Here is a 57,671-nt window from a genome sequence, read left to right on the forward strand (position 1 = left end):
AGTTTTTTAATATGCTTGATTATCGGCTTTAGGTTAAATCCTAATAATTGACTCATTACATAAAATGACTGGTTATAAGCCTTTAAAAAAAGACCTTCTTTCAAAAAATGTATTGGATTTTCACTTAATGTTAATTTTTGTTCTATTTCCATTACATGACCCTCTTTATTTAATTTTACCCTTGTGCCACCGCCATCGACACTTTCAGCGTCGCCGGCGGCGGGGGCGGCGCGATTGTGGCTTCGCCGCAACAGCGCAACCCTAAGGGAAAATGCCCCAACTTACGCAGGGGCGTTATTCTTTGTTAGATTGTCCTCTCAGGCACCATAACCGCCCCCGCGGCCCAAGGATTAAGGACTAAACGCTAAAAACTAAGGTGCGGGGCAAACAACATAGTAGCCAGGGGAAGCAAGGCCATCGTCGACAAAGCCGTTGAACGAGGCGACAGCGTACCCACGGCTACCTGTTGCGCCACTCGCCCAGTAGTAGTAGTAGCTGAGGACGAAGCCCGCACCATCGTAGCGGGACATGTGGCCCCACTCCGTGAAAAATCCTGAACCTATATTACGCTGGTAATAATTACCAGATGAATGAGGCAAGGCGCCAGAAATAGGACTACTACCAGTTCTGACTGAATTGGTTAAATCGCTGACCCTAGGCACCCGATAACCTAAACGACTACACCAAGTGGATTGGTTGGACCAAGTATCCCGTTTATTACCCCGATGGACGAACCATTGCTTTAACACAAATCCATACCGAACCTCATTACCACTACTATCTCTACCCACCAACTCAAACTTCTGTGGCAAAGAGGGTACAATTAGAGAACTAGGACTATCTGAATTTATCTGAGCACTACTCGCCCTAGGACCATGCAATGTTACCTTACCATAACTATTGACTGTAGCTGTTATATCACCATTCGTGACAACAGACCATGTCAACTGACTTGCATTAACTCCTGTAGGCATCTCTAAGTTAAAATACAACCCATCAGCACCCGTTGTAGGAAAATTTTGGTCGTAAGAAGATGGATTTGTAGACTGAGTTAAAAAACCCTTTGTAGGAGACCATATGCTAGCTGGGCCTGCGTAACTGAAATCGTCACGGACATTATACATCCCAGGGACAGAAACACTATTACCAGTACCACCAAAGACCAAAAGCGGCCTTGCGTACTGCACAAAGTAACAACCACCAGAAGAATCCGGCTTGATGTAATACGTCGCAGCACCTTCACTAAAAGTAGTACTATTCGGCAAACCATATCGTGTAGTTATACTTCCCCCTGCACTACTTAAAGTTACCTTATACGGGGCACTACATTTACTTAATGTCTCACCACGACTACTAACAGTTCTGCCATCTTTATCCTTTATTGATAACGATATAATACCTGATGCTGTTACTCCTCCATTAACCCCCCGGCCATCTCCATCATCATCTCCCCACTTCCCTTCGCTCATTAGACGACTTAAAGTGGTATATCTTGCCTCCAACGGTATCACCATATGAATATCATTAAATGTATAATTACCACTAGGTAACATTATCGGATTGGTAGCACTCGATGTGTTAGTTGATGGCCTGATAACTCTACCATTCGGCAACTCTATTGCAAAAAAGCTGTCTGTATCCGTTACCTTTGTTCGACCTCCATCAAATGTTAAATATGGCGCACTTCCCTCTATTACCCTTGATGTCTGGGCCGTTAATGCCACAGAACCCTGTGAATACGACAACAAGAGCAACAGTGCGAAGAACAATGCCGATTTAGATAACAATGAAGGTCTAAACCATAATAGCGGCTTGAATACTAATGACGGCCCTAATAACCACTTGGATATCGACGATAATTTTGCCGAACATGTGGCCGATGACCTGACTAAAGAGGTTTCCGAGGATGTTGCCGAAGTACCCGCCGAAAACATCGCCAGTAAAGACCTCGATGACGGCGCCGATTTCGCTACGCGAAATGACCTCGCTGATGAAAATAAGAACTGTGTCTGATTTCGACTACGGTGAAAATAAAAAAGTTTTAAGGCGTAGGTTTGGCAGGCCAGATGCCAGATGCCAGATGCCATAAATGGTAACGCATTTCGATTATCCTGTCAAGTAAATTTTTGTTTTATTTCGATTTTTTATAACTGACTGCTCTAATAATGAGCACTCCCTTGCTTTGTAAGCGATTAAATTATAACCGCTTGACCAATAATGCGCTACCTTTTTTGTTAAAAATTTGTAAAGTTTTGTTAAAGGATGAGTTAGCCTACGTTGGCGGGCTACTGGGGACGACTTTTGCTGGTGGTTTTTGGCTAAAAACCAATAAATAAAAACTTTAATAAAATCAATACCTTTTCTGACCGATTTTTGATTAAATTTGAGGAGTTTGTTTGGTGGGGAGGTTGTCGATTTGTTGTTAAATTGATGTTATTATATTGCTGTTTATTAATACAATAATAGGAATTATGTTGATAACATGGATATGCCGAGGTAGTCGGTTTACGTCAATGGATGGAAATCCGAAAAGCTGTGCTAGGATTATATTGCTACTCTTTATTTTCATTCTTGCTTTTGTTCCATTAACCTATTGCTTTGCACAAGAAAGATCCTACCGAAATAAAGACGATCATCTCCTTTTTACGCCTAAAGTGGAGGATATCTATTTGTTTAATTTAGCGAATGTCGGAAGAAATGGTAACGATGATTCTAACGATTTTATTTATGATCTGTATCAAGAGAAGATCATTAAAATAGATGATTCTGATATTGATAACTTCAATACTGATAAGATTGGTAGATATCAAGACCTTTATGTGGGAATGAAGTTGTTAAGCTATAATTCAAGCAATTATGTCTACACTGTTGCACTTTCGAATGTGGCTTATACTTCATTAAGCCAAGCTAAATCAAATCTCATTTTGTCGTCTTCTTATACTAGGCAGCATAATTCACTTGATGATCGGGAAATGGCTGACTTGCGTCAAAACGATATTATGACCGATGTCATTCGTCGATCTTTAGGTAAATCCTCTAAGAAGGATCCTTATTATTCTGTGTTTAAGCCGATGAAACATGATGTGTATTTAATTGATTTAGCTAAATTTAATACCTTTAATTATAAATACAGTAATGAGTTTAATCAGGATGATATCTATCAACAAAACCTGACTAATATAGATGGCGTAAGTACAGACGATTTTAATAAAGACGCGAAGAATAAGAGTAAGAAGATCTATGTTGGTATGAAGATGGATTTTTACAGTTTAAGAAACGATTATTATCAGTTTGCTGTTTCAAACTCAGGTTATACGTCGTTAAAAGAGGCTAAAATTAAGCTTCCGTCTTTTGATTATAATCTTTTTGATTTGACGATAAGTGGCAAGGCGGTAAGGTATATGATTAATCATGGTATCATTGTCGATAAAGTTCGCGAATCAGAATACCTAAGTAAAGAAGAAAATGATAATAAGAAGTAGTTACAAGATAATGCTAACCTTGTGGCAATATTGATAAAAATCAGGTGGTTGTTGATACCTGATTTTTGTTTGTATGCTAATTATGGTGATTAATCGTCACTATATCCTAAGCTGCGCAATGCTCGCTCATCATCAGCCCAACCTGCTTTGACTTTGACCCAAAGCTCTAGATGGACTTTGTTGTCAAAAAATGACTGCATATCTTTGCGGGCTTCGATGCCTATTTTTTTGATTTTTTCGCCTTTATTGCCGATGACCATTTTCTTTTGTCCATCGCGTTCAACTAAGATTAATCCGTTAATGCGATACATTCCATTGCGTTCGTCTACTTTAAATTGTTCAATTTCAACAGTCACGGAATAAGGTAATTCATCACCTAAAAAACGCATAAGTTTTTCGCGGATGATTTCCGACGCCATAAAGCGTTGCGAGCGATCAGTAATGTAATCTTCAGGAAAATGGTGTTCGCCCTCGGGTAAGTGTTTTTTGACGATATCTTTGATAATATCAATACCCTCTCCTTTTTCAGCACTAATTGGCACAACATCAAGAAAGTTAACTTTTTGGCTAATAGTTTGAATATGCGGTAATAATTGTGTTTTGTCGGTGACGTTGTCAATCTTATTAATCACTAGCAGAACTGGACTTTTGCAGTCTTTGAGTTTGTTAGCGACCATTTCGTCATCGTCAGTCCAATGGGTGCCTTCCACCACAAAAATCACTAGCTCCACATCGCCAATTGAGCTGCTTGCTGCTCGATTCATTAAACGGTTAATGGCTCTTTTTTCTTCAATATGAAGTCCAGGCGTATCGATATAGATAATTTGGTCGTTATCTTGGGTGTCAATACCGACAATACGGTGCCTTGTGGTTTGTGCTTTACGTGATGTGATCGAGACTTTTTGCCCAAGTAATTGGTTTAATAGGGTTGATTTACCTACATTTGGTCGCCCAACAATGGCGACAAATCCACAATGTTGTGTTGTTTCTGTCATTTTATACCTAATTGGTTGAGAGCTTCTTGTGCAGCTGCTTGTTCTGCTTTTCGGCGACTTAAACCACGACCTAAATACTCGTGGTTATCGTTGTCGATTTTGCATTGAATTAAGAATTCTTGCTCGTGGTTATCGCCCGTTACTTCAAGAATTAAATAACATGGGCGGGGACGATGAGTTCCTTGTAAATGCTCTTGTAATCTTGTTTTAGCATCTTTTTGTTTAATGCCGGGTTGAATTTGGTTTAAGCGACTTTGATACCACGCTAAGATTAGCGGGCGAATTGTGTCGATGTTGCTATCTAAGTAAATGGCACCGATAATGGCTTCAACGGCATCTGAAATAATCGATTCACGGCGAAACCCACCGCTTTTTAGCTCGCCTTGTCCTAAAATAAGGTGATCACCCAATTTAAAATCTTTACCGATTTCGGCAAGTGTTTGCCCGCAAACTAACGTTGCTCGCATTTGGCTTAAGTCACCTTCGTCTTGTTTGACAAAACGGTGATAGAGTTCGTCAGCAATGACAACACTTAAAATAGAGTCCCCTAAAAACTCTAAACGTTCGTTATGCAGTTTATTAGCACTTCGATGAGTAAGTGCTAATTCAAGTAGGGAGATATCTTGAAACTGATAGCCGATTGATTGTTGAATTTGACTAAATTTTTTCATAATTATAGTTATTAATGTATACCACCAATACGACTAAAGCGAATTCCAGTAGGCCATTGGTCGGGCTGTTTTTCAAAGCTCATCCAAATAGCAGTTGCTTTACCAACAAAGTTACCTTCAGGTACAAAACCAAAGTATCGACTGTCGCCACTGTTATCGCGGTTGTCGCCCATCATAAAGTAATGACCTTGTGGCACAACCCAAGTGGCTATAGGTTGACCATTTTGGCGGTAATAGTAATTTGGATCTTCTTGGGAGCCTTGAGTGATTAGAATATTATGTGGCGTGTTGCCTAGAGTTTCTTGTTGAATATTTATATTCAATGTCACGATAGATTCAGAATCGACAATACCTTTGTCGGTATATTGATCTAAAGTATAGAAGCGAGGAGCTGATTTAAACTGTTCATGAACTTCTTTCCAATTGCTTGGTTTGGGTTCACTATAATGTAAATCAAGTGGCTGTGCTTGTTGCCCTACACAATTGGTATCGGTAATTGGGCACGCAGGATAAATGACGATTCTCTTTTCTTTAACAAGATAGACGATTTTGTCACCCGGTAGACCAACTACACGTTTGATAAGATCCATTTTTGGGATACTTGGGTGTTTAAATACCGCTACATCACCGCGTTTAGGCTGTCCTGTTGGAATGATGACGGTGTTAGTAATAGGATCACGCAAGCCATAAGCGTATTTTTCAACAGCAATAAAATCGCCAACGAGCAACGTTTGCATCATTGATCCTGATGGGATTTGAAACGGCTCATATAAAAATGAGCGGATAAAAAATACCACAAATAAAACAGGGAAAAATGATGCGAAGTTTTCAACCCAACCTTTGGGTTTTCCAACTTCGGCAAGTATCTTTCCATCTATTTCGCCATTGCTTTGGGTGCGAATTTCTTCAACTTTTCGCTGCCTTGCGGGTTTCCATTTAAATTTTTCTAAAAACCAAAATATCCCGGTAATAAAAGTTGCTACTGTTAATGTGATGGCAAATGTTCCAGCCATTTTTTTTCCTCTTTAAATGAATCTTCTTACCAATTCGTTTTAGTTAGTTAATCTTTTCCTACATGCAAAATCGCTAAAAACGCTTCTTGTGGTAATTCAACATTACCCACTTGTTTCATGCGTTTTTTACCTTCTTTTTGCTTCTGTAAAAGTTTCTTTTTACGACTTACGTCACCACCATAACATTTGGCTAATACGTTTTTACGTAACTGTTTGACTGTTGATCGTGCAATGACATGATTGCCGATAGCTGCCTGAATAGCGATATCAAATAGTTGACGAGGAATAAGATCTTTCATCTTTTCGACTAATTCTCGTCCTCGATAGGGTGCATTATCTTTATGGGTGATTAGGGCTAATGCATCCACTCGCTCACCGTTAATTAATACATCCAATCTTACCATATCGGCCGCTTGGAATCGTTTAAAACTATAATCTAATGAGGCATACCCACGCGAAGTCGATTTGAGTTTATCAAAAAAGTCTAATACAACTTCAGTCATTGGAATTTCGTACGTTAAAGCAACTTGATTACCATGATAAACCATGTTGGTTTGCACGCCGCGTTTTTCAACGCATAGTGTGATGACGTTACCTAAATAAGTTTGCGGAACTAATATGTTACATTCGGCAATCGGTTCGCGTAATTCCTGAATGTTATTCACTGCAGGTAATTTTGCTGGGCTATCAACATAAATTGTTTCGTTCGATGTGGTTAGCACTTCATAAACAACTGTTGGCGCAGTAGTAATAAGATCAAGATTGTATTCACGCTCTAAACGTTCTTGGATAATCTCCATATGCAGTAAGCCAAGAAAACCACAGCGGAATCCAAAACCTAAAGCGCCAGAATTTTCCGGTTCGTAAAATAGCGATGCATCGTTTAGGCTTAATTTACCAAGCGCATCACGAAAAGCTTCATAATCATCGGAACTGGTTGGGAATAACCCAGCATAAACCTGCGGTTTAACCTTTTTAAAACCCGGTAATGGAGTTTGTGCAGGTGCTTTTGCTAAAGTTAAGGTATCACCTACTGGGGCGCCTAATATATCTTTGATAGCACAAACCACCCAGCCCACTTCGCCGCAATGCAAGCATTGTTTGTCAACTTGTTTAGGGGTGAATATGCCAAGTCGATCAACGTTATAAGTCATGCCTGTGCTCATAACTTTGATCTTATCACCTTTGTTTAATTCGCCATTTTTTATGCGAATTAATGAAACTACACCCAAGTAATTATCAAACCACGAATCAATAATCAGTGCTTGTAATGGTGCTGTTGAGTCCCCTTCTGGTGGCGGAATGTCGCTAACTAATTGTTCAAGTACATCAATAACACCAACACCAGTTTTAGCCGAACAGCGAACAGCATTGCTTGCATCAATGCCAACAATGTCTTCGATTTCAGCCGCTACGCGCTCTGGTTCAGCCGCCGGTAAGTCAATTTTGTTAAGAACAGGAACAACTTCAAGATCCATATCTAACGCGGTATAGCAGTTTGCTAGCGTTTGCGCTTCAACACCTTGCCCCGCATCCACAACTAATAATGCGCCTTCACAAGCAGCAAGCGAGCGCGATACTTCGTACGAAAAATCAACATGGCCTGGCGTGTCGATAAAATTGAGCTGATAGGTTTCGCCATTTTTAGCATGATAATCAAGCGTGACACTTTGTGCTTTAATGGTGATCCCTCGCTCACGCTCAAGATCCATTGAGTCGAGCACTTGGGCTTCCATTTCGCGATCTGACAGTCCACCACAAATCTGAATTATGCGGTCTGAAAGCGTTGATTTACCATGGTCAATATGGGCAATAATTGAAAAATTGCGGATATTTTTATTCATATTAATAAATTATAATTAGTATTTCGGTTATTAACGGTTAACTATCTAATCAACTACCTAAAACGCCTTTTGGTTATTACCAGCATTGCAAATAATTATATAGTCAGAAAGAGGAACATTTTACACATTTATCGCAACTAAGCATAGCGATATCGAGAAGTTTGCGCTTATTTCTGGATGATATTTTGTGCAATACGTTCAACCGTGGTACGCGGTAAATTACCAATGACGATAATATTTTTGTGACCTAAGTTAGTTGAATAAATAGTTTGTCCGCCTTGTTGAATGATTTGGTTTGATTGCTTCGCTTGTTCTGACGAGATGTTGACTGTAAACGAAAATACACCATCTGAATACAACTTGGTGGCAATATCAGAGCTATAAAAATTCAAATTATAGGCAGCTATTTCTTTAAAGCCTTGTGGTAACCAAGCTAGTCGCCATTGGTCGAGCAAATTATTTTGTTTTTCGATCGATAGTAAAATGGGGTAAGTTCGGCCGTTTATATAACTAATAATCTGTTTTTTATCAAATTTGTCATCAAGCTGAATGACTTTTAGTTGGCTAATGATATCGTTATTTTGATCTAATAGATCAACCCTAATTGGTAAATAAGTTTCATCATCAATCCAAATCACATAGCTATAACGATCTTTTTCTTTCGCAACAATTTTGACCAGTTGTGCACTGCGATTCGCGGTTCTTGCTTTTCCTAATATAATAAAGTCGTAAATATCTTTTAGATCATTAAAATTATTATAAATAACATCAGGGAAAACCTCGATAATACGGGAACTTGTAATCGAAAACGATGGGCTGTCTGGTTGAAAATAACTAGTTATGCCTTTATGCAGGATGATCTCTTTATCTGGACCTTCAAGATAACGTAGACATGCGTTAACAGCCTCTTTACTTGTTGCCCCTAAATGACTATATTCAAATGTGGTTGCATACTGATCTTTATCTTGGGATAAGAAGTGAATGCGGTAATCTTGCGTTTGCGCTGCATGATTCATTTTGTTTAATAGCGCTAAGGCATCGTTTGTGTCATCTGCATAAATCGACGCTGAAAAAAATGCAAAAAACAGAGCAAAAATAATGTTTTCACTCTGTTTTACACAATGTAGCAAGAAATTATAATGGGGTAATTTCATTTTGAATTAATGAGCGTTTAGTCTTTTTTGTAATTCATAATCTTGTACAAGCAATCTGATTTTGTCGTATTGTCGCTTTTCAAGTAGTTGTTGATCATTTTGTTGATGAATCCCACCTACAGGCGCAACATTAACCCCCACTGGAATGGTGTTTAATGTAGGGCTTCCATTGGTATTATCAGTTTGGCTTTGTTGATATTGTACACCAGCAATAATACCAAGCGTTACACACGCAGCAAGTCCAACTTGGCTTGCTTTAGCAAAAAAGTCTTTAACGTGAATCCAAATTAGATTTTCAGCTTTTGGTAATGTGGTTATGTTGGTATTAGGCTGATCAGGAAGTTGATTGTATAAATCTTCGCTTGCAATAGCTTGAGCGATTTGATTAGAAATATCTAACGTCAATACACTACTATGCAACTCACCTCGCATTGTGTCTCTTACAATATGGTAGCGGTGCCAGCATGATTGCAAACTTTCATTTTGTGATACTTCATCAATAATATGATCGTTTGCGAACTCACCATCCATAAGTAATGAAAGTTGCTCTTTCTGTTCTGTTTGCGTAGTAAATTGCATAGTAAATACCTTAAATGTATGACTACTCTTTATTAGTTTATAGCCATTAACTGAGTAATGGTTTTATTTTTTCATCTATTGCATCACGTGCTCTAAAGATCCGCGATCGCACTGTTCCAACAGGTGTATTCATAATTTCAGCGATTTCTTCGTAACTTAAACCGTCAATTTCACGCAAAGTAATTGCTGTTTTTAAGTCATCAGGTAGCGCTTCAATCGCTGCAAATACGGTTTTTTTTACTTCTTCTGAAAGGGCTAGATTTTCGGGGTTATCAAAATCCCTTAATGAATCCGCACCTTCGTAACTTTCAGCTTCGCTAGCATCAATATCTGATGACGGCGGCCTTCGCCCTTGAGAAATTAAAAAATTTTTTGCCGTATTAACCGCAATTCGATACAACCATGTGTAAAAAACACTTTCACCTTTAAAAAGACTTAACGACCGGTACGCCTTAATAAAAGTCTCTTGTACAACATCGGGAACTTCAGACGCTAATACATAACGAGAAACCAAATGAGCTAATTTATTTTGATAACGAACCACAAGTAAATTAAATGCGTTTTTATCGCCGTTAAGAACGCGATCAACTAATACTTGGTCTGTTACTTGCTCCCCCATTAAAGGCCATTCCTTATTATGTTAATAACTGTCTATCGGCCCATATTTGTGCACACTAACAGTTAGATGCTTAAATTGAAAAAAAGTTCCCATTATTTTAATAGAAATTTAATTATTTTACTTATTAATTGTAAATTTTTATTCTTTTTATACTAAAACGGATCGTTTTCTGAAACTTTTAGACATAACCCTGTCTAAATAAGATCATTTTTAGATCGTTTAATTGAGTGGGATTATATCTCGTTCACCACAGTCATTATAAGTGATTTGATAAAATTGAGGTAGATTAAAATTAACTGAGCTACTAGTCGTAAAAGTAAAACGATCGTCTGATAGGGCATAAAATTCGTTAATATCTTTAACCATGTTATCTTTTGATCCGTTACAATTACGGTAAATTTCCACTTGGTTGTGTTCGTTTAGGATATAAAGATCAAAACCTGTATCGGTATCTTCAAAAAAGAATTGAATGATCCCGCTATAAGCAACGCTGTCTATTTCTATCGGTAGCTCATTGGTTTCGTCTAAAATGTTCAGTGGTCTGCCTTGTACTTTGTTATTGGATACCGCACCATAAAAATCGATCGCATTTTCAAATTGATGACTGGAAACACCTAACCGTTCAAAAAATAGGTACCAAGAAGATCCGCCTATTCTTAATGGTTTGACTTGCGTTGAGTTATTTTGAGTCGTAGTTAAACGTAGATCAATACATTCATCCATGAGCTTTTTCATTTGCTGTTTGATTTCACCGCTTAAATATTCACTATAACAAAAAATTTCGATCGAATTGGGCAAGTCTGCATCTTTGTGCATGCGATTTAATAATGCCTTAATGGCTTCAAGCATGGATAATTCACCACTAAAATGGAGTACGCGAATTTCATTCCACGAATTGCGATAAAGAAGATCAATTGATCCCACCAAACTTAGCTCGTCTTTGCCGTAATTAAGTACGCTATTAGTTACCCCATCGTCTGAGTCAATATTAACTGTAGGATCATCTTCTATATTTAAAATAATAGCTAAGTGACGGATTTCACAAGGACCATATAACTGCTCTTCAGTTGCTGCAGGCACGTCAATAGGAAAGTATTTTTTTAGATCCGCGATTAATTTATTAATTTTTGAGTCATTTCGATTTTGACCATCACGATAATAAAAGTGAGTTGAATCCGCAATTAACCCGTTGAAATAACACCACCCCACCAATTTTACTAGGTATTTGCTGTATTCCAAATATTGATGACCAATGATTGATTGCATCATGGGTTTTTGATTATAAACATACCATCCCGCTCGATTGATGCGATCTTCAGCCACATGAATAAACGTTAATGCGTCTTCTTGCAAATTATCTGATATATTAAGCTTTAAAGTGGTGATCTTACCCGGCAATACTTCAAAAGCGGCATAGAGCTTGCGCGTTAAGATCGCCAGATCTTGAGGACTAATCAATGAGTCTAAATTATTACGACGACCAAAATTGAGTAAATTTCGATAGCCTGTCATCATGGTGTGTAACAAGATTTCATGTATTTCTCGTACTTGTCCTATTTTCCAAGTTTGACAGGCATCTAATTTTGTAATTTGTTGCTCATTCCATCCCCAATCATTTACTAAATTAGTCAAAATAGTACGACGCCATGACGGTGACTGCATTGGAATGGATAGTTTTTCATTTACTTTTAAGTAAAAACAGTTGCGAATTAATTCAAGGCGCTGGAAATCGTTAATTTCAATAAGATAGTTACTAATTCTGTCTAATAACATGTAGTATGAATCAAGATACATTCCTTTATGTATTTTACCATTTTGAATGAGTTCTCTCATTTGATAAGCAACGGGCTTATTTTGTGGGTAAATCCATGAATACGCTTCTAATAATAGGGTTTTAAGTACCGCTTTAAAGGGTGAATCAATACTTTTATAAAGTTGCCATAAACTTGCGCCAAAATACTCTTCAGCCGATAAGCCGGTTAGCGGGCCAAAATCAATCCATTGTTCTCGTTCAATTAACTTAAGATCAACCATTGCGTTAACGCACTCTTCATAAGTTGGATAAGTGACGTTATTTACAGTGAAATTGTAAGGTACCGCAAACCACAATAAAAATTTACCCGCTAATAAATTGGCTGAACGATAAAACTCCTCAAGTAACAATATATGCTGTGCAGATCCGCAATTTTCGCCCATTAGACATTCATGATGCTTATTGATAAAACGATCAGCATCAACCACAAATAACGTTAATTTGACTTGCAAATTGGCTGCCCATTTTTCGATTAAACGACATTTTTTCTGTAAGGCTTCTTTTTGTTGCTCTGTTAAGCTGTTTTCAATACATATCCAAATATCAAGATCTGATTGAATTGATTGCCCAATAGAACAGGTGCTACCCATTGAATATAAAGCAGATATTGTTGGGAGAGTAGAAGTGAGTGTTTTATTTTTGGTTGCAATAAAATTGAATTTACTTTTAAGTAGTTTATTCACATCATCGGATAATTGGTAACAAGCAATGCCTGAAGGTATGTTACCCTCCATATATCCTGGTAACTCAGGAGTATGATAATGGAAAAGAGCAGGAAGTAACAAAAATACCTGTTGAAACTCATCAGGCATGCCACATAGAGCTCGCTCTCGTTTTAAATCAGCAAGATCTTCAAGTTCTTTTTTTATGTTATTGATATAATATTGCATGGCTTCAATTAGGTAAAACACGCGTATTAAATTAACGCATTTAGTAAATCTAGCATGTTATTGATGCAAGGTAAATAGGGCTAAAATTTAAACACTGAGTAAAGTTAATTATTATGATCACAATTGAAAATATAGCTAAACAGATTAAAAAACAAGAAAAAACTAAATTTGATGATAACAAAGCTGCGGTGTTATTACCTATCGTGGATATTGATCATCAATTGCATATCTTATTTCAAGTTAGATCGAAAAAACTAAGATGGCAACCGGGGGATATTTGCTTTCCTGGTGGGCGTGTTGAATTGACTGATATCAATCCCGAATACACAGCCAAACGTGAAACAGTTGAGGAATTAGGTATAACCTTTGATCAAATAAAAATTTTAGGACAATTACCCAAATTTATTGCCACATTAGGCATAATTATTTATCCATTTGTAGGCACAATAAACTCAATAGATAATTTACAACTAAACCATGACGAGGTTGAACAGATTTTTACCGTCCCTGTTGAGTGGTTTATTCATCATCCACCAGAGCATGCAACAATGTTGGTAGGGCATAAACCTGCTGATGATTTTCCTTTTGATATCATTGCTAATCGTTCACCACATTGGCAAAAAAGATCTGAGCATACCGTCTATTTTTATCAGTATCATAATTGGGTTATTTGGGGATTAACCGCACAAATCCTTAAGCGTTTCATCGAAACCATTTGTAAATAATGCTATCAACAAAATATGAAACAATTACAAATAGACTAGTCAGCACAAAATTAACATCTTTTTAAATAATTTATTTTAAGCAATTTGTGCTAGGCCTTGACTATTTTGTTAAAAGAGCTTGAGGATTATTGCTGAACGTCTTATAAAGGTAGTTAGTTGTTTTACTTTTATTCCTACCAAAACAACGATATGTCTTAACGCTTTTAACAAGTAGACAAGGACAAAACATTCAGGAGCTCCACAAGTTCGAAAACTATCGAAGCAATACCATTATAAATCTATTAATTAAATAAGCGTTAAACAGTGATTTTCTATTTTAATAATTCAAAATGAAGGATTCAATCATGAAACGTTTTACCAAAACCTCTATTGCTTTAGCGGTATTATTATCTTTGCCTGTTGCCAATCTTTACGCAGCTCAACCACTAACTGCAAAAGAAAGTCGCCACTTAGTCCCATTAAAAGAAATCTCAGTGACAGGAAGTTATTTACAAGCTAATAATGCTGCTAATGATATTTCGCGCGCTGCCGATGAAGCAGGTGCTAAATATTACTATATTACAGCAATGGAAAGCCCTGCTAATGGAACTTCGTCAGATCGCGCTATTGTTTATGCCAACATTTATAGCTCTAATGCACCAATCACCGTGGAACAAAATGTAACTACTTATAATGGTGTTGTTTCCTATGGCCGTTCAAAAGCGCTTTACTATTTACCATTTGAAGTTGTTAAATTGAAAGGCAATTACAATAACACCTCTGCAATTACTGAAGCTGCAAGTAAATTAGCCGCTGAAAAAAATGCCTATGCATTTTATATCGATTCTATTTCATCGGCTGATAGTCAAAATCAAGCACAAGATATTGACGTTGCCTTATACAAAAAAGATGCACCTGTAAGGGATTATATCGTCACAACCGCAATACAAGGTCAAGATGCCTACGAAATCAGTAGCGATGCATTTAAACGTATGACACCATACAATACTATTAGCTTCCATGGAAGCTTTAACAATACGTCCGAAATCAGCGAAGCCGCACAAAAACATGCTATTGCTAATGGTGCACATTTTTATTATGTGAAAGAAGTGTCAGCAAACTCAGCAGGCACTGCACAAACTATTTTTGTCAATCTATATAAATAAAGCATCAATAGACTCGTCTTTATAAAAAATCATCCCACGCGACAATCCGTTTGCCCGCGTGGGCTTTAGTTTAAAAATCAGTCAGAAAAGGTATTGATTTTATTAATTTTTTTATTTTAAATTAAAATAAAACAGTTATAATCAATTAAGCAAGCAAAAAGCATTCCTCAAATTCTATTCAACAGTAACAAATCAGTATTTTAGTTTAATTAGAAATTGTATTTAGACAGACAGCAACCGTTAAGAAGGCTATCTATGAGTGTAGATATGGCTGGGGTACCAGGATTCGAACCTGGGCATGGCGGGATCAAAACCCGCTGCCTTACCGCTTGGCTATACCCCAATGAAGGAGATGTGATATCTGGTACGGGTAGTGAGATTTGAACTCGCACACCTTTCGGAACTAGAATCTGAATCTAGCGCGTCTACCAATTCCGCCATACCCGTTAAGAATAATCGAAAAAGTAAATTGTAATCACAAAGATAGACTAAATAATCAGATATCAAAAATTTGAGCAGTTGGAATGGCTGGGGTACCAGGATTCGAACCTGGGCGTGGCGGGATCAAAACCCGCTGCCTTACCGCTTGGCTATACCCCAATAAAGGATAGTCATTAAGATTAAATGGTGCGGGTGGAGAGACTTGAACTCACACACCTTGCGGCGCCAGAACCTAAATCTGGTGCGTCTACCAATTTCGCCACACCCGCACTGGATACTTCCGGTAAAAGTACTACCTAATCTTAATGGTGGCTACGACGGGATTCGAACCTGTGACCCCATCATTATGAGTGATGTGCTCTAACCAACTGAGCTACGTAGCCATTCATTCGCAACGTCATAACCAACACTGCGAGGCGCATTATGCTTGTGTTACGTCAAATCGTCAACTATTTTTTTTAGATATTTTGAAAAAAAACGACAACTGATTAAGATGCAATCAAATCCAGTTTAATAACGCTTCAATTCTCCTTTTTTGTAGCTCAATATGAATTTGTTTTCCAGTATAACCTTCAGCAAGAATGTGTTGCACGTTGACATGGCTAGCAATGTTATAAGCTTCTTTTAGGTAATTTGCCTGTGAAAATGAGGTTGTTTTAGCAAACGCTTGGCTTGCAATAATTAGTTGGTCAAGATGTAACGGATTACGCCAAACATCTATATTATTGAGTAAAGAAACAATTTGCTCCGCAGTCAGCGTTTGCACACATTCAAGATCGTGACGATATTGCTGAACCATAACGGCAATTTTAGTGTAGTTGTTAGGTGCTTTGATTTTTTTACATAAGGCTTCAACCACTGACTTGTTAGGTAGCTGCGCACACAATACCGCAAAACGGATAGTCAAATCGTCGGTTAATAAAGCGGATTGTTTTAATGCATCAATAATATTGTTTGATAAGTCTAATGAAGGAAAGAGTAATGTAAATGCTCCGCATTGTTCCAACACTTGAAAGTAAACTTGAGGGTTTGCTGCTGATAACGCCTTTTCGGTTTCCTTCCATATGCGTTCGGCTGTTAAGTAACTTATTTCGCCAGCAAATACCATTTGTTTCATTAAATCTAGGGTTTGTGGTGCTATTGTAAAACCAAGTTGATAAAAACGAGCAGCAAAGCGTGCCACGCGTAAAATGCGTAGCGGATCTTCACGAAAAGCAGGCGAGACATGGCGCAAAATCTTTTTTTTGATATCATCAACACCATGGTAAGGATCGATGATATTGCCGTTTTCATCCATGGCAATGGCGTTAATCGTTAGGTCTCGACGAATCAGATCCTGTTCTAATGTGATTTCTTCACTAAAATCGCAAATAAACCCAGTATAACCTTTACCTGATTTGCGCTCAGTACGAGCCAATGCGTATTCTTCTTTTGTAGTAGGATGTAAAAATACGGGGAAGTCTTTACCAACTTGTTGATACCCTAAAGTCAAAAGTTCGTCTGGCCTAGCACCAACAACAACCCAATCATGGTCGGCAACCGGCAGATGCAACAATCGATCACGTACACTTCCGCCTACCAGATAGATTTTACTCATCTATCGCATCCAACGATCTTTTTTGCGACGTCTAGGTATTATACTTGGCAATACTAACCCTAAAATAAGTCCACCACCAGCAACAAGTCCACCATAGGTAAACCAAGTGGTAATAAGATCACGACGTTTATCATCCACTTGATTTAACATCGATTCAATCTGTGAGCCCTGCTCTTTGACTTGCTGTTCTAAGGCTGTATTCTTATTTTGTAGTGTTTCTATTGATTTTTCAGCCAATTGTAGCTTTTCGATATAGTCGCTCACCAATTTTTGTTGATTTGTTTCGGCATTATCAACTTTGTCTTGATATTCTGCAAGTTTTGCTTCTAGTGATGGAAAACGCTCTTTATAGCTCGGTTGCTCACTTAGTTTAGCTGTTTCAATCCAAGCTGTATTACCACTATTAAGTTGAATGCGGGTGTACTTACCATCTGCGCTTTTTTCAAGTTCAATAACTTTTTCTCCAGCTTTAACAGCATTAGAATACGCATATTGCGAACCCGGGCCACGACGTAAATAAATATCGACATTATCAGTCACATATTTGTCTATAGCATAAGTATCAAAAGCCATGGACAAAAACGAAAGTAGCGCAATAATATTTTGTTTTTTCATTATATTTCCAACAATCACCCATAAATAGGCACATGATATCATAAATAAACAGCAATTCGCATAGTCATTTTATAATAAATCGTTTTAAACCCTAAAGCGAAATCGGCTACAATATTCGTAGTATATTGAGGTCTTATTTCACACTATCCTTACGATGAATGTTTTATATTTGTTTTTATCTAAACAAACCAAGCAGACTTTTGCTGACTATGCATTTTACAAATAAAAAGCACAAGGACTAAACAAAAAGATCCATAATCCCATTGAAGTAAAGCGTGAAACGATATTGGATTTTTGCTATATTATTGATGAATAACAGAGTTATCTATTAAATAATTGACCAGCCCAATATAATTTTGAACGACATTAATATGGATTAGTGAATGTTCTCCATGGACGGGATTTATAAGCTCTGTTTTATGATGTAGTGGGAACCTGTGGTTATCATGGCATAATATCAACCGATATATGTTTAATATCGGTTACCATTAATACGCCCTTTGTCGCTTCTTGAAGTTTTAATTGCGATGGTTTTTCATCACATTACTGTGAGACTATAAAACCTACTGACAATGGGTCGAAAAATGTAATCATCAGGGATACTTAAGCAATATTAAAAATAGTGATAATTTTGACTCTAAAAACATGACGCATATCATTCGTTTATTACAAGTAGCACTATTTCAATTTTGCCAAAAGGTCCTGACTCAACTAAAGCAATACAGATTTTAGTTAATACGCGTGATTACTTATACGATTAATATTACCAAGGTATAGAAATGAAACACTTTATTACATATTGTTATTTAATTTTATCTATTTTCCTTTGCAGTTGCCATTCAACAACAAAACAATTTAAAGCTTTGAATGAAGAACCCATGATAGCTCCATACTCTCGTTATATAAAAAAGCAAGTGCTTAAAACAGAAGCTAATGGTGAATTAGAAAGTATTGAAACTTATCAATATACAAAATCAGGAAATATATTATCAAGCCATGCCAAATATGCTAATTCAAATAATCTTGAAACTGGTTTTGAATTCGATTATAAACATAAAAAATTTAATCATTATAATCATTTATATCGAATTAATATCACTGGTGGGGACTTCATATTAGATAATAATAATTATGATTTTATTAAATTATCGGGAGTCAACGATGGTACTATTTTCGAGAATGACTTTAAATACAATCAAATAAATACTTTTAAAGATGGCAAAATTATTCTTTCTGTTACAGAAGTTGGTAAACTAAAAACTGAAACTAAAATGCATTGGCAAGATTTTCAACTCATAAAGTTGGAAAGACAAATTTTAAAAAATGACAAATTAAAAATTTATACCCAGTTTAATTATTCATATAACTTAAAAAAACAAATAATAAAATTAGAAATGTATTCAATTTTGCCAGATAAAAAAATTGTTAGTTCGGAAACGACTTTTGGTGAGTACAACAATTATGGTGATTGGACTAAAGCCATCACATTTAGAAAAAATCAAGGTTCACAAGGAACTGGAACTGTAATAACAACAAGAGAAATCGAATATTGGTAATTGTAAAAAAACAATTCAACATTCCATAATTTATTAAAAGTGTAAATGCTTATACAATTACTTAGAAAATTCAAGGAATAAAAACAGGCAATCTATTATTGATTGCTCATTTTTAGTTATTTAATCGTGTTTTTTATACGACATTTCACCATCAAATAGCTTATCAAGATCTTCAATAAATGCTTGTTCAGGTAGATGGTAGAAAATGCCATGTTCGGGCATACCTCGCAAAAAGAGATAATAGACACCTCCAAAATGCGTTTGGTATTGATAATTTAATAAACGACTTTTTAAAAAACGATGTAATGCTAAACAATAAAGTTGATATTGCAAGTCATAGCGGTGCTCGCACATTACTTTTTCTAGTGCTTTTGGGGTATAAGAGTCAACACTCTCACCTAGCCAATTTGATTTATAATCAACTATATAATATTTACCTTCAAATTCAAAGACTAAATCAATAAATCCTTTTAACATGCCTTGTACGGAGTCAAAATCTAACTCAGGGCATAATTTTGATAAAGAATCATATTGTTTACATAAGCTATCCAATTGCTGACTAGTAACAGTTTTTCGTATCGGGAGGTAAAATTGTAATTCGTTAATGCACTTCCCTTTTAGCACTTGTGATAATATTAAATTCGGCTCATGCAATTGAGTCGAAAGTATTTGTTGCATCCAATTTTTTATTACACCACTCCATACTAAATCTAAATTGAGTTTTTTTATCATTTTCTCAGAGAGTTCATCAAAGTTATCTGACATGATATTTTCCATCATGCTATGCATCAATGTACCGACATATGCACCTTTAGGAAAATGATGAATATCGTATGGTAAATCTTTTGGTTCAACGTTGTCAGATTCGAGTGTAGATTCATCCCAATCGTTAATAATATCGGAATTATAAGCCAATACAATATGATTATTTTTTTGCAATTCTGTATAACTTGTGACTCGCCAACTGTTTGATATCTTACGTGTAAATGCGTTAGCCGATAATAATTGATTTGGTAAAATTGAGGGAAAATATTGTTTGTTCTCTATCGGCAATTGGACATCAACTAGATGAGCCATATTGGCAATTGTTCTTAAATCGCCTTTTAATAAATGATTAATAGCCGATCTGTTTTTTTTCAAAGAGGCAAGCCCAATACTACAATGATAAACCGAACGCGTCATTGCAACATATAATAGCCGCAAATCTTCAGCAAGGCGTTCATCTTCTATTTGTTGCTTAATTTCGTTAGTTAATAACCATGCATAAGTTGGTTGATAGTCATTGTCTTTATCGTGATAAAATTGGCTGTCAGACACACGATACATCGAAATAAACGGCAACCAAACAATTGGGAATTCCAACCCTTTGGATTTATGAATGGTAATTATTTTGACAAGATTTTCGTCACTTTCAAGCCGTTGCTGATGATTTTCCAGATTCGGATCTGGACTAACTATTTGTTTCGTCAACCAACGAATTAAGGCATGGGGACTATCTAACTCATAAGAAGCATCTTGGAGTAATTCACCTAAATGCATTAAGTTAGTTAATGTTCTCTCACCGTCTTGGCGAGCTAAGATATTTTCAGCTAAATGACGTTTTTTCATCATTCTGCGTAACATCACTAATACACCATAGTATTGCCAAATTGCTTGATATTGTTTGAATTCTTCGACTAAGTTCTCCCATTTATCTTGATCATCGCTGATTTGCTCAAGCTCAGTCATCGTTTGCCCCAAGAGCGAGGTCATTAATGCTAATCTTAGTTTTGTTTCATTTTCAGGCATCAAGACTGCTTGTAATAGGTTCAATACCTCTTTTGCTTCAATTGAAGAAAAGACACTACTATGGTTTGATAAATAAACACTTTTAACGCCACAATTGGCCAATTTTTGCTGAATAATGCTAGCTTCTCGCCCTGTGCGTACTAGGATCGCAATATCAGCAGTAGTTACAGGACGTTGTTCTTTTTCGTTATCAATTAATAGTGAGGAGTTAGATAATAAAGTCACAATTTGGTTAGCACAACAGCTAGCTATGAGTTCTTGATAACTATCATTTGTTACAATATCATCAGGCAATAAATAAGCAGCTAATGCAGCAACTTCTTGGTTATTAATTTGTAAAGATTTTTGCTGATTTCGTTTTGCCGCATCCATAGGTAAGAAAGGAATATCTTTAAATATAAATGGATTATCATTATTAGCAAATAATTGGTTAACAGCTTTAACCATCGAAGCAGATGAACGATGGTTTACATCCATAGTAAAATAATTTTCTCCCGTTGATTGCTTGGCTTTTAAATAAGTGAATATATCAGCGCCTCGAAAGCTATAAATTGCTTGTTTTGGATCACCAATAAACAGCAAACCTTGTTCAGAGTGTGGGTTGCCATAAATACGGTTAAAAATTTGATACTGTGCAGGATCGGTATCTTGAAATTCATCAATCAAGGCTACACGGTATTTTGAAGCTATACTTTTCGCTAATCGTTCGCCTGATTTTGCTTGTAATGCTCGGTTAAGTTGCCAAATAAGATCATCAAAGCTCATTTTTCCTTGTTTGATTTTTTCATTATAGATCCCTTTTTGAATCACGCTAACAATATCTATTAAGATTTGGCTGCGTAAATTCAATGGCTGTTGATATAGGTTGTCAATTTGTTCAAAAACAAAATGACATGGAGCAACCTTTCCTTCTTTCGTTTTTTCAATTAAAACTGATTGCTTAAATTTTTCAAGCTCGCTTGGTAATTCAAACGTTAGCGTTGGATTACTAGCCCATTTAGATACTTTATTTATCCAATTGGGCAAATATCGACTGCTATAAGATTGTTTACTGACTCCTGATTGGATGATGATATCAACTAATTCATCAGTCGATGCTAACCAAGACTGTTTAATATCTTCAATCTTTTGATAATTTTGTTGGTAAAATTCCTCAATTGTTACACTGATATCTGAGTTTACCTTGGTATTATCGTTAAGACTTAGACCTAAATATGGGTTAATATCTTTCAATAATGAGGTTGGATCTTGCCATGTATTAAGTACTAAATGAGCAAGTGGTTTATCAAGTGGCGTAAAATAGTGCCGCCAAAAATCTTGTACCACTCGCAATTTTAGTTGATTCTCATCAGAAATAAGCGTTTGTTCAAATAAAACGCCAGATTCGAAAGCATGACTAGTGAGTATTCGCTGACAAAAACTATGTATAGTATAAATTGCTGCATCATCCATTGATTGTTGAGCTACAGTAAGTTGTTGTACAGCCAACTTGCGATCAACAATTAAATCAATTAATTGTTGATAAATAGGATCTTGATGTTGTCCTTTTAGCAACCCAATTCGCAATTCTTGAATATTTTGTCTTATCCGCGAGCGTAATTCTTGAGTTGCCGCTTTAGTAAAGGTAACGACTAGAATTTCATTTACTTCTAAAGGTATTGGATGACTATTTTGGCCAATACCAAGCAATAACCTTAAGTAAATGAAGGCAAGCGAATAAGTTTTACCTGTTCCAGCTGACGCTTCAATCAAAGTTCGACCAGTTAAAGGTAAATCAAAAAGATTAAGTTTTTTTACTCTGCTTGATGAAACCATTCAAATTTCCCTGCAGAGTTGGGCGATAAACTAATACAAGCAATTGCAGCAGTAGGAAACATAGGAGGAGAAACATGCGGACACAGTTCATTAACTAAATAGCCTACTAAGGGCAAATGTGATACCACAATCACATTTTCAACATCATCATTTAATAACACCGTTAATATATCGGCAACATGAGATGGGCTACCGCCAGGCACTAAAAACGAATGAGTTTCAATACTTGCAACACTAACATGTGATGATAATTCGGTTAATGTTTGTTGAGCTCGTAGGTAAGGACTCACTAAACCACAATCAAATTGGTAGTTTTGCTGTTTAAGCCATATTCCCGCTTGATTTGACTGCTCAATACCATAATTCGTTAACGTGCGGCTTGAATCCGATGAAGCTGAAAATCCGGCTTCACCGTGTCTCATAATGCAAACTTTCATAAATGTTTAATTAGCGTAATTTTAATTGGAAAATCATGCATTCAGCACCGCAACAAAAAGTGAAGTTAGCAGTTAATTTAAAACCATTGTTCACCTTTTCAATCCGGCTTGTGATTTCACATGGTTCAGTTGCAACATCTTCGGCTGCCTGAGTCAATAAAACTAATTTTGCCTGAGCTTCCGATTCTGTTACAAAAATGTGTTCATACTCTGCGCTACAATCTTCGTTGTCAATGATTGTGCCAACATCCACACAACAACACGCTGCAGTTTCGTTTGCTTTACATTTGTTTAAAGAATCTGTCATGCTATACCTCAATTTACCTGTTAATATTGCTAACAGTATACTCTTAATCATAACTTAGGGCAAAATGCTAACGCTTTTTTATTGCAGTTAAAGTGATGCAATTAAAATCCTTTATTTTTGAATAACTACAAGTTAAATAAAACCAATATTTGATTAGCATTGATTATATGACGCTAGTGCAAGGAACTGTAATAATACGTATGAAATGAATAAAAAAACCTTTGCCACTTGGGCAAAGGTTAGTCAAACTAAAATTTAGGTGCTGAAGGGCGACCGCGTTTTTTAGCGCCCCCTTTATCTGATGCATCAAATTTGTTGCTTTTACGCCCTCGCTTAGCATCAGAGGCCGCTCCGCTAACAAGACTCATTTTCATTGGCTGATTAAGCACTCTTACTTTTTCAAAGTGTTTTAATATGTCTTTTGGCATCCCTTTTGGCAATTCAACAGTAGAGTAAGTCTCATAAAGCTTAATATTACCAATATAACGACTACTAATATCTGCTTCATTTGCAATAGCGCCAACGATATGACGAACTTCTACACCATTTTCTTTACCAATTTCGATACGATACATATCCATGTCGCCTACATCACGACGTTCACGACGTTTTGGCGTTTCACGGTTATCCCCGCGTAAACGACGTTCTCCTCCACGACCATCAAAATCACGGGTATCTCGTGATGGTTTAAATACCGGATCAGGTGGAAGAATGAGTGGACGTTCGCCTTGAGCTAATTTTAATAATGCTGTTGCTAATGTTTCCAGATCAGTACCACTATCAGCCTGTATTTGTGATAATAAGGTTTGATATTGTTCTAAATCACTACTTTCTAATTGTTTCTGAACTTGCTGAGTAAACTTAGCTAAACGGCGTTTTTCAAGTAATTCTTTTGATGGTAATCCAACTTCTGGAATTGGTTTTTTAATGGTTTGCTCAATATTTTTAAGCAAACGACGTTCACGACTATCAACAAATAAAATAGCACGACCAGCACGTCCTGCTCGCCCTGTACGCCCAATACGGTGAACATAAGATTCAGAATCCAATGTAATGTCATAGTTAATCACTAAGCTAATACGTTCAACATCTAAACCACGAGCCGCAACATCTGTTGCAATTAAAATATCTAAACGACCATTACGTAAACGATCTAATGTCTGTTCACGCAATTGTTGTGTCATATCGCCATTTAATGCAGCACAACTATAACCATGTTTTTCAAGTACTTCTGCCACATCTAAAGTAGCCGATTTTGTTCTAACAAAAATAATGGCAGCATCAAAATCTTCTGCTTCTAAAAAGCGAACAATTGCTTCGTTTTTACGCATACCGCGAACAAGCCAATAACTTTGGTCAATATCAGGCGCCGTTTGATTAGTACCTTTAATTTGAACTTCTTTCGGATTGTGCATAAATCGTTTAGTAATACGACGAATCGGTGCTGGCATCGTTGCCGAAAATAACGCTGTTTGGTGATTTTCAGGAATGGTTGCCATGATGCTTTCAACATCATCAATAAAGCCCATTCTTAACATTTCGTCAGCTTCATCAAGCACTAAACCTTTCAAATTGGAAAGATCCAATGTTTTACGATTTAAGTGATCAAGCAAACGCCCTGGTGTACCAACAACAATTTGTGGTCCTTGTTTTAAAGCACGTAATTGCACGTCATAACGCTGACCGCCATATAAAGCTAGTACTTTTATCCCTTTCATATATTTTGAATATTCAGAACAAGCATCTGCAACTTGCATAGCCAATTCACGCGTTGGTGCTAGAACTAAAAGTTGTGGCGCTTTTAAGTTTGCATCAATATTCATTAAAAAAGGGATTGAAAAAGCAGCAGTTTTACCGCTACCCGTTTGTGCCATTCCCAATACATCGTTACCCTTTAATAATAAAGGAATACACTCTGATTGGATTGGTGATGGCTTGCTAAAACCAAGATCATTTAATGCGTTAAGAATATCCTCGGATAAACCAAGATCAATAAAAGAAACTTCTGTTGTCATGTAAACTCGCTTATAAATTTTGAATATATAAACTTGCTTATTTAGTTAACAAAAAGATTGATGATTATTAACTAACACCAATTTTAATATATCTTGTTTTTGCTAAACCAAATAAAGAAAGCAAATATAAATTTATGCCAGCTCACTAAATTGAAAATTTACAACTCACCCCAATAACTAACTGCCAATATTATCCCAACAATTATCCGATATAAAACAACATAAATTTTAAGATAATTGATATAACTAAGATAAAGCTAACTACATTATCAAATATTGAGAATATATTATTGGCAAATCAGAACTACGCTATAACAATATTTTCACTTTTAAAACTGGCATGACCCTTGTTACTTTTCTTTTTCTTCAAGTAACTTTATTTCATAGAGTGCCTGTTGATGTTCAACATAGTTATAAATATTATTAGCTAAAGCATATTTAAATAACATTTTGGCACGCTCATTGTCACCTTTACTTTGATAATACTTACCTAAGTAAAAGTAGGCTTCACAAAGGCGCTCGGCTAACTGCCGATTATTTTCAACACCCTGTTGAAGGTTCTGCATTAATCTAGACTCGTTTATTTTACCTAGATAAAATGCAATAATATTACCACTATAAACCGTTTTATCATTAATCAAATCATAACGTTTTTGTAGCTCATTTTGGGCAGCTTTATTATCATTTTCTTTTTCAATCAGATAAAGCCATAAAATTCTGATGGGTTCGTTCACATCATATTGATAAAACTGTAGTGCATCACGCTCTGCAGCTTGATAATGCCCTGTGCGATATAATGTAATTGCACGATTTAAGTAAGCATAAGCATAAGTAGGATCAAGCTCTAAGGTCGTATTAAACGATGTTAAAGCTTCATCAAAATTACCTTCTCTGAGAGCATAAGTTCCCAAAAAATTATAAACATCTGGAATTTCTGGATTAAAATTTAACAAATAAGAAAAATCACTTTGTGCAAAGGCTTTAAAACCTAATGAATCGTAAACAATACCACGCTCAAAGATAAGTTGCATTCGCGTTACAGTATCAAGATCTTTTCGTGATAACTGTTGGCTGATCTGAGCAATTTTTAATTCGTCATCATATGAAACTTGCTCAGGAACAGCCAGCAAAGGCTGGGAGTTAGAACAACCCGACAAAAGAATAACGGCTAGCAAAGAGCAGTATACAGTTCTCAGGTTGAATAATCCCACTTTTATCCCCCTAGTGAATAATACTTTTATTCTGCTGTTGGAGCGACATCTACTGTCTGCTCAACAGCATCTTTCATACTCAAACGGATTCTGCCTTGGCGATCAATTTCAAGTACTTTAACACTCACTTCTTGACCTACTTTTAAATAATCAGCCACTTTTTCTACTCGATGATCAGCAATTTGAGAAACATGGACAAGTCCTTCTTTCCCGCCAATAACAGATACAAAGGCACCAAAATCAACGATTCGAGTTACTTTTCCTGTATAAATTTTACCAATTTCGACATCAGCAACTAAGTTAGTAATACGCGCCATAGCATCTTTCGCTTTATTACCATCTGAAGCAGCAATCTTAACTGTACCATCATCAGTAATTTCAATGGTTGTTCCGGTTTCTTCGGTTAAGGCTCGAATTGTTGCGCCACCTTTACCGATAATATCGCGGATTTTGTCAGGATTTACGTTCATTGTATAAATACGTGGTGCAAATTCTGATATTTCTTGACGAGGTTTATTAATTGCTTGTTCCATTACACCTAAAATGTGTAAACGTGCACCTTTCGCTTGGTTAAGTGCCACTTGCATAATTTCTTTAGTGATACCTTCAATTTTGATATCCATTTGTAATGCGCTAACACCTTCGCGCGTACCCGCTACTTTAAAGTCCATATCACCAAGGTGGTCTTCATCACCAAGAATATCTGACAATACTACAAACTGGTCGCCTTCTTTTACCAACCCCATTGCAATACCAGCAACGGATGACTTAATTGGTACTCCAGCATCCATTAGTGCCAGCGAAGCACCACAGACAGAAGCCATTGAAGATGAGCCATTTGACTCAGTAATTTCTGATACTACTCGGACAGTGTATGGAAATTCTTCACGACTTGGCATTACTGCCGCAACACCACGTTTAGCCAAACGACCGTGACCAATTTCACGACGTTTTGGTGACCCAACCATGCCTGTTTCACCAACAGAATAGGGTGGAAAGTTGTAATGAAGTAAGAAACGTTCAGTATATTCACCCGTTAATTCATCAATAATCTGAGCATCACGCTCTGTCCCTAAAGTTGCAGTAACTAATGCTTGGGTTTCTCCACGAGTAAACAAAGCACTACCATGTGTTCGTGGTAAAACACCTGTACGGATATCAAGCGCACGAATCATATCCTTTTCGCGACCATCAATACGTGGCTCACCAGCAATGACACGCTTACGGACAATTTGGCTCTCTAAATCGACGATGATATTGATAACTTCGTTTTCATCTAATTCTTCATTCTGTTCTTTTAGTGCTGCTAATACTTCTTCTTTGATTAAATCAATTTGAGCATAGCGCGCTTGTTTTTCAGTGATACGATAAGCCTCTCCTAGGCGCTCTTTAGCGAGTTCAACAATAGTATTATATAGCGCTTCATTTTTAGCTGGCGCTACCCAATCCCATTTTTCACAATTGGCTTTTTCTACAAATTCATTGATATTATCAATAACAACTTGTTGTTGTTCATGACCAAATACCACTGCGGCTAACATTTGATCTTCAGTCAGTAGATCAGCTTCAGATTCAACCATCAATACTGCACTTTTAGTTCCTGCAACAACTAAATCTAAACGACTTGTTGCAAGCTCTTTTACTGATGGATTTAAGACAAATTCATCATTAATAAAGCCGACACGTGCAGCGCCAATAGGGCCGTGGAATGGTACACCAGATAAGCAAAGCGCAGCAGAAGCACCGATCATAGCAACTAAGTCGGGGCTCACATCAGGATTTACTGAAACAACAGTTGCAATAATTTGGATTTCATTAACAAATCCTTCTGGGAATAATGGACGAAGTGGGCGGTCAATTAAACGTGCAATTAGGGTTTCGCCTTCACTTGGACGGCCTTCGCGTTTAAAAAATCCTCCAGGAATACGCCCTGCAGCATAAGTACGTTCTTGGTAATTAACTGTTAACGGAAAAAAATCTTGACCTTCTTTTACTTTTTTATTAGCAACAACTGTAACAAATACAGCAGTATCATCCATATTAACCATAACAGCTGCAGTTGCTTGACGAGCCATAATACCGGTCTCTAAAGTCACAGTATGACGACCATATTGAAATTTTTGATATGTCGGATTAAACAAAATAATGTCCTCTTGTTATTTGTTATGTTGAAGTTTGATATTTCGACAGGACGCAGTTCTACACTACGCTTATTGATACTCTCTTCAACAATGTGGGGATATATTCAACAAAAAGATTATTTCACTGTCACGACTAATGACAAATCTATAAACTATAGAGCTCTCATTAGTCGCGCGAAACATGAGATACAATCTTTACTTTGTTGACTTACATAAAATATTAATTTTTTTGAGCTCTGTATTATATCAGAGTGCAAATTTTTCACAACGAAAAAGAGGCCTAAGCCTCTTTTCAAGTAGATGATAATTAGCGACGCAAACCTAGTTTTTTAATCAGTTGGTTATAACGTTCGATATCTTTACGACGTAAGTAATCTAATAATTTACGACGGCTAGACACCATGCGTAACAAACCACGGCGACTATGGTGATCTTTTTTATGCTCAGAAAAATGACCTTGTAAATCATTAATACGCGCAGTTAAAAGAGCAACTTGAACTTCAGTTGAACCGGTATCGTTAGTACCACGACCATATTCAGCAACGATTTTCGCTTTAGTTTCTACAGTTAGAGACATAATAAACCTCTTAAAATTAACATTAAATATGGAATGACCGATCTCTAATTCAGACATCCCTCAGTATTCATACTATAAAATATGAATTGTCCAATTATACTAAAATTTATTAAAATAGCAATTTGATTTGTTTAGTTAACGGCAAGTTCTACTTGAGTTCAAAACCATATTCTTCTTGAATAAGTTTTTTTAGTTCTTCAATATAATTTTGAGCTGATAGACTTAATTGAGCTTTTTGGGATGTGATCCAACCGATTAGAATTTTTTCTTCTACATCTAAGGGGATTGATAAAATATCAGAACCATTTAAATCGGTACTTAAAACCCCTGTGCTAATCGTATAACCATTAAGTCCATGCAATAGATTAAATAACGTTGCCCTATCACTAACATGAATACTTTTTTTATGATAAACCGTACTTAAAATCTCTTCGGAAAAATAAAATGAGTTATATTCACCCTGCTCGAAAGAAAGATAAGGATAATCATCTAAATCATCTAACGTTAATGACTTCATTTCCGCTAATGGATGATGAGTACTAATAAATACATGAGGATGCGCTTCAAAAAGTGGATTAAAGGTCAATCGATGTTCTTTCAGTAATCGCAAAATTACCTTTTGGTTAAAATCAGTCAAATATAAGATGCCAACTTCACTGCGTAAATTAGCAACATCGGTAATAATATCGTATGTTCTTGTTTCTCTGAGTGTAAACTCGTATTCATCTGTATGATTTTTTTTAATTAGATTAACAAAGGCATTGACCGCAAAAGCATAATGTTGGGTAGATATACTACATAGCTGCTTAGATGGTGCTTTTTTTGAATAGTGCTGTTGCAATAACTCAGCCTGATCTAAAACTTGTTTAGCATAACCTAAAAACTCAACACCATCGGTCGAAAGTGAAACGCCTTTGGAGGTACGTACAAAAATCTCAATACCAAATTCAGCTTCTAAATCCTTTACCGCCGTAGATAAACTCGGTTGTGTAATATACAAATTTTTAGCTGCCTCATTAATTGAGCCTGAACGTGCAATTTCTAAAATATATCGTAGTTGTTGGAGTTTCATAATATCAGTTAATGTCTTAACACAAACTATCTTGCTTAACACAAATATATACTAAATCATATTTAAGTGAAGTAAATAATTGTTATCGTTTTTATACTCAAACACATGCTTTCCTGAAAGTTTTTAACAACGATTTTGTTGCGCTATAAAATAGTGATGAAAAACAAATATTAATGATTAAAATGGTGAGCAATTAAAAGAAGTTTTCGTAAATTAATTTTATACTCATAAGCGTTGAAACAGTAATTAGCATTGGTCTGATTAATTTGCGACCTTTAGCAATGACCATCTTAGCGCCAAGTCTTGCACCTATAAATTGACCAACTAGCATGACAAGTCCAATTGACCATATCACTTCGCCACCAATAATAAAAAACAGTAAACCGGCTAAATTTGAAGTGAAGTTTAACACTTTGGTATGTGCTGTGGCTTTAGTTAAATTAAAGCCAGCTAGTGTGATATAGGCTAACGCATAAAATGAACCCGCGCCAGGCCCAAAAAATCCATCATAAAAACCAATTGCCAAAGCTGGTATTAGTGCAAATTGGATAAATGAAAAGCGACTTTTACGATCGTTTTCACCAATGGTTGGAGAAAGCAAAAAATAAAGTCCCACGCCAATGGTTAGAATAGGTAGTAATAGCTTTAAAAAATCAGCTTGGACATGCATAACCGACAACGTTCCAACTGCCGATCCGATAAAAGCAAACATGATTGCCCATTTTTGCTGTTTTAAATCCACCATATGCTGACGAATAAAATATAAACTAGCTGAAAATGAACCACCACAGCTTTGTAATTTATTGGTTGCCAAGGCACTGGCTGGCGGCAGTCCAACAGCAAGTAAAGCCGGAACGGTTAATAAACCACCGCCACCAGCAATTGAATCAATAAAACCTGCTAAAGTAGCAATAATAAACAGTAAGATAAGTAATTCATAACTCATAGCGTATTGACATCATTACATTGAGCGCGATAGCGAAGATAATGATCCATGAGCACTATAGCAACCATCGCTTCAGCGATGGGCACGGCGCGTATTCCTACACATGGATCATGTCGACCATGAGTTGATACTTCAACGGTTTCACCATGAATATCGATTGATTGCCCTGCAATTTCAATACTTGGGGTTGGCTTTAAAGCGATACTGGCTAATATCGTTTGTCCTGAGCTAATCCCCCCTAAAATACCACCAGCATGGTTAGATAAAAAACCTTGCTTAGTTATTTCATCTCGATTTTCACTACCTCGTTTATTAACAACTGCATAACCATCACCAATTTCAACACCTTTCACCGCATTAATACTCATTAACGCATGTGCAAGTTCAGCATCTAATTTGTCAAATACAGGTTCACCAAGTCCTACTGGAACATTTTCGGCAACAATGCAAACTTTAGCGCCAATTGAGTCACCCTCTTTTTTCAGTGTTCTGAGCAACTGATCAAGCGCCTCTAATTTACTTTCATCAGCACAAAAAAATGGATTTTGTTCAACTTGTTGCCAGTCTTTTAATTCACATTTTACATCGCCCATCTGAGCCAAATAACCACGAATGGTTATGCCAAGTTTTTCTTGCAGATATTTTTTGGCAATCGCGCCAGCAGCAACGCGCATGGCAGTTTCACGAGCAGAAGAACGACCTCCACCACGATAATCACGTATGCCATATTTATTTTGATAAGTATAATCTGCATGGCTTGGTCTAAAGATATCTTTAATTTTGCTATAATCTTGAGAACGTTGGTCAGTGTTTTCAATAAGTAATCCAATACTTGTACCTGTTGTTACACCCTCAAATACGCCAGATAAAATTTTAACTTGGTCGGCTTCTCGGCGCTGAGTAGTATAGCGAGATGAACCCGGTCGACGGCGGTCAAGATCATGTTGCATATCTGATTCAGTTAATGCAAGTCCAGGAGGAACGCCATCGACAACACATCCTAATGCTATGCCGTGTGACTCACCAAATGTGGTCACTTTAAATAATTTTCCGATTGAGTTTCCAGCCATAATAAATTTATTCCAATTATTGAAAGCAGCTTATTTAAAACAGTCATGATATTGAACTAACTCTTCACGAGTGATCGCAAACACGCCCAGACCACCATGCTTAAATTCGATCCAATTAAATGGGACATCTGGATATTGTTGCTGTAAGCTAATCCAGCTATTGCCGACTTCACAGACTAATACACCCTCTGGAGTTAAATAATCTATCGCATCTCGTAAAATTGTTTTTACCAAATCTAAACCATCAAAGCCCGCCTCTAACGCTAATTTCGGTTCATATAAAAACTCATCTGGCAAATCACTCATATCTTCACTATCAACGTAAGGCGGATTTGTGACAATTAGATCATATTGTTTTACAGGCACATCATTAAATAGATCTGACAAAATAGGGGTAACTTGAAAATCCATTTCGTGCATTTCAATATTTGTTTGCGCAATATCTAATGCTTCTAATGAAATATCGGTGATATCAACCTGAGCATCAGCAAACTCATAAGCACAAGCAATACCAATACAACCACTGCCTGTGCACAAATCTAAAATATTTTTAGGCTCAGTAAATATTATCTGTTCAAAATGATTATTGATGAGTTCACCAATAGGAGAACGAGGAATTAATACACGTTCATCGACATAAAAAGAATGGCCACAAAACCAAGCTTGATTAGTTAAATAAGGGGTTGGTACACGATCTTTAATTCGTTTTTGAATAACATCAAAAAGTTGATTTTTTTCATCATTAGTCAGATTTGCCGAATAAAATTCCGTAGGAATAAACAAAGATAGACCTAATGTTGCTAAAATGAGTTGTTTAGATTCATCAATAGGATTATCTGTACCATGTCCTAAAAAAACATCTGATAGATTAAGTTGCGATGCTGTCCAACGTATAAAGTCCTGAACTGTGCGTAAGTTTTCCATAATGACTCCAAATGCTTTAGGAGAGGAAGGTGTTATTTGTCATTTTAGGCAACTGCCTTCAATAGGTTTTGCTAGAGTAATCTTGACAGTATGCTTCTAACAGCAACGTTGAACCTAATGTTCTACCCTTTAATGACTAACTATTTATGGCGGTGAGGAAGGGATTCGAACCCTTGATACGTTGCCGTATACACACTTTCCAGGCGTGCTCCTTCAACCACTCGGACACCTCACCTAATTATTAGCACCTGCCTTTTCAAGCAGGCTGCATACTATAATGATCACAAGATAATTAATCAAGCTTTTTTAATTCATACAAACGATGATACCAAATGTTACCAAAACAGCTAATACCCCGGCAGTTGTAATCAATGCATATTTTAAATTTGAACACATTTCATTATCTCCAATTATTTTTTATTAATTAGCTTTTTCGATTGGCAAATCGAGCGAAATAACTCCATTAATAGAGTTACTACCTCTAATTTTTGGATATTTAGGCGCAAAATCAAGAAGTATCTCTATAGACTCATCCAAATAAGCATCGGGTTGCTTATAATCTTTAGGTAAATCATCTAATTTAGTGATCGACGGTAAACCTGCTTTATTTAAACGCTCATTCATTCTTTTTAAACTACGTTCATCATTAGTTTTTTGTTCTGCTTCTCTTTTTTGCTTATTCAATGAAACAACATATTGATGATCTTTTTTGTCATTAAAAGTTTTAATATCTTCATCAATATAAATAAATTCAGTATTTTTTGAAATTCTAGCCAAATGTTGTGATTCCAAATCAGGTAGCAATGGCTTAATATTGAAAAGAGTCAAATAATCAGCCGAAGCAATTTTATCCCAAGGCAAGGCATTGTCTAAGAATCGTTCACCTGTTTCATCGACATATTTAACATTATTCATTTCAATGTCTGGTTCAACACCTTTTAATTGAGTACTACCACCATTGATACGATAAAACTTCTGAATAGTGTACTGAGCGCCACCAAATTCAGGCCAATTTGGATGCAATCTTGCATCAACCGGATAAGAAATGTTACGAGATGTTTGTACAGTTCCTTTCCCATAAGTCGTTTCACCAACAATTAATGCACGCCCATAGTCTTGCATGGCAGCAGAAAATATTTCTGATGCTGATGCGCTATAACGATTAACCATTACAACAAGCGGACCTGTGTACTCTATACCTTTATTCTTGTCATCATAAGTGATGACTTTTTGTAAATTATCACGCACCTGAACAACCGGTCCACTATCAATAAATAAACCAGTTAAAGAAATAACTTCGGCTAATGAACCACCACCATTATCTCGTAAATCAATAACCAGCCCTTGCAAATTTTCTTTATTTGCTTTCGATAAGAGTGAATCAACTTTTTCGGTTAATCCCATATAGAAACTCGGTATTTCAATAACGCCTACTTTACCGCGTTCATTATCAATAATTTTTAATTTTGCTTCACGATCTTCAAAATGAATTTTATCACGAGTAAGTTCGATAACTTTTGCTTTACTGTTATTACCCGCTGGTAAAATTTCTAATTTCACGACAGTGCCTTTCGGCCCACGAATTTTATCGACAATGTCATCTAGACGCCAACCAATAACGTCTTCAATTGCAGAATTGCTTTGACCTACCCCAATAATTTTATCCCCTACGGAAAGTTGCTTACTTTTTTCTGCAGGCCCACCGGTTACAAAAGACATAATCACTGTATAATCATCTTGCTGACTTAATGTTGCACCAATACCTTCAAAGGATAAACTCATTTCAGAATCAAAATCTCGTTTTTTACGTGGCGCTAAGTAGCTGGTGTGGGGGTCAATCTCTCTTGCAAATGCATTCATAAATACTTGAAAGGCATCTTCGTTATTTGATTGCATTACTGTTTTTAAAACACGATTATAACGTTTAGTTAATATTTCACGGATCTCTTTTTCATTTTTTCCAGATAAAGATAAATTCAACTCGTCATATTTAACTCGTTTATCCCAATAGACATTTAGTTCAGTTTCAGAAGTAGGCCACGCAATTTCTTCACGATTAAAATCAACTTCATCGTTAGTAGAAAAATCCATTGGTTTTTGTAAAACTTCAAGGGCGTATTGATAACGGTTATAACGTTTTTGCAAAAAGAGATTATAGATGTCATAAGCCGTTTTTAGATTACCATCAATTAATTCCTGACCTAAAGATTCTTGTCTATTTCGAAAGCTATCAACATCACTTTGAATAAATAAAGATTTATTGCTATCTAATAATTTGAAATAGCGATCAAAAATCTTCGAAGAAAAAGCACCATCTAAAGCAAAATTACGATAATGTGACTGAGTAAAAAAATTTGTCACACGCCTAGCAACAACTTGGTGGATCTCATCTTGCTTTAAAAGAGGTATCTGTTCTTTATCTTGTGTTTTTGCCTGAGCGTTTTGATAAAAAATACACAAAACAAGGCTAAATGTAATAATACCTTTCAGTAATTTATTCATTCAAATTCTCTATTTATTGATAATATATTCAGGTTTAACCGTTAATTCCATACCTGCACCAATTTTTACTTTAATATGATCTTTTTCAATATTGATAATTTGTACTTTTATAGGTTTATTACCTACTAAAACTTTAACAAAATCACCGTTATTTAAAGGTTTAACTTTTTTCGAAGGCTGTTGAGTAGTTTTACGTTTTTCTTTTGCTTGTTCTTTAAAACGTTCTTTAGCCTTTTCTTTGCTCTCCTTTAATTGCTGTTGAGCATGATCCATTTGTTCTTGGTTAATAACTTCATTAGGGTTGCCATCTAAATCAATACGATTAGCACCCTCTTTTATACTATGTAAGTAACGCCAACTCATTGTGTAAGAACGTAATGCAATACGAAGTTTAGTTTTACTTAATATTTGACAACCGTCTAGACGCGAAATAATATCTTGAAAGATCCCAATCTTTAATGGTTTTGCTTCACCCTCAAGGGTAAAACAATTCGGGAATTGTTGAGCTAAATAAGCAATAATCTCTTTACTATTTGTTAATTGAAACTGATTTTCCATTGGTTATCCCATAGCAACTAAATTTTACTAGCGTTAAAGTATATCGCAGCTTATATAATAACACTAACTATCTTTTTTTCGTTCATTAATAATTGTTATAACATCCTAAATACTATTATAAAAACACTCTATATTAGAATATACAATCAAATATTGAACTTACTGCTCTTACTATTAGAAAAGCATAGCATAGATACTTATGGTTATAAACTAAGAGGAATTAAAAAATAGAAATAAAACCTGGTGACTATTATGAAATATAAATGCTGTATCAAAAAAAGAAAGACATAACAATTAGCCAAATTATCTTTTTAATCGCATCTTAGTTACTGCATATTGAACGTTATCAAACATATGATATTATCAACTCACATTTTTGATAACCTAATAGGCAACTATACCATGAAAAATATAAAAAAATTTCTTGTAATTCTAAGCTCTATACTCGCCCTATCGGCATGTGCACAAAAAAATTTTATTGAACAAGGCTCTCCTCTTAATAACGAAAAAGTAAGCAAAATTGTTGAAGGTTCATCCACTGAATCTCAAATCTTATCTATATTTGGAGAACCTACAACTAAAAAAATCCTTAATAATAACGAAACACAGTGGACATACCAATACACTAAAAAAAGCTCAACCAGTCATATGTTAATTGGTGAAACACAATACAATATCCTTGAAGGAAAGCTAGATATTATTATTTCTAAAGGCGTTGTAACTTGGTTTAATTATGACGAAAATCAAAAACAAAAAAAATGGTAATCAAATTAAAGTAATATTATTTTATAGCACATCATCAAGATGTGCTTTTCATTTTATGTCTAATCTTTATTATCTAATTCTATTTACCTTAAAAACGTTTAAACATCATTCATCTATTCTCTAATGCTCATACAGTTCTGGACAAAATTGTGCTTTAAGTTATACTTGTCAACGAAATTAACCAGACAATCGCTGCTTTGTTATTCTTTATTAGAGGAGATAAACGAAGGGGAGGAAAGTCCGGGCTCCATAGGGCAGAGTGCCAGGTAACGCCTGGGGGATGTTTTGCGAGAGCAAACATTCACGACTAGTGCAACAGAGAGTATACCGCCAATGGCTTATTATATAAGATCAGGTAAGGGTGAAAGGGTGCGGTAAGAGCGCACCGCACAACTGGTAACAGTTGTGGCACGGTAAACTCCACTCGGAGCAAGGTCAAATAGGGATTCATTGACGTGGCCCGCGTTGAATCCGGGTAGACTGCTTGAGCTAATACGTGAGTATTAGCCTAGAGGAATGATTGTCCACGACAGAACCCGGCTTATCGGTTAATTTCACTTTCTACTTATTATTCTTTTTATTATTTTTTGATATAGCTTTAGATTGCTTTTTATTACTTAATGAGCGTTTAACAGCAAGATAAATTGAAAATATCAATCCTAATACTAATAAAAAAACTGGTATTAGCATCAGAATAGACATGATCTGTTTTTCGTATTCTTTAAAAATTGGCGATAATCCAAATAAATAACCTAATGTCACAATCAAAAAGATCCATAATGTCGCGCTGATTAGATTATAGATATGGAATTTTCGACTATGTAGTCCCGATAACCCTGCCATCATTGGTAATAATGTACGTACAAAAGCAATAAATCGCCCAATAAATAACGCTTGTAATCCATACTTATGGAATAATAGTTCTGATTTATGATGGTACTTTTCCGGTATGTGTGCCATCCAACCTTGTACAAGCTTAGTATTACCAAGCCACAAACCTTGTGCATAACCTAACCAAGTTCCTAAAGCTGCACCAGCAATCAAAATAAGATTAATTAAACCAAAATGAAATACATTTTGACTAATTAATACACCTGTTAAGAATAATAGGCTGTCTCCAGGTAAAAAAGCTGCGGGTAAGACGCCATTTTCTAAAAGGATAATAACAAACAACATGCCATATAGAGTCCATAGTACATTAGGATTTGAGAGCGTTGCAATATCCAAATTAATAAATGCATGATAAAGTGTAATGATTGTTTCCATCTATTTTGAAATCCTATTGATGTATCGTTATTAGTGGTTAATAGTACCGCCAACGGTCAAATTATTCACTTTCAAAGTAGGTTGCCCAACGCCAACAGGAACACTTTGACCTGCTTTACCGCAAACGCCAACACCTGAATCTAGTTCTAGATCATTGCCCACCATAGATACTTGTTGCATGGTTTCAATACCTGAACCAATTAGTGTTGCACCTTTTACCGGCGTTGTTATTTTACCCTTTTCAATCAAATAAGCCTCTGAGGCTGAAAAAACAAACTTACCGGAAGTGATATCAACTTGCCCACCAGCAAAATTAGGTGCATAAAGCCCATAATCAACGCTACTAATGATATCGTCAAAGGAAGAATTTCCCGCCAGCATATAGGTGTTTGTCATTCTTGGCATAGGTAGGCAAGCATACCCTTCACGACGCCCATTGCCCGTTGAATGCGTATTCATCAATTTTGCGTTGAGTTTATCAAACATATATCCTTTTAGGATACCATTTTCTATAAGGACTGTCTTTTGGCTTGGTGTACCTTCGTCATCTATAGAGAGTGATCCTCGGCGATTTTCGATGGTACCATCATCGACAATGGTACAAAATTCTGAGGTAACCTTTTCACCAATTTTTTTGGAAAAAACTGAACTATTTTTACGGTTAAAATCACCTTCTAATCCATGCCCTACAGCTTCATGTAACAATACACCAGGCCAACCAGCACCTAAAATAACAGGCATCGTTCCAGCAGGTGCGGCTTTTGCTGAAAGGGACACAAGCGCTTGGCGTACGGCTTCTCGCGTGTAACTATCAGCATAACTGTCTGATGTTTTAGGATTGATTGTCAGGAAATATTCATACCCAAATCTCCCACCACCGCCACTACTGCCACGTTCACGCTTGCCTTCTTTTTCAACTAAGACAGAAACAGATAAACGAACTAAAGGGCGAATATCGGCACATAATGTACCGTCTGTTGCCGCGATTAAAATATCTTCATAACTTCCAGTTAAACTAGCAGATACTTCAATAACTCTAGGATCAATTGAGCGAGCTAATTGATCAACATGTTGCAATAGCGAAATTTTTTGCTCTTGAGAAAACGAATTAATCGGATTGATTGATGGATATATTGACACTGTTTGAGTAGTTCTAAATGGAGTCACCGCGATGGATGTTTGTAGTGTAGTGATTGAACTTGCCGCTAATACACTTTGTTCTAAACGAGCTAATGAAAGCTGATCAGTATAAGCAAATCCCGTTTTTTCACCAACAATAGCTCTAACTCCAACACCTTGATCTCGATGGAATGAAGCATTTTTTATAATGCCGTCTTCAATTAACCAGCTTTCATAATAGCCAGATAAAAAATACAAATCACCAAAATCAATTTGCCTTGAACTTAGCATATCAAGTAAATACAAAAGATCTTGTTGGCTTAGATTATTTGGATTGAGCAATCGTTCACTCACTTGAGTTAGTGTCATAAATTCCTTAAATTTTAATTGTGGATACAAGTTTTTTTGATGATCATTTATAAATATTTGATCATAATATTTTTTTTGCTTTCAATATTTTATAATCAAACATGTAATTATTACATTAATACCACATCGTATTGTTCTTGAATATAAAGTGGTTCAATCTTTACTTCAACACGCTTACCCACAAACACCTCGACTTCAGCTAAAGCGTGAGACTCATCATTAGTTAGAGCATTAGCCACAGAAGCCGATGCATAAACCAAAAAATACTCTGAGTGGTGTGCTTTATAAACACGAACTATTTCGCGTAAAATTTCGTTGCAAACTGTTTCTACTGATTTGACCATACCACGGCCTTTACATGCGGGACATTCCTCGCACAAAATATGCCCGATACTTTCGCGTGTTCGTTTGCGTGTCATTTCTACTAAGCCTAAGGTAGAAAATAGATTAACGGTAGTTCTAGCTCTATCTTTAGATAAAAAATCTTGGAGCGATTGTAATACTCGCTCACGATGCAAATCCTCTTGCATATCAATAAAATCAATAATAATAATGCCGCCCAAATTACGCAATCGCAATTGTCGAGCAATTGCTATTGTGGCCTCAATATTGGTATTAAAAATAGTTTCCTCTAAATTACGATGACCAACAAATGCACCAGTGTTAATATCAATTGTTGTCATAGCTTCGGTTTGATCAATAATCAAATATCCGCCAGATTTCAATTTGACTTTACGATCTAATGCTCTTTGAATCTCGTTTTCGGTATCATAAAGATCGAATATCGGAATATTACCCCGATAATGTGATAATTTACTCGTCACTTCGGGCATAAATTCTTGCGTAAACTCAACCAATAAATCATAAGTTAATTTTGAGTCTACCAAAATTCGTTCAATTGGATCGCCCACAAAATCACGTAATACACGCTGTGACAATGCCAATTCACCATACACTAGATTTTTACTTACCGGACGAGCCATACGCTGTTGAATTTTAGTCCAAAGTCGTTTTAAAAAATTGGCATCTTGCTCTAACTCATGAGCGTTCGCACCTTCGGCTGCCGTTCTAACAATAAAACCGCCTTCGTCTGTCACATATTGCTGAACAATATTTTTTAATCTTTCCCGTTCTTGTTCACTTTCTATGCGTTGCGAAGTTGCCACATGTGCAGAATTTGGTCCAGGCATTAATACTAAATAACGCGATGGCAAAGTAATGTCGGTTGTCAGTCTAGCTCCTTTGGTTCCGAGTGGATCTTTCACCACTTGCACCATTAAGTCCTGTCCTTGACGAACAAGTTCAGAGATATCTTTTACTTGAAATTGTTCTTGTTCAGTATCAGATACACACTCAGTATGAGGCATAATGTCTGATGCATGCAGAAAAGCCGCTTTCTCAAGCCCAATGTCTACAAAGGCAGCCTGCATACCAGGTAAAATACGGATCACTTTGCCTTTGTAGATATTTCCAACAATACCTCTTCTAGATTCACGATCAACATGGATTTCTTGTAATACGCCATCTTCAATATAAGCAACTCTCGTTTCAGATGGCGTTACATTCATTAATAATTCAACAGACATAAAATTCCCTTTTAATTGATGGCAAAGCTTCGTCTTATTAACCGCAAAAATAGATAGATAACAACCCATAATAAGCCATCAATACAGCTTGATAGTAAAATCAATGGCGATATTGTTATAGTATGATAAATACTAACTTGAAATAAAAACACGAGTAAATTGTAGCACACCGAAATGCCAAAAATAATAAACGACTGTTGCCATAAAGCTAAATTACGTATCAATTGGAATTTAAAAACAAGTAAATAAGCAATACATGAATAAATAAAAGCATGTATCCCCAAGATTGAACCGGAACACAGATCTATTACAACTCCAAATATAAAAGCAGTACCAATTCCAATTCGGTGAGGAAGAGCAATTAACCAATAAGCAAAAATAAGAATCAGCAGATGCGGTTTAAACATGCTATATGACGGTGACCATGGAATAATTTGCAAACATAAGCCAATTAATAGCGTTATCCAAATAATCAATATTCGATTACGACCCCTCATGTTTTACCCCTTGATTTCCCCATAATAACAATAAATAGCGTAAGCGTTTTAAATCTGCTGTTGGTGTAGCCGAGATAATTGGAGTTGAATCAGTAATATCAAGCTTTACTGAACTTACTATTGCTACCGGATAACCTTCTGGGAAACGACCATCAAGTCCTGAAGTGACTAAAACATCCCCTACTTTTATATCAACATTATTAGGCAAAAATTCTAATGTTAAATCATTACTACATCCGTTACCCACAGCAATCATACCAATATCGTTTCTTAGTACTTGTACTGGTATTGCATGCTGATAATCACATACTAAAATAGCGCGACTAGTTGATTGAGCAGTTTCATAAATTTGTCCGACTATTCCTTTTTCATCAACTACTGGCTGGCCTACATAAACACCATCTTGTTTACCTTTATTTATAACAAATTGATAAACATAAGGATCTGTATCTGCAAGTAATACTTGTGCAGCCATTTTATGCTCATCAGGTCTTAATGGAGAACCAAGTAATTCACGAAGCCTTGTATTTTCATGTTTTAAATGTTCAAGCAACAATAAATCATTTTTTTGTTGCAACAATTCTGCATGCAATTTTTCTTTTTCACTGATCAAGATTTCTCGTGTTTTTGCCATCTCGTAAAGAGAATCAAATGATGACTTTGGAGCATTCGACACATGATAAAGAGGCGAAATGATAGTATCTAAATAATAGCGAATTTCTTTAAATGGGCGATAATTGACATCTAATACAATTAGTACCAAAGCTAATGCTAAAAAAGTAAATAATTGTACACTGAGGGGAGAACGTTTAGAAAAGAGTAATTTCATTGTCCAGTACTTACCTGTTTTATGCTCAAGATCTAATTATTTTAAGATACGACTCCGCCGACAATGTCGGCGGATAAAAATATGAGATGTTTACTTACTAATCGTTTCATTAACATGAAATTCAGCAACGATTAAGATAGCAATTACTCTTCACTAAATAGATCGCCACCATGCATGTCAACCATATCTAACGCTTTTCCACCGCCTCGTGCAACACATGTTAATGGATCTTCAGCTACTACAACATGAATACCAGTTTCAGCCGATAATAATTTATCAATATTACGTAATAAAGCTCCACCGCCAGTTAAAACCATACCGTGCTCTGAAATATCAGAAGCAAGTTCTGGAGGACATTGCTCTAACGCAACTTTAACTGCACTGACTATACCACTTAAAGGTTCTTGTAGCGCTTCTAAAATTTCATTAGAATTTAGAGTAAAACTACGAGGCACACCTTCAGCAAGGTTGCGTCCACGAACTTCGATTTCAAGAACTTCATCACCAGGATACGCACTACCAATAAAATGTTTAATTTTTTCGGCTGTTGCTTCACCAATTAATGCGCCATAATTACGACGAACATAGTTAATAATCGCTTCATCAAATCGGTCACCACCAATACGGGCAGATGCAGAATAAACAACACCATTTAATGAAATAACAGCCACTTCCGTAGTTCCACCACCTATATCAACAACCATTGAGCCTGTTGGTGCAGAGACAGGTAAATCAGCACCTATAGCAGCGGCCATTGGCTCTTCAATTAAATATACTTCACGAGCACCTGCTCCTAATGCTGATTCACGAATAGCACGGCGTTCAACTTGTGTAGCACCGACAGGAACACAAACAAGTACACGCGGGCTTGGCCTTAAAAAGCTATGACTATGAACTTGACGAATAAAATACTGTAACATCTTTTCTGTGACAGAAAAGTCGGCAATAACACCATCCTTCATTGGTCTAATAGCTGCAATATTACCTGGCGTTCTCCCTAACATCAGTTTCGCAGCATGTCCGACAGCAGCAACACTTTTCGGTGTGCCTGTGCGATGATCTTGACGAATCGCTACAACTGAAGGTTCGTTTAATACAATACCTTGTCCTTTTACATAAATAAGTGTGTTTGCTGTACCTAAATCGATCGATAAATCATTTGAAAACAAGCCACGAACTTTTTTGAACATAATAAAAACTCTTCCTAGAATTAATCTTGCTTAAGTATATTTTAGTTTTTAAAAACAAACCATGGAATCAAAAAATATATATTTTAACTTTAGTAGTTAAGCTAAATAAAATATTATTTACCCCTTTTAAACCATAGCCAACCCCAATAGTAATTTACGCTTACTATTGTATCGCAATTATAAAATAATACCTAGAAAATAGTATAACAAGTGTTTGTAAAGGAGATATATAATGACAAATTCTGTTTTACAGTGTATTCTTCCGCGTAAATATTGAGTTACTACCTTATTATCAACTACAAGATAGCTTTTGTCGATGATAAGGATGCATTAAAATCATTGTTACTTATATCAAATAAACACGGTGTAATTCATGGATATACGCAAAATTAAAAAATTAATTGAATTAGTTGAAGAGTCAGGTATTTCTGAACTTGAAATTTCTGAAGGCGAAGAATCAGTTAGAATTAGTCGCTCAGTTCCTACTACAAACTATTCCGCGCCAGTACAAAACATTCAAATTCCTCAACCGGCACCTGTCGTTGTGGCTCCAACAGTTCAAACAGAAGTTGTAACAGATACTGTTGCAAATGATGGTGCAACAATAAAATCTCCAATGGTTGGAACTTTTTATCGCACACCAAGCCCAGAATCAAAAGCTTTTGTTGAAGTTGGTCAAACCGTAAATGTTGGTGATGTACTTTGCATCGTTGAAGCGATGAAAATGATGAACCAAATTGAGTCAGAAAAGGCTGGTACAATAAAAGCTATCTTGGTTGAAAATGGTCAACCAGTTGAATTTGATCAGCCTCTATTCATTATTGAATAACCTGAATTTATTATTGACTATACGATTAAGAGATAGAATATGCTTGATAAAATTCTTATTGCGAATCGTGGAGAAATAGCTCTACGTATATTACGAGCATGTAAAGAACTTGGGATTAAAACTGTTGCAGTTCATTCTACGGCAGATAAAGATTTAAAACATGTATTGCTAGCAGATGAAACTGTTTGTATTGGCTCAGCAGCTTCAGCAAAAAGTTACCTTAATGTACCTGCATTAATTTCAGCTGCTGAAGTAACTGGTGCTGCTGCTATTCACCCGGGATATGGATTCTTATCTGAAAATGCAGATTTTGCTGAACAAGTTGAGCGTTCAGGCTTTATTTTTATTGGTCCAAAACCTGACACTATTCGTCTAATGGGTGATAAAGTATCAGCAATTCATGCCATGAAAAAAGCTGGTGTGCCTTGTGTACCGGGTTCAGATGGGCCACTTGGTAGTGATATTGAAACTAATAAACAAATTGCTAAACAAATTGGCTATCCTGTAATTATTAAAGCTTCTGGTGGCGGAGGTGGTCGCGGTATGCGTATTGTTCGGGAAGAAAAGGATCTTGAACAATCCATCAAAATGACCAAATTAGAAGCCAAAACTGCTTTCAATAATGATATGGTTTACATGGAAAAATTTCTAGAAAATCCACGTCATATCGAAATTCAAGTGCTTTCTGATGGTCAGGGACATGCTGTTTATTTAGGTGAACGAGATTGCTCAATGCAAAGACGCCATCAAAAAGTTGTAGAAGAAGCACCAGCACTTGGCATCACACCTAAAATGCGTAAATTTATTGGTGAGCGTTGTGTTAATGCATGTATTGAGATTGGCTATCGTGGTGCAGGTACATTTGAATTCTTATTTGAAAATGGTGAGTTTTATTTTATTGAAATGAACACCCGTATTCAAGTAGAGCATCCGGTTACCGAAATGATAACCGGTGTTGATTTAATAAGAGAACAAATTTTGATCGCCGCTGGCAAACCACTTTCAATTAAACAAAGCGATATTGAAATCAAAGGCCACGCGATTGAATGCCGAATTAATGCTGAAGATCCCAAGACCTTTATGCCATCACCAGGAAAAATTACCCGTTTTCATGCGCCAGGTGGCTTTGGTATTCGTTGGGAGTCACATATTTATGCAGGTTATACTGTCCCGCCTTACTATGACTCAATGATTGGAAAATTAATTGCTTATGGTGAAACACGCGAAGTTGCCATTGCACGGATGAAAAATGCCTTAGCAGAACTAGTAATTGATGGAATAAAAACTAACATTGATCTTCATATTGAAATCATGAATGATGAAGGCTTCCAAAAAGGTGGTACCAACATTCATTATTTAGAAAAGAAATTAGGCATTTATGAGTAACAAAATAATCCCTATCTATTAGGGATTATTGCTATATTTAAGTATCAATAAGGTATGGGTAGATATAAATGAAAAATTGGCAAAAAAGCGCTGAAGAGATTTTAACCATGGGACCTGTTGTTCCCGTTATTGTAATTGAACGTATTGAAGATGCTGTACCGCTAGCCAAAGCGCTCATTGCTGGTGGAGTAAAAGTACTGGAAGTGACGTTACGAACAGCTTGCGCAATTGATGCTATAAAGAAAATCATCAAAGAAGTTCCTGAAGCTGTGGTTGGTGCAGGAACAGTGACAACTGTTGAACAATTAAAACAAGTCACTGAAGCTGGCGTTGAATTTGTCATCACTCCTGGTATTACTGACGCTATTTTAAAAGCTGCAGTTGATGGTCCTATTCCTGTTATCCCGGGTATTGCAACTATTTCTGAACTATTAACAGCACAAGAATATGGTCTAACGGCACTAAAATTCTTCCCCGCTGAAATCAATGGTGGCGTTGCAGCATTAAAAGCTTTTGCTGGCCCTTGTGGATATATGAAGTTCTGTCCAACTGGGGGAGTAAACCCTAAAAACTATCGCGATTACCTTGCACTGGATAATGTACTTTGCGTCGGTGGTACTTGGTTTATTCCAACCGATGCAATTGCAAAAGGGGATTTTGCTAAAATTACGGAAATGGCAAAAGAAGCCGTTGCTGGTGCTCAATAACTATTATTATTCCGCCGATATAATATCGGCGGTAAAACTACTAGTCGTCTATCCTTATTAACTTCTCAATCCTCGTCCACTTTCAATAAGTCGCCATGCAACTACATATAGTCCGGTAACAAACAAAATCAGCATTGAAAATGTGATCCATAACGGCACGTCTGTCACACCCAAAAATCCATAACGAAAACCGTTAATCATATAAACGATTGGATTAATTTTTGAAATCCACTGCCAAAAGTCTGGCAGCATAGTAATGGAATAAAAAACACCACCAAGATAAGTTAATGGTGTTAATACAAATGTTGGAATAATGCTTATATCATCAAATGACTTGGCAAATACCGCATTTAATAAGCCAGCTAATGAAAACAGAATTGAAGTAAATAGCAATGTACAAACAACAAATAACCAAGAATGAACTTCATAACGAACAAAAAATAGTGACACAATAGTCACTAAAATACCAGTTAAAATACCACGCATCACGCCACCACCAACATATCCCAAAATAAGAATATGCGTTGGTACAGGTGCGACCAATAACTCTTCAATGTTACGTTGAAATTTAGCGCTAAAAAAGGACGAACAAACATTGGTATAAGAATTGGTAATAACTGACATCATAATTAATCCCGGCACAATAAATGCCATATAGCTAAATCCACCCATTTCACCAACACGAGAGCCAATTAAATTACCAAAGATAATAAAATAAAGAGACATGGTAATAACGGGCGGAATTAACGTTTGAACCCAAATTCTTAAAAATCTTGTCACTTCTTTACGCCAAATACTTTTTAAGGCAATCCAATATAAATTATTCATCAAATATCACCTTTTTGTTGGGTATCATTGTGCAATAGATCAACAAATAACTCTTCTAACCGATTTGCTTTATTTCGTACGCTGATCACTTTAATATTTTGTTTATTTAATTGCTCAAATAATTGGTTTAATCCATGTTGCTTATCTACTTGCACTTCTAACACGCCGGGCTCCACATCAGAATAATTGTAGCCTTGTAATTTAATTGGCTCAGATAAGGGGACATAATCAATAACAATTGTTTCAGATTGGCTTTTCGCCAATAGATCACGCATTGAGGAGTTCGCAATCAATTGACCTCTCTGAATAATACCGATATTTCGACATAGCATTTCCGCTTCTTCTAAATAATGGGTGGTTAGAATAATTGTGATACCTTGCCGATTGATTTCACGTAAAAAATCCCACATAGAACGGCGTAATTCAATATCAACACCTGCGGTTGGTTCATCAAGAATCAATAATTTAGGCTCATGCACAAGCGCTCTGGCTATCATTAATCGCCTTTTCATGCCACCGGACAACATGCTAGCTCGACTGTGGCGTTTGTCCCATAAATCTAAAATTCGCAAATACTTTTCAGCACGCTCTAATGCAAGTTTTCGGGGCAATCCATAATAACCACCTTGATTAGTAACTATTTGTAGCACTTCTTCAAATTGATTAAAATTAAATTCTTGCGGGACAAGCCCTAATTGTCTTTTAGCATTGACAACATCTGTATCTAAATCATAACCAAAAATTTTAACTTGTCCCGCTGTTTTGGTGACTAATGAGCTAATAATGCCTATGGTTGTTGACTTCCCTGCACCATTAGGTCCCAACAAGGCATAAAAATCACCAGCTTGTACAGTTAAATCGATACCTTTTAATGCTTCTATACCATTTTTATAAATTTTTTTGAGTGATATTAGCTCAAGTGCAGGAATTGATGGCATAAATATATCCTAAGTGAATCAATTGCTATTTAAATAATATGATATCATGTTAAATCAATTGACAATAAAATCAATCAATGTACAGGTCTTTTTAGTTTTATTTATATCAATGCGAATAAATTATCATTGTAAGATCATAGCGCATATTATTATTGGTTAGGCACAAACAGTGTAGTTTTAATTTTCGAGCTGTGTGCCTTTATCGTTGAAGGAATAAGTAGCATGTTTAAGATTGGGTTAGTTTCAGTATCAGATAGAGCTTCAAGTGGCGTTTACCAAGATGAAGGCATTCCATCATTAGTTTCATGGTTACAAACCGCATTGAAAACGCCTTTTATAACCGAAAATCGTATTATTCCTGATGAGCAAGCTGTCATTGAACAAACATTATGTGAGTTAGTTGATAATCTACATTGCCACTTAATTTTAACCACCGGAGGCACTGGTCCTGCAATTAGAGACGTAACACCTGATGCAACAGTTGCGATCTCCGATCGGGTGATGCCGGGATATGGAGAACAGATGCGTCAAATCAGTTTGCATTTTGTACCAACCGCAATTTTATCAAGGCAAGTTGCTGTTATTCGCAAAAAGTGTTTAATCATAAACCTACCTGGCCGACCAAAATCAATAAAAGAAACCCTTGAGGGAGTTAAAGATAACCAAGGTAATGCCATTGTTAGTGGCATTTTTGCTAGTATCCCCTATTGTATACAACTATTAGAAGGTCCTTACATTGAAACCCATGAACAAGTCATAAAGTCTTTTCGCCCTAAAGATGCAATTAAATCAAAACTTTAGTTTTATGCAAATTTAATGCATAATTATATACAATAATTGCTACTGATGCATTTAAAATAATTGAAGTTATTTTTGTTTAAATAACAAGAAAACTTTATTATACGTGTTGTAACTTCATGTATTAGAAAAAACAGTAACAAAGCAAAAGTCAAGGAACATTATGAAACAAGCTAATCTCACTAAAACATTTAAAGAGATGCTTCTTCAAGAGAAGTTTAGTTCGCAAGTAGAAATCGTACAAGCGCTACAAGAACAAGGTTTTGATAATATCAATCAATCAAAAGTTTCGCGCATGCTAACCAAATTTGGCGCAGTGAGAACTCGCAATGCAAAATCCGAAATGGTCTATTGTTTACCTGCTGAAATCAGCGTACCAACTACAAGTAGCCCATTGAAAAATTTAGTGATTGATATTGATTTCAATAGTTCAATGGTGGTGATACGCACCAGCCCAGGTGCAGCCCAACTCATTGCTCGGTTACTCGACTCAATTGGTAAATCAGAAGGTATTTTAGGTTCCATTGCGGGTGACGACACAATTTTTAGTACACCAACTAAAGAGTGTACAGTAAAAAAATTATATCAAACCATTATCGAATTGTTTGAACGAGAATTATAGTGGTTGCAATTTCTCCGCATTATAGCTAATAATTTTTGACATTTAACCTATTGACACAATTAATAAAATCGTTAATCTTATATAACGCTGACTTCGTTACAGAAGTTGCAAAACGAAGAGGCGCATTACTCAGGTAAATCATTTTAGGGACTGGAACCATTAATAAATGATTGAGGGGATGTAATGCCGAGGTTTGATTGCCTATCCAGAAGCAATCAAATCGACTGCAAGGGCTGAATCCCTTGGGTTGTCACCTTAACAGGTGGAGCACTTCATGGTTTGTACTTTTTTAATTGTAAATAGAACACACCCGCTCTAACTCTGTTAAAAATAAAAATTTTTAATATGAGGAATCCATGGAAACATCATTCGTAATTGCTAAATTTGGTGGTACTAGTGTCGCCGATTACTCTTCAATGGTAAACAGTGCCAATATTGTAATAACTAACCCTAACGTAAAAGTTGTGGTACTATCGGCCTCTGCTGGCGTGACAAATTTATTAGTCGCCTTAGCAGAAGGTCGTGATGCCGAAGTTCGATCTCAACATATTGCCAAAATTCAATCGATCCAATACAACATCTTAGAACAATTACCTGAAAATCCCGAACTACGAACTGAAATTGACAAAATCATTGCTAATATAGCCTCTTTGTCTGAAGCCGCAAGTTTAGCTACATCACCAGCATTAACAGACGAGCTCGTTAGTCACGGTGAAATTATGTCTTCAAAACTGTTTGTCGAAATATTGAAAGAAAAACAAAAAAATGCCATATGGTTTGACGTCCGTAAAGTTATGCGCACCGATGATAAATTTGGTAAAGCCACTCCTAAAATTGAAGATATTAAACAGCTTTGCTGTGCACATTTAAAATCACTAAACAGTCATAGCATCGTTGTAACACAAGGATTTATCGGTAGTGAAAGTTCTGGAAAAACTACTACATTAGGCCGTGGAGGAAGCGATTATACAGCAGCTTTATTAGGTGAAGCATTGAATGCAACTCAAATTGATATTTGGACTGATGTTGCAGGAATTTATACTAACGATCCTCGTATTACGCCAGAGGCTAAACGCATTGATGAAATATCTTTTGCTGAAGCAACCGAAATGGCTACGTTTGGAGCGAAAGTACTGCACCCAGCTACACTTGTACCAGCAGTACGTAGCAATATCCCTGTTTTTGTTGGTTCCAGTAAGGCACCACAGAAAGGAGGAACTATTGTTTACAACACTAATAGCATTACATCTAAATTACCAGTATTTAGAGCATTAGCATTACGTCGCAAGCAAACATTATTAACACTTACAAGTTTAAATATGCTACATGCACAAGGTTTTCTAGCTAATGTGTTTACGATATTAGCCAAACATAATATTTCGGTTGATTTAGTCACAACATCAGAAGTAAGTATCGCATTAACTATCGATACCACAGGCACTAACACCAACGGTAACAGTTTATTAACGAAAGCCTTATTTGATGAGCTATCAACAGTGTGTCATGTCACAGTTGAAGAAGATTTAGCACTAATTGCTATTATTGGAAATAACCTAACTTCAACACAAGGTATAGCGAAAGAGGTGTTTGGTGTATTAGATGATTTTATTATTAGACTTTGCTGTTATGGGGCAAGTACTCACAATCTTTGCCTATTAGCAAAAAGCAATGACGCAGAATCAATTATTAAAATTCTACATAACGCGATTTTTGAACAATAATTTTACAGGGGAGATTTAATCTCCCTTATACTTAATTCTAATAATTAACTTATCTTTACTCTAATATATGTTAAAAGCACGAAAACATAGCAAAACATTATTAAATTTCATTATGAAGAATAAAATTTAATAAAATCAATAAATTAAAAATATTTTGTTCATATGGTGAGTTTTTAGATTACATCTCTATTTTCTTTAGCAACATTAGTTATTAATATATTTTGAATATCATTTATTACTCTTAATTAATCGATTAAAACTATTACATTAAACATTAACTTCTGTTAGATTTTTTAATTAATTGAAGTAAACTAAAACTAATTTCAATAATAAGAGGAAATTACTATGGGTATTCTAAGTTGGATAATTCTTGGTTTAATTGCCGGTTGGATTGCTAAGTTTTTTATGCCACTAGGAAGTGTAGGTGTAATTAAAACTATTTTATTAGGCATTGCAGGGGCCTTAGTTGGTGGCTATATTAGCACCTTCTTCGGTTGGGGCAGTGTGACAGGCTTTAATTTCCCTAGTTTGTTAATTTCAGTACTTGGTTCGATTATACTCATTTATATCTATCGCCTCATAAAAAAATAATTTATTTTCTGGTAAATTGGCGGTTTTCCCGCCAATTTACCTAACTCTTAAGTTTTATATGTTTAGATATAGCATCCTTTTAGTTCAAATTTCGTAATAAGTAATTTCGTCATATCCAGAATTTTGTTATATTATTTGCTTAAACCCATCAATTTCAACTTGTAGATTATAATGTTAAAAATATTCAACACATTAACCAGAGAAAAGGAAATCTTTCAATCTATTATCCCAAATAAAGTTGGACTATATGTTTGTGGTGTGACAATTTACGATCTTTGCCATATTGGTCACGGGCGTACTTTTGTTGCATTCGATGTTGTTACACGTTATTTACGTTTTTTAGGTTATGATTTAACTTATGTGCGTAACATTACTGATGTGGATGACAAAATCATCAAACGTGCACTCGAAAACGGCGAAAGTTGCGATCAACTTACCGATAGAATGCTACAAGAAATGTATGCAGATTTTGATGCTCTGAATATAAAACGTCCTGATATAGAGCCACGTGCTACTCATCATATGCCACAAATCATCCAATTAGTTGAAAAATTAATCGCTAAAAATCATGCTTATATTGCCGATAACGGCGATGTGATGTTTTCAGTAGACAGTGATCCTAATTATGGTATTTTATCGCGACAAAATTTAGAACAGCTGCAAGCTGGCGCTCGTGTTGATGTGGTTGATGTTAAACGTAATCCAATGGATTTTGTGTTATGGAAAATGTCAAAACCGAATGAACCAAGTTGGGATTCGCCATGGGGTAAAGGTCGCCCAGGTTGGCACATTGAATGTTCGGCGATGAATAGTTATCAGTTAGGTAATCACTTTGATATTCACGGTGGTGGCTCAGATTTAATGTTCCCACATCATGAAAACGAAATTGCCCAATCAACCTGTGCGCATGATGGTCAATACGTCAATTATTGGATGCATTCCGGCATGGTTATGATAGACCAAGAAAAAATGTCAAAATCACTCAATAATTTTTTCACAATTCGCGATGTATTAAAACATTATGATGCCGAAACAGTGCGTTACTTTTTACTATCAGGTCATTATCGGAGCCAACTCAATTATAGTGAAGAAAATTTAAAGCAAGCTAGAATGGCACTAGAAAGACTCTATACAGCACTACGAGACACTGATCCCGCTCATCCACACATGACACCTGACAGCGATTATTATCGCCAATTTTGTGATGCAATGGATGATGACTTTAATACACCGGAAGCTTATTCAACTCTTTTTGATTTGGCTCGTGAAATAAATAAAGCCAAAGCAGACAATAATATGTCACTTGCTAATGAATTAGCTGCTGAATTACGCTATTTATCGGCAGTACTTGGACTATTAGAGCAAGATCCTGTAAAATTTTTACAAGGCGATAAGCAAGATGATGTTGACATTGCATTAGTTGAGGCATTAATTAAACAACGAAACGAAGCAAGAGTAAGCAAAAATTGGGCACTGGCCGACGAAGCTCGCGACAAATTAAATGCAATGAATATTGTGCTTGAAGATGGCGCAAATGGTACAACATGGCGGAAAAAAAGTTAATATTATCAAAATAAAAAGTTTGATGAATAAATAGCGCATTAAACATTGTCGATTGAAAAATAACACCCACAACCCCGTGGGTGTTATTATTTGTGATTATCGTAACGTTTTATCAATCGAAGTTAAAATACCTCGCAAAATATTCAGCTCCTGTTGTTCAATACGTGCACGTGTAAATAATCGACGTAAACGCCCCATAATTTGCCCTGGATGGTTGGCCTTAATAAAGCCTGTGTGTAATAAAGTCTGTTCTAAATGCTGGTAAAAACGCTCTATATCGGCATCAATAGGAAATACAGTTTCTGACATATTCCCATTTTTTAGCTCTGATATGTTATTTTCAAGGTTTAACATTGACATACGAATTTCATAACACAAAACTTGCACCGACATGGCAAGATTTAAAGAACTATAATCAGGATTAGCAGGAATGCCAACATGATAATGGCACTTTTGCAATTCTTCATTCGTTAAACCGACACGTTCACGCCCAAACACCAAAGCGACTTGGGCATAGCTCTTAGTTGCTTCTTGAATAATCTTATCTCCACATGTTTTTGGAGTTAAGTGTGGCCATTGCAAACTACGGGAGCGGGCACTAGTGCCAATCACTAAAGTACAATCGGCAATGGCTTGTTCAAGCGACGAAAAAATTTGTGCATTTTTAATAATATCACTCGCACCTGCCGCTAACGAAATCGATTGAGAATCAGGCTTGATGACTGGATTAACTAAACAAAGATTCGTTAATCCCATGGTTTTCATTGCTCTTGCAGCAGATCCCATATTACCTGTATGAGATGTTTCAACCAAAACAATCTTTACATTATCTAAATAACTCACATTATCCTCATTCATTGAAAATATCTTATAACGCAGAATAAACTAAATACTCATTGACACAGTATATAGTAAAATCAGTTTCAGCCCCACTGTTATGCAATAGCTAATTAATAGAATCTATTTTTAAATTAAATTCACAAAAATGTAATTAATAACGAATATCTTATTGACGAGAATAAAATAATTTGCCAATGTAGTGATAGCAACCTTTAAAAAGGTTAGAGTTATTGATAAAAAAAGCGGAGGTCAACTATGGCGTTAAGTATTACCAGTAAACAAATGGAGATTACCCCTGCAATTCGTAGTTATCTACAAGATAAGTTTTCGAAGTTAGATAAATGGAGAGCACATCTAATCAATCCTCATTTTATTTTATCCAAAGAACCTGACGGATTTATTATTGATGCAACAATTGCCACTAAAGGAACGCCATTAGTTGCATCTGCCAAACATATTGATATGTATGCTGCAATTAATGATCTTATTGATAAACTTGAAAAACAACTTAATAAGTTGCAACATAAAGGCGAAGCTCGCCGTGCCGCTAACAGCATAAAAGATGCAGTATTAGAAGAAGAAATTTAATTAATTTATTTTTTCAATTTAATAAAAAGGCACTTTAATGGTGCCTTTATTTTTTTGCTTGTTATAATACAAACTATCTTTTTTTTAATATCTAATGAAAATGAGCGCAAACCCTTTATTACCTTTACGAGATAAGATTAATGAACTAGATAAAACGTTGTTAGAACTTATTGCTGAACGTCGCAAACTCTCAACGCAAGTAATTCATACTAAAATTGAAGTAAACATTCCAGTACGTGATATTGAGCGTGAACGTTTACTTATAAAAGCCTTAATCAATCAAGGCAAAAAATATCATCTTGATGATCTTTTCATTAAACGCTTATATCAATTAATTATCGAAGATTCTGTACTATTACAACAAAAAATCTTACAAGAAAAACTTAATCACGGCACTATTGTCACTGCCAAAGTTGCTTTTTTAGGACCAAAAGGATCTTATTCTCATTCTGCAGCACGCCATTATGCAAGCGCTCATTTAGATGAAATGATTGAATTCAGCTGTTCAACCTTTAAAGACATTTTTGAACAAGTCGAAAATGGTGCTGTAGATTATGGAATTTTACCAATAGAAAATTCTAGCTCGGGCTCAATTAATGAAGTTTATGATTTACTGCAAAAAACCAACTTACACATTATTGGTGAGCTTTCTTTACCTATTGATCATTGTATTCTTGCCGGGCTAAATTCAAAAATTGAACAAATTGATACCATTTATAGCCATCCACAACCATTCCAACAATGCAGTAACTTTTTAGAAAGCTATCCGCATTGGAAGATTGTATACTGCGACAGTACATCGTCAGCAATGGAAACTGTTGCAAAATTGAATCAACCTAATGTTGCAGCAATGGGTAATAAAGATGGCGGTGAATTATATGGACTGCAAGTCCTTGAACACAACTTTGCTAATCAAAAAGAAAACATTACGCGTTTTATTGTGCTGGCTCGTCAGCCTATTGAGGTTTCAGATCAAATTCCAGCTAAAACCACAATTTTAATGAAGACAGGTCAACAAGCAGGTGCTTTAGTTGATGCCCTATTAGTATTACGTAATCATAATATCGTCATGACTAAACTTGAGTCGCGTCCAATTCATGGTACACCATGGGAAGAAATGTTTTATATTGATTTGCAAGGCAATATTCATTCTTATGAAATGCAAACAGCACTCAAAGAACTAGCATCAATGACGTTATATACCAAGGTGCTCGGATGCTATCCAAGTGATTCCATTGTTGCTGTAATGTAAATAACTATGACTATGCAACAGTTTTCGCAAGCTGTACTTAATTGGTATGAACAGTACGGTAGAAAATCGCTACCTTGGCAAATTGAAAAAAGCGCTTATCATGTTTGGTTATCAGAAGTGATGTTGCAACAAACTCAAGTTGCAACGGTAATCCCTTACTTTAACCGTTTTATTGAACAATTTCCCAAGGTAACTGACCTAGCAACATCACCAATTGATGATGTGTTGCATCTTTGGACAGGGCTTGGCTATTATGCAAGAGCGCGCAATTTACATAAAGCAGCACAAATGATTGCCGAACAGTTTAATGGCGTGTTCCCTACACAATTTGACGACGTCATCGCCCTACCCGGTGTTGGGCGTTCAACTGCAGGAGCAATTTTATCACTTTCACAAAATCAGCATTATCCAATTTTAGATGGCAATGTAAAACGTGTTTTAACCCGATATTTTGCAGTTAAAGGCTGGCCGGGTATTAAAACTGTCGAAAATAAGCTTTGGCAATTGAGTGAGCAAGTTACCCCTCAAAAAGAGGTTGCAAAATTTAATCAAGCTATGATGGATATTGGGGCAATGGTTTGTACTCGCACTAAACCTAAGTGCACTTTATGTCCTTTACATAATCATTGCCTTGCCTATAAAAATGAAACTTGGCAACAATATCCAGCCCCAAAACCTAAAAAGACTATTCCTGAAAAAACAGCCTATTTTTTAATGCTTGAATATCATCAAGCTATTTGGCTAGAAAAAAGACCACCATCGGGTATTTGGGGAGGACTATATTGTTTACCTCAGTTTTCAAGTAAGCAAGCATTAACTGACTGGTTAAAAGAACAAGGCATTGAAACAACAAAACCAAAGCAACTTATTGCTTTTCGCCACACC

The 57,671-nt window shown here is 36.0% G+C and carries 50 protein-coding genes, 6 tRNA genes, 1 other RNA gene and 1 riboswitch (1 of these 58 running past the window's edge); of the genes, 17 read left to right on the forward strand and 40 right to left on the reverse strand.

The annotated features are described in order from the left end of the window. Nucleotides 1-371: 371 nt before the first annotated feature. Nucleotides 372-2,087, reverse strand: a complete 1,716-nt coding sequence (locus GA0061081_RS04590; RefSeq protein ID WP_141683337.1) for a hypothetical protein — start codon at nt 2,085-2,087, stop codon at nt 372-374. A 384-nt stretch (nt 2,088-2,471) separates the two neighbouring features. On the opposite strand from GA0061081_RS04590, the gene GA0061081_RS04600 reads away from it, so the two are divergent. Then, on the forward strand, nt 2,472-3,482 hold the full coding sequence (locus tag GA0061081_RS04600) for a hypothetical protein (RefSeq protein ID WP_141683338.1): 1,011 nt from the start codon (nt 2,472-2,474) through the stop codon (nt 3,480-3,482). 89 nt (nt 3,483-3,571) lie between these two features. Here GA0061081_RS04600 and era read toward each other — a convergent pair whose 3' ends face one another. From era to GA0061081_RS04640, 8 genes are all read right to left on the reverse strand, one after another. Next, nucleotides 3,572-4,477 (reverse strand): GTPase Era, encoded by a 906-nt coding sequence (gene era / locus GA0061081_RS04605; protein WP_091347516.1) that lies wholly within the window; start codon nt 4,475-4,477, stop codon nt 3,572-3,574. Then, nucleotides 4,474-5,151: a ribonuclease III gene (gene rnc / locus GA0061081_RS04610; RefSeq protein ID WP_425337784.1), complete on the reverse strand. Its 678-nt coding sequence runs from the start codon at nt 5,149-5,151 to the stop codon at nt 4,474-4,476. Before rnc ends, era begins: the two co-directional genes overlap by 4 nt. A gap of 8 nt (nt 5,152-5,159) precedes the next feature. Then, the gene (gene lepB / locus GA0061081_RS04615) at nt 5,160-6,161 is read right to left on the reverse strand and encodes a signal peptidase I (protein WP_091347520.1); all 1,002 of its coding nucleotides are present in this window, start codon (nt 6,159-6,161) and stop codon (nt 5,160-5,162) included. A 47-nt stretch (nt 6,162-6,208) separates the two neighbouring features. Next, a complete protein-coding gene (gene lepA / locus GA0061081_RS04620; protein WP_085247418.1) occupies nt 6,209-8,005 on the reverse strand; it encodes a translation elongation factor 4 in 1,797 nt (598 codons plus the stop codon). A 167-nt stretch (nt 8,006-8,172) separates the two neighbouring features. After that, complete coding sequence (locus GA0061081_RS04625) at nt 8,173-9,159, reverse strand: MucB/RseB C-terminal domain-containing protein (RefSeq protein WP_091347521.1); 987 nt, start codon at nt 9,157-9,159, stop codon at nt 8,173-8,175. 6 nt (nt 9,160-9,165) lie between these two features. Further along, nucleotides 9,166-9,738, reverse strand: coding sequence for an RseA family anti-sigma factor (locus GA0061081_RS04630; protein WP_091347523.1), 573 nt, complete (start codon nt 9,736-9,738; stop codon nt 9,166-9,168). Nucleotides 9,739-9,784: 46 nt separating this feature from the next. Next, on the reverse strand, nt 9,785-10,357 hold the full coding sequence (rpoE, locus tag GA0061081_RS04635) for an RNA polymerase sigma factor RpoE (protein ID WP_091347525.1): 573 nt from the start codon (nt 10,355-10,357) through the stop codon (nt 9,785-9,787). 219 nt (nt 10,358-10,576) lie between these two features. After that, nucleotides 10,577-13,060 carry a class I adenylate cyclase gene (locus GA0061081_RS04640; protein ID WP_091347527.1) on the reverse strand — a complete coding sequence of 828 codons (2,484 nt, stop codon included), beginning with the start codon at nt 13,058-13,060 and terminating at the stop codon, nt 10,577-10,579. A gap of 113 nt (nt 13,061-13,173) precedes the next feature. On the opposite strand from GA0061081_RS04640, the gene GA0061081_RS04645 reads away from it, so the two are divergent. After that, entirely contained in the window at nt 13,174-13,785 is a 612-nt protein-coding gene (locus tag GA0061081_RS04645) for an NUDIX hydrolase (protein ID WP_091347529.1), read from the forward strand. Nucleotides 13,786-14,129: 344 nt separating this feature from the next. Then, nucleotides 14,130-14,930, forward strand: coding sequence for a YdgH/BhsA/McbA-like domain containing protein (locus tag GA0061081_RS04650; RefSeq protein WP_167349301.1), 801 nt, complete (start codon nt 14,130-14,132; stop codon nt 14,928-14,930). A gap of 268 nt (nt 14,931-15,198) precedes the next feature. On the opposite strand, the gene GA0061081_RS04655 is transcribed toward GA0061081_RS04650, so the two are convergent. The 7 genes from GA0061081_RS04655 to GA0061081_RS04685 form a co-directional block, all read right to left on the reverse strand. Beyond that, nucleotides 15,199-15,273, reverse strand: a tRNA-Gln gene (locus GA0061081_RS04655). A 19-nt stretch (nt 15,274-15,292) separates the two neighbouring features. Further along, nucleotides 15,293-15,377: transfer RNA gene (locus GA0061081_RS04660), tRNA-Leu, on the reverse strand. Between the two features lie 78 nt (nt 15,378-15,455). Next, nucleotides 15,456-15,530, reverse strand: a tRNA-Gln gene (locus GA0061081_RS04665). Between the two features lie 25 nt (nt 15,531-15,555). After that, a tRNA-Leu gene (locus GA0061081_RS04670) sits at nt 15,556-15,640 on the reverse strand. A 37-nt stretch (nt 15,641-15,677) separates the two neighbouring features. Then, a tRNA-Met gene (locus GA0061081_RS04675) sits at nt 15,678-15,754 on the reverse strand. A gap of 116 nt (nt 15,755-15,870) precedes the next feature. Continuing rightward, nucleotides 15,871-16,968 (reverse strand): tRNA nucleotidyltransferase/poly(A) polymerase-related protein, encoded by a 1,098-nt coding sequence (locus tag GA0061081_RS04680; protein ID WP_091347534.1) that lies wholly within the window; start codon nt 16,966-16,968, stop codon nt 15,871-15,873. After that, nucleotides 16,969-17,583, reverse strand: coding sequence for a TIGR04211 family SH3 domain-containing protein (locus tag GA0061081_RS04685; RefSeq protein WP_167349302.1), 615 nt, complete (start codon nt 17,581-17,583; stop codon nt 16,969-16,971). It abuts the gene before it with no gap. 779 nt (nt 17,584-18,362) lie between these two features. Between GA0061081_RS04685 and GA0061081_RS04690 the strand changes: the two genes are divergently transcribed. Then, a complete protein-coding gene (locus GA0061081_RS04690) occupies nt 18,363-19,139 on the forward strand; it encodes a hypothetical protein (protein ID WP_091347540.1) in 777 nt (258 codons plus the stop codon). A 120-nt stretch (nt 19,140-19,259) separates the two neighbouring features. On the opposite strand, the gene recB is transcribed toward GA0061081_RS04690, so the two are convergent. The 15 genes from recB to proQ form a co-directional block, all read right to left on the reverse strand. After that, the gene (recB, locus tag GA0061081_RS04695; protein ID WP_091347542.1) at nt 19,260-22,742 is read right to left on the reverse strand and encodes an exodeoxyribonuclease V subunit beta; all 3,483 of its coding nucleotides are present in this window, start codon (nt 22,740-22,742) and stop codon (nt 19,260-19,262) included. Further along, nucleotides 22,721-23,179, reverse strand: coding sequence for a phosphohistidine phosphatase SixA (gene sixA / locus GA0061081_RS04700; protein WP_091347545.1), 459 nt, complete (start codon nt 23,177-23,179; stop codon nt 22,721-22,723). The genes recB and sixA overlap by 22 nt, the downstream gene beginning before the upstream one ends. A 10-nt stretch (nt 23,180-23,189) precedes the next feature. After that, a complete protein-coding gene (locus GA0061081_RS04705) occupies nt 23,190-23,486 on the reverse strand; it encodes a YfcZ/YiiS family protein (protein ID WP_091347547.1) in 297 nt (98 codons plus the stop codon). A 248-nt stretch (nt 23,487-23,734) separates the two neighbouring features. Beyond that, entirely contained in the window at nt 23,735-25,501 is a 1,767-nt protein-coding gene (locus GA0061081_RS04710) for a DEAD/DEAH family ATP-dependent RNA helicase (RefSeq protein ID WP_091347550.1), read from the reverse strand. Nucleotides 25,502-25,851: 350 nt separating this feature from the next. Continuing rightward, nucleotides 25,852-26,712 carry a lipoprotein NlpI gene (nlpI, locus tag GA0061081_RS04715; protein WP_167349303.1) on the reverse strand — a complete coding sequence of 287 codons (861 nt, stop codon included), beginning with the start codon at nt 26,710-26,712 and terminating at the stop codon, nt 25,852-25,854. A gap of 26 nt (nt 26,713-26,738) precedes the next feature. Then, on the reverse strand, nt 26,739-28,853 hold the full coding sequence (gene pnp, locus GA0061081_RS04720) for a polyribonucleotide nucleotidyltransferase (RefSeq protein ID WP_091347555.1): 2,115 nt from the start codon (nt 28,851-28,853) through the stop codon (nt 26,739-26,741). A gap of 307 nt (nt 28,854-29,160) precedes the next feature. Continuing rightward, nucleotides 29,161-29,430, reverse strand: a complete 270-nt coding sequence (rpsO, locus tag GA0061081_RS04725; RefSeq protein WP_085164450.1) for a 30S ribosomal protein S15 — start codon at nt 29,428-29,430, stop codon at nt 29,161-29,163. 148 nt (nt 29,431-29,578) lie between these two features. Further along, nucleotides 29,579-30,502 carry a LysR family transcriptional regulator gene (locus tag GA0061081_RS04730; RefSeq protein WP_091347558.1) on the reverse strand — a complete coding sequence of 308 codons (924 nt, stop codon included), beginning with the start codon at nt 30,500-30,502 and terminating at the stop codon, nt 29,579-29,581. Between the two features lie 193 nt (nt 30,503-30,695). Beyond that, nucleotides 30,696-31,448 (reverse strand): TSUP family transporter, encoded by a 753-nt coding sequence (locus GA0061081_RS04735; protein ID WP_091347561.1) that lies wholly within the window; start codon nt 31,446-31,448, stop codon nt 30,696-30,698. Further along, nucleotides 31,445-32,518: a chorismate synthase gene (gene aroC, locus GA0061081_RS04740; protein WP_091347564.1), complete on the reverse strand. Its 1,074-nt coding sequence runs from the start codon at nt 32,516-32,518 to the stop codon at nt 31,445-31,447. Before aroC ends, GA0061081_RS04735 begins: the two co-directional genes overlap by 4 nt. Before the next feature lie 30 nt (nt 32,519-32,548). After that, nucleotides 32,549-33,442, reverse strand: coding sequence for a 50S ribosomal protein L3 N(5)-glutamine methyltransferase (prmB, locus tag GA0061081_RS04745; RefSeq protein ID WP_091347566.1), 894 nt, complete (start codon nt 33,440-33,442; stop codon nt 32,549-32,551). Nucleotides 33,443-33,589: 147 nt separating this feature from the next. Beyond that, a tRNA-Ser gene (locus tag GA0061081_RS04750) sits at nt 33,590-33,677 on the reverse strand. A gap of 71 nt (nt 33,678-33,748) precedes the next feature. Beyond that, nucleotides 33,749-33,838: a cytochrome bd-I oxidase subunit CydH gene (gene cydH, locus GA0061081_RS11320; protein ID WP_141683339.1), complete on the reverse strand. Its 90-nt coding sequence runs from the start codon at nt 33,836-33,838 to the stop codon at nt 33,749-33,751. A 24-nt stretch (nt 33,839-33,862) separates the two neighbouring features. Continuing rightward, nucleotides 33,863-35,944 (reverse strand): carboxy terminal-processing peptidase, encoded by a 2,082-nt coding sequence (gene prc / locus GA0061081_RS04755; protein WP_091347568.1) that lies wholly within the window; start codon nt 35,942-35,944, stop codon nt 33,863-33,865. A gap of 9 nt (nt 35,945-35,953) precedes the next feature. Further along, entirely contained in the window at nt 35,954-36,502 is a 549-nt protein-coding gene (gene proQ, locus GA0061081_RS04760) for an RNA chaperone ProQ (protein ID WP_091347570.1), read from the reverse strand. 402 nt (nt 36,503-36,904) lie between these two features. Between proQ and bamE the strand changes: the two genes are divergently transcribed. Both bamE and rnpB read left to right on the forward strand, forming a co-directional pair. Beyond that, nucleotides 36,905-37,267, forward strand: coding sequence for an outer membrane protein assembly factor BamE domain-containing protein (gene bamE, locus GA0061081_RS04765; protein ID WP_167349304.1), 363 nt, complete (start codon nt 36,905-36,907; stop codon nt 37,265-37,267). A 173-nt stretch (nt 37,268-37,440) separates the two neighbouring features. Beyond that, nucleotides 37,441-37,827, forward strand: an RNA gene (rnpB, locus tag GA0061081_RS04770) — RNase P RNA component class A. 1 nt (nt 37,828) lies between these two features. Here rnpB and GA0061081_RS04775 read toward each other — a convergent pair. The 6 genes from GA0061081_RS04775 to GA0061081_RS04800 form a co-directional block, all read right to left on the reverse strand. Next, nucleotides 37,829-38,533: a DedA family protein gene (locus tag GA0061081_RS04775; RefSeq protein ID WP_091347575.1), complete on the reverse strand. Its 705-nt coding sequence runs from the start codon at nt 38,531-38,533 to the stop codon at nt 37,829-37,831. A gap of 30 nt (nt 38,534-38,563) precedes the next feature. After that, on the reverse strand, nt 38,564-40,021 hold the full coding sequence (gene tldD / locus GA0061081_RS04780) for a metalloprotease TldD (RefSeq protein WP_091347577.1): 1,458 nt from the start codon (nt 40,019-40,021) through the stop codon (nt 38,564-38,566). 110 nt (nt 40,022-40,131) lie between these two features. Beyond that, the gene (gene rng, locus GA0061081_RS04785; protein ID WP_091347579.1) at nt 40,132-41,607 is read right to left on the reverse strand and encodes a ribonuclease G; all 1,476 of its coding nucleotides are present in this window, start codon (nt 41,605-41,607) and stop codon (nt 40,132-40,134) included. Nucleotides 41,608-41,618: 11 nt separating this feature from the next. Further along, nucleotides 41,619-42,104: a rod shape-determining protein MreD gene (gene mreD / locus GA0061081_RS04790; RefSeq protein WP_091347581.1), complete on the reverse strand. Its 486-nt coding sequence runs from the start codon at nt 42,102-42,104 to the stop codon at nt 41,619-41,621. Continuing rightward, entirely contained in the window at nt 42,091-42,933 is an 843-nt protein-coding gene (gene mreC, locus GA0061081_RS04795; RefSeq protein WP_091347584.1) for a rod shape-determining protein MreC, read from the reverse strand. Before mreC ends, mreD begins: the two co-directional genes overlap by 14 nt. Before the next feature lie 143 nt (nt 42,934-43,076). Beyond that, entirely contained in the window at nt 43,077-44,123 is a 1,047-nt protein-coding gene (locus GA0061081_RS04800) for a rod shape-determining protein (protein ID WP_091347585.1), read from the reverse strand. 373 nt (nt 44,124-44,496) lie between these two features. On the opposite strand from GA0061081_RS04800, the gene accB reads away from it, so the two are divergent. The 3 genes from accB (at nt 44,497) to GA0061081_RS04815 (ending at nt 47,045) form a co-directional block, all read left to right on the forward strand. Beyond that, the gene (gene accB / locus GA0061081_RS04805) at nt 44,497-44,952 is read left to right on the forward strand and encodes an acetyl-CoA carboxylase biotin carboxyl carrier protein (protein WP_091347588.1); all 456 of its coding nucleotides are present in this window, start codon (nt 44,497-44,499) and stop codon (nt 44,950-44,952) included. 39 nt (nt 44,953-44,991) lie between these two features. Further along, nucleotides 44,992-46,338, forward strand: coding sequence for an acetyl-CoA carboxylase biotin carboxylase subunit (gene accC / locus GA0061081_RS04810; RefSeq protein ID WP_091347591.1), 1,347 nt, complete (start codon nt 44,992-44,994; stop codon nt 46,336-46,338). A 68-nt stretch (nt 46,339-46,406) separates the two neighbouring features. Beyond that, entirely contained in the window at nt 46,407-47,045 is a 639-nt protein-coding gene (locus GA0061081_RS04815; protein WP_091347593.1) for a bifunctional 4-hydroxy-2-oxoglutarate aldolase/2-dehydro-3-deoxy-phosphogluconate aldolase, read from the forward strand. A gap of 57 nt (nt 47,046-47,102) precedes the next feature. Here the strand turns inward: GA0061081_RS04815 and GA0061081_RS04820 are convergent, their stop codons facing one another. Both GA0061081_RS04820 and GA0061081_RS04825 read right to left on the reverse strand, forming a co-directional pair. Continuing rightward, nucleotides 47,103-47,873 (reverse strand): ABC transporter permease, encoded by a 771-nt coding sequence (locus GA0061081_RS04820; RefSeq protein WP_091347596.1) that lies wholly within the window; start codon nt 47,871-47,873, stop codon nt 47,103-47,105. Further along, entirely contained in the window at nt 47,873-48,811 is a 939-nt protein-coding gene (locus GA0061081_RS04825) for an ABC transporter ATP-binding protein (RefSeq protein WP_091347598.1), read from the reverse strand. Before GA0061081_RS04825 ends, GA0061081_RS04820 begins: the two co-directional genes overlap by 1 nt. Nucleotides 48,812-49,033: 222 nt before the next feature. Between GA0061081_RS04825 and mog the strand changes: the two genes are divergently transcribed. From mog to cysS, 5 genes are all read left to right on the forward strand, one after another. Continuing rightward, nucleotides 49,034-49,612, forward strand: coding sequence for a molybdopterin adenylyltransferase (gene mog, locus GA0061081_RS04830; protein WP_091347601.1), 579 nt, complete (start codon nt 49,034-49,036; stop codon nt 49,610-49,612). 160 nt (nt 49,613-49,772) lie between these two features. Beyond that, on the forward strand, nt 49,773-50,231 hold the full coding sequence (argR, locus tag GA0061081_RS04835; RefSeq protein WP_091347603.1) for a transcriptional regulator ArgR: 459 nt from the start codon (nt 49,773-49,775) through the stop codon (nt 50,229-50,231). A 107-nt stretch (nt 50,232-50,338) separates the two neighbouring features. Further along, nucleotides 50,339-50,512: riboswitch (Lysine riboswitch) on the forward strand. A gap of 75 nt (nt 50,513-50,587) precedes the next feature. Continuing rightward, the gene (gene lysC, locus GA0061081_RS04840) at nt 50,588-51,952 is read left to right on the forward strand and encodes a lysine-sensitive aspartokinase 3 (RefSeq protein ID WP_091347606.1); all 1,365 of its coding nucleotides are present in this window, start codon (nt 50,588-50,590) and stop codon (nt 51,950-51,952) included. A 345-nt stretch (nt 51,953-52,297) separates the two neighbouring features. Next, on the forward strand, nt 52,298-52,543 hold the full coding sequence (locus tag GA0061081_RS04845; RefSeq protein ID WP_091347608.1) for a GlsB/YeaQ/YmgE family stress response membrane protein: 246 nt from the start codon (nt 52,298-52,300) through the stop codon (nt 52,541-52,543). 171 nt (nt 52,544-52,714) lie between these two features. Beyond that, the gene (gene cysS, locus GA0061081_RS04850; RefSeq protein WP_091347611.1) at nt 52,715-54,106 is read left to right on the forward strand and encodes a cysteine--tRNA ligase; all 1,392 of its coding nucleotides are present in this window, start codon (nt 52,715-52,717) and stop codon (nt 54,104-54,106) included. Between the two features lie 96 nt (nt 54,107-54,202). Here the strand turns inward: cysS and trmJ are convergent, their stop codons facing one another. Then, nucleotides 54,203-54,964: a tRNA (cytosine(32)/uridine(32)-2'-O)-methyltransferase TrmJ gene (gene trmJ / locus GA0061081_RS04855; protein ID WP_091347614.1), complete on the reverse strand. Its 762-nt coding sequence runs from the start codon at nt 54,962-54,964 to the stop codon at nt 54,203-54,205. 237 nt (nt 54,965-55,201) lie between these two features. Here trmJ and raiA point away from each other — a divergent pair, with 237 nt between their 5' ends. The 3 genes from raiA to mutY all read left to right on the forward strand — a co-directional run. Further along, complete coding sequence (raiA, locus tag GA0061081_RS04860) at nt 55,202-55,534, forward strand: ribosome-associated translation inhibitor RaiA (RefSeq protein WP_091347616.1); 333 nt, start codon at nt 55,202-55,204, stop codon at nt 55,532-55,534. A gap of 100 nt (nt 55,535-55,634) precedes the next feature. Next, entirely contained in the window at nt 55,635-56,786 is a 1,152-nt protein-coding gene (gene pheA / locus GA0061081_RS04865) for a bifunctional chorismate mutase/prephenate dehydratase (RefSeq protein WP_091347619.1), read from the forward strand. A 6-nt stretch (nt 56,787-56,792) separates the two neighbouring features. Further along, nucleotides 56,793-57,671: the 5' portion of an A/G-specific adenine glycosylase gene (mutY, locus tag GA0061081_RS04870; protein ID WP_091347622.1), read on the forward strand. The gene runs 165 nt beyond the window's last position; only the first 879 of its 1,044 coding nucleotides appear in the window; its start codon is at nt 56,793-56,795; its stop codon lies beyond the right edge, outside the window.

It is taken from the genome of Gilliamella bombicola (genome assembly GCF_900094945.1).
In the GTDB taxonomy this organism is placed as follows: domain Bacteria; phylum Pseudomonadota; class Gammaproteobacteria; order Enterobacterales; family Orbaceae; genus Gilliamella; species Gilliamella bombicola.

Excerpts from the sequence above, each read along its gene's own strand:
- aroC (WP_091347564.1), bottom strand. The coding sequence starts at position 32,518 with ATGGCTGGAAACTCAATCGGAAAATTATTTAAAGTGACCACATTTGGT.
- accB (WP_091347588.1), top strand. The coding sequence starts at position 44,497 with ATGGATATACGCAAAATTAAAAAATTAATTGAATTAGTTGAAGAGTCA.
- prc (WP_091347568.1), bottom strand. The coding sequence starts at position 35,944 with ATGAATAAATTACTGAAAGGTATTATTACATTTAGCCTTGTTTTGTGT.
- trmJ (WP_091347614.1), bottom strand. The coding sequence starts at position 54,964 with ATGAATGAGGATAATGTGAGTTATTTAGATAATGTAAAGATTGTTTTG.
- raiA (WP_091347616.1), top strand. The coding sequence starts at position 55,202 with ATGGCGTTAAGTATTACCAGTAAACAAATGGAGATTACCCCTGCAATT.
- GA0061081_RS04845 (WP_091347608.1), top strand. The coding sequence starts at position 52,298 with ATGGGTATTCTAAGTTGGATAATTCTTGGTTTAATTGCCGGTTGGATT.
- prmB (WP_091347566.1), bottom strand. The coding sequence starts at position 33,442 with ATGGAAAACTTACGCACAGTTCAGGACTTTATACGTTGGACAGCATCG.
- GA0061081_RS04710 (WP_091347550.1), bottom strand. The coding sequence starts at position 25,501 with ATGACAACAGAAGTTTCTTTTATTGATCTTGGTTTATCCGAGGATATT.
- rng (WP_091347579.1), bottom strand. The coding sequence starts at position 41,607 with ATGTCTGTTGAATTATTAATGAATGTAACGCCATCTGAAACGAGAGTT.
- accC (WP_091347591.1), top strand. The coding sequence starts at position 44,992 with ATGCTTGATAAAATTCTTATTGCGAATCGTGGAGAAATAGCTCTACGT.
- mreD (WP_091347581.1), bottom strand. The coding sequence starts at position 42,104 with ATGAGGGGTCGTAATCGAATATTGATTATTTGGATAACGCTATTAATT.
- GA0061081_RS04640 (WP_091347527.1), bottom strand. The coding sequence starts at position 13,060 with ATGCAATATTATATCAATAACATAAAAAAAGAACTTGAAGATCTTGCT.
- GA0061081_RS04775 (WP_091347575.1), bottom strand. The coding sequence starts at position 38,533 with ATGGAAACAATCATTACACTTTATCATGCATTTATTAATTTGGATATT.
- GA0061081_RS04630 (WP_091347523.1), bottom strand. The coding sequence starts at position 9,738 with ATGCAATTTACTACGCAAACAGAACAGAAAGAGCAACTTTCATTACTT.
- lysC (WP_091347606.1), top strand. The coding sequence starts at position 50,588 with ATGGAAACATCATTCGTAATTGCTAAATTTGGTGGTACTAGTGTCGCC.
- lepB (WP_091347520.1), bottom strand. The coding sequence starts at position 6,161 with ATGGCTGGAACATTTGCCATCACATTAACAGTAGCAACTTTTATTACC.
- GA0061081_RS04590 (WP_141683337.1), bottom strand. The coding sequence starts at position 2,087 with ATGGCATCTGGCATCTGGCATCTGGCCTGCCAAACCTACGCCTTAAAA.
- GA0061081_RS04730 (WP_091347558.1), bottom strand. The coding sequence starts at position 30,502 with ATGAAACTCCAACAACTACGATATATTTTAGAAATTGCACGTTCAGGC.
- GA0061081_RS04705 (WP_091347547.1), bottom strand. The coding sequence starts at position 23,486 with ATGACAGATTCTTTAAACAAATGTAAAGCAAACGAAACTGCAGCGTGT.
- sixA (WP_091347545.1), bottom strand. The coding sequence starts at position 23,179 with ATGAAAGTTTGCATTATGAGACACGGTGAAGCCGGATTTTCAGCTTCA.
- mreC (WP_091347584.1), bottom strand. The coding sequence starts at position 42,933 with ATGAAATTACTCTTTTCTAAACGTTCTCCCCTCAGTGTACAATTATTT.
- GA0061081_RS04625 (WP_091347521.1), bottom strand. The coding sequence starts at position 9,159 with ATGAAATTACCCCATTATAATTTCTTGCTACATTGTGTAAAACAGAGT.
- lepA (WP_085247418.1), bottom strand. The coding sequence starts at position 8,005 with ATGAATAAAAATATCCGCAATTTTTCAATTATTGCCCATATTGACCAT.
- era (WP_091347516.1), bottom strand. The coding sequence starts at position 4,477 with ATGACAGAAACAACACAACATTGTGGATTTGTCGCCATTGTTGGGCGA.
- recB (WP_091347542.1), bottom strand. The coding sequence starts at position 22,742 with ATGGTTTCATCAAGCAGAGTAAAAAAACTTAATCTTTTTGATTTACCT.
- GA0061081_RS04600 (WP_141683338.1), top strand. The coding sequence starts at position 2,472 with ATGTTGATAACATGGATATGCCGAGGTAGTCGGTTTACGTCAATGGAT.
- argR (WP_091347603.1), top strand. The coding sequence starts at position 49,773 with ATGAAACAAGCTAATCTCACTAAAACATTTAAAGAGATGCTTCTTCAA.
- GA0061081_RS04825 (WP_091347598.1), bottom strand. The coding sequence starts at position 48,811 with ATGCCATCAATTCCTGCACTTGAGCTAATATCACTCAAAAAAATTTAT.
- tldD (WP_091347577.1), bottom strand. The coding sequence starts at position 40,021 with ATGACACTAACTCAAGTGAGTGAACGATTGCTCAATCCAAATAATCTA.
- GA0061081_RS04815 (WP_091347593.1), top strand. The coding sequence starts at position 46,407 with ATGAAAAATTGGCAAAAAAGCGCTGAAGAGATTTTAACCATGGGACCT.
- GA0061081_RS04650 (WP_167349301.1), top strand. The coding sequence starts at position 14,130 with ATGAAACGTTTTACCAAAACCTCTATTGCTTTAGCGGTATTATTATCT.
- GA0061081_RS04735 (WP_091347561.1), bottom strand. The coding sequence starts at position 31,448 with ATGAGTTATGAATTACTTATCTTACTGTTTATTATTGCTACTTTAGCA.
- cysS (WP_091347611.1), top strand. The coding sequence starts at position 52,715 with ATGTTAAAAATATTCAACACATTAACCAGAGAAAAGGAAATCTTTCAA.
- bamE (WP_167349304.1), top strand. The coding sequence starts at position 36,905 with ATGAAAAATATAAAAAAATTTCTTGTAATTCTAAGCTCTATACTCGCC.
- GA0061081_RS04800 (WP_091347585.1), bottom strand. The coding sequence starts at position 44,123 with ATGTTCAAAAAAGTTCGTGGCTTGTTTTCAAATGATTTATCGATCGAT.
- GA0061081_RS04685 (WP_167349302.1), bottom strand. The coding sequence starts at position 17,583 with ATGAAAAAACAAAATATTATTGCGCTACTTTCGTTTTTGTCCATGGCT.
- mog (WP_091347601.1), top strand. The coding sequence starts at position 49,034 with ATGTTTAAGATTGGGTTAGTTTCAGTATCAGATAGAGCTTCAAGTGGC.
- proQ (WP_091347570.1), bottom strand. The coding sequence starts at position 36,502 with ATGGAAAATCAGTTTCAATTAACAAATAGTAAAGAGATTATTGCTTAT.
- cydH (WP_141683339.1), bottom strand. The coding sequence starts at position 33,838 with ATGTGTTCAAATTTAAAATATGCATTGATTACAACTGCCGGGGTATTA.
- pheA (WP_091347619.1), top strand. The coding sequence starts at position 55,635 with ATGAGCGCAAACCCTTTATTACCTTTACGAGATAAGATTAATGAACTA.
- GA0061081_RS04645 (WP_091347529.1), top strand. The coding sequence starts at position 13,174 with ATGATCACAATTGAAAATATAGCTAAACAGATTAAAAAACAAGAAAAA.
- rpsO (WP_085164450.1), bottom strand. The coding sequence starts at position 29,430 with ATGTCTCTAACTGTAGAAACTAAAGCGAAAATCGTTGCTGAATATGGT.
- GA0061081_RS04690 (WP_091347540.1), top strand. The coding sequence starts at position 18,363 with ATGAAACACTTTATTACATATTGTTATTTAATTTTATCTATTTTCCTT.
- rpoE (WP_091347525.1), bottom strand. The coding sequence starts at position 10,357 with ATGGGGGAGCAAGTAACAGACCAAGTATTAGTTGATCGCGTTCTTAAC.
- GA0061081_RS04820 (WP_091347596.1), bottom strand. The coding sequence starts at position 47,873 with ATGAATAATTTATATTGGATTGCCTTAAAAAGTATTTGGCGTAAAGAA.
- GA0061081_RS04680 (WP_091347534.1), bottom strand. The coding sequence starts at position 16,968 with ATGAGTAAAATCTATCTGGTAGGCGGAAGTGTACGTGATCGATTGTTG.